The sequence below is a fragment of the Pseudomonas sp. 102515 genome (assembly GCF_031085165.1).
Lineage (GTDB): Bacteria > Pseudomonadota > Gammaproteobacteria > Pseudomonadales > Pseudomonadaceae > Chryseomonas.
In genome coordinates this window covers 1-56,569 of record NZ_JAVHTY010000004.1, presented here as the reverse complement: position 1 = coordinate 56,569, position 56,569 = coordinate 1, and the positions used below count along the sequence as shown (strand labels likewise).

The following is a 56,569-nucleotide window of genomic DNA, read 5'->3' as shown; positions in this document are numbered from 1 at the left end:
GCGCCTGGCTCCTGCGCCGGCGCACCACGACGACGACTGTCACGCTTATGGCGCGGCTCGCGCTCTTCACGCACACGCGGCGCCCCGGCACTGGCCGGCAGCACGAAGTCGATCTTGCGCTCGTCCAGATCGACCCGGGCCACCACCACCTCGAGGGGATCACCCAGCCGATAGCTGCGACCGCTGCGCTCGCCGGAGAGGCGATGGTGGACGCTGTCGAAGTGGTAGTAGTCGTCGGGCAGCGCGGTGACATGCACCAGGCCCTCGACGAAGACCTCGGACAACTCGACGAACAGGCCGAAACCGGTCACCGCGGTGATGACGCCGGCAAAGGTCTCGCCGACGCGATCCTTCATGAACTCGCACTTGAGCCAGTTGGAGACGTCCCGCGTGGCTTCGTCGGCGCGGCGTTCGGTCATGGAGCACTGCTCGCCGAGCTGATCCAGGCGCAATTCGTCGTAGGGATAGATGCGTGCCTTGGCCATGCTCGTCGCGCCTGCACGCTTGACGTGCTTGGTCTCCAGCTTGGAGCGGATGACGCTGCGGATCGCCCGATGCACCAGCAGATCCGGATAGCGCCGGATCGGCGAGGTGAAATGGGTATAGGCCTCGTAGTTGAGACCGAAGTGGCCGTTGTTGTCCGGGCTGTAGACCGCCTGGCTCAGCGACCTGAGCATCACCGTCTGGATCAGGCGGAAGTCCGGCCGCTCGCGGATCTGCTGCAGCAGCGCCTGGTAGTCCGATGGCACCGGGTTGGCCTTGCCCTTGGTCAGCGACAGCCCCATCTCACCGAGGAACTGCCGCAGATTGGTCTGCTTTTCCAGGGGTGGCGCGTCGTGTACCCGGTACAGGGCCGGCACCTTGTGCTTCTCGAGGAATTTGGCGGTGGCCACGTTGGCGCACAGCATGCATTCCTCGATCAGCTTGTGGGCATCGTTGCGCTGGGTCGGGCGGATCTCGGAGATCTTGCGGTCGGCGCCAAAGACGATGCGGGTGTCCTGGGTGTCGAAATCGATGGCCCCCCGTACGTGACGGGCAGCCAACAGCACCTTGTATAGGCTGTAGAGCTGCTCCAGGTGCGGCACCACCTCGCCGAGCTGCTTGCGCAACTGCTTGCCTTCGGCCGACTTGGGCTGCTCCAGCAACGTGGAGACCTTGTTGTAGGTCAGGCGCGCGTGGGAATGGATGACCGCTTCGTAGAACTGGTAGCCGGTCATGCGCCCGGAGGCGGCAATGGTCATCTCGCAGACCATGGCCAGGCGATCCACCTGGGGATTGAGCGAGCAGAGTCCGTTGGAGAGCGCCTCCGGCAGCATGGGAATCACCCGCTCGGGGAAGTACACCGAGTTGCCGCGCTTTTCCGCCTCGGCATCCAGCGCCGAGCCGACCTTGACGTAGTGGGAGACGTCGGCGATGGCCACGTACAGCCGCCAGCCACCGGACTTCTTGGCCTCGGCATAGACGGCATCGTCGAAGTCGCGGGCATCTTCACCATCGATGGTCACGAAGGGCAGCTGACGCAGGTCGATGCGCTTCTGCTTGTCCTTCTCCTCCACCTCGGGCTTGAGCTTGGCAGCCTCCTTCTCGACGGCCTTGGGCCATTCGTTGGGGATGTCGTAGCTGCGCAGGGCGACTTCGATCTCCATGCCCGGCGCCATGTAGTCGCCAAGGATCTCGACCACCTCGCCCTGAGCCTGGCGGAAGGTGGTGGGCCACTCGTCGATGCGCACCTGCACGAACTGGCCGTGGGCGGCGCCGCCGTGCTTGCCTTCGGGCACCAGCACCTGCTGACCGATCTTGGGATTGTCCGGGACCACGTAGGCCAGGCCGCTCTCCTGGAAGAAACGCCCGACCAGGGACTCGTGCGCCCGGGTGACCACCTCGACCAGGCCGCCTTCGCGACGCCCGCGCCGATCATGGCCGGCGACCCGTGCCAGGGCGATGTCGCCATCGAACACCAGACGCATCTGCGCCGGGCTGAGGAAGAGATCGTCGCTGCCATCGTCGGGGATCAGGAAGCCGAAGCCATCGCGATGGCCGGCGATGCGACCGCGCACCAGATCCAGCTTGTCGATGGGGGCATAGGCGCCGCGGCGGGTGTAGATCACCTGACCGTCACGCTCCATGGCGCGCATGCGGCGCCGCAGGGCTTCGAGCTGGTCTTCGGTGACGAGACCGAACTCTTCGGCGAGCTGAGACCGTGTGGCCGGGGCGCCGCGATCGGCGAGATGAGCCAGAATGAGTTCGCGACTCGGAATGGGGTTATCGTACTTTTCCGCTTCCCGGGCGGCCTCGGGATCGAGGGATTGCCAATCGGCCATCAGTCTGGGGTTACCTTCTAAGTCTGGGTTCGGTAGGAACTGCCATGGCGCCTATTGAAACGTGAAAACCGCGCAATAGTTAGCCTGGCGTGCTCAATAAAATATTTTTCACAGCAGGGGTTTACAAGCAAACGCCCCCTGAGTAAAGTGCCGCCCCACGACGCCGTGAGCAATCACGACGCCGGAGATGAGCAATCATCGCCTTGAGTGCCCAGGTGGCGGAATTGGTAGACGCACTAGGTTCAGGTCCTAGCGGTGGCAACACCGTGGAAGTTCGAGTCTTCTCCTGGGCACCACTCATTATAGTCGATCGATTTGCAGATCGGTCGACGAAAAGCCGGCGCTAGCCGGTTTTTTAATCCCGAAACCCGCAAGGGCGACGGGAAGCGACCAGAAGTCGCGCTGCAGGCCCAGGTGGCGGAATTGGTAGACGCACTAGGTTCAGGTCCTAGCGGTGGCAACACCGTGGAAGTTCGAGTCTTCTCCTGGGCACCAATACCAAGCGGACGATCCAGATCGGACGCAACAGAAAAAACCGGCTTCGGCCGGTTTTTTCTTGCCTGCGAAAAGGCGTGGGACCCTCCCCTACGCCTTGAACTGTCCCAGACTGCCACGCAGCTGGGCGGCCAGCTCCGCCAGGGTCCGACTGCTGTGCGCGGTGGCCGCCACCGATTCGGCTGCGCGCAGCGTCTCTCCATGGATGACCTCGACCCGCTGGCGCACCGCCGCGGCGCCCTCCGCCTGGCGCTGCGCCGCCTGGGCAGCGGTGCTCATGCTGGCATGCACCTGATCGACGGCGCGATGGACATCCTGCTGGATGCGCTTGCTATCGCGCAGCACCGCCAGCCCGCTGCTGGCCTGCTGGCGCGCCTCGCCTATGGCGGCGACGGCTTCGCGCGCGCCTTCCTGCAGACCGGCGATGTGCGTCCGGATACTACCGGTGGATTCCTGGGTTTTGCTGGCCAGCGCCCGCACCTCGTCGGCGACCACCGCGAAGCCACGCCCGCTCTCGCCGGCCCGGGCCGCCTCGATGGCCGCATTGAGCGCCAGCAGATTGGTCTGCTCGGCGATCCCGCGGATCACATCCAGCACCACCTCGATCTGCTGGCTTTGCGCGGCCAGCCGCTCGATGACCTGGGCACCGGACTCGACCTGGGTCACCAATCCCTCGATACCCTCGGCCACCTCGGTGGCGATGCGGGCATTGCTCTGGGTCGAGCTGCGAATGGCCTCCACCTGCTGCAGGGCGCCCTGCATCGCCTGGCTTTCGCCTTGGGCCTCCGCGGCGATGCCGGACAAGGCTTCCAGGCTGCGAGCCACCTCTTCGCGCTGACGCAGTGCCGCCGCCTCGGCGGTGGCGCTGCTGCCGGCCAGGCCACGGATTTCCTCACCGGTACGTGCGGCGACGCCATGGGCCTCGCCCACCAGGGGTTGCAGCTTGGCCAGGAAGCGATCGACCGCCCCACCCAGCGCCTGGATCTCATCGCCCTGCCCCAGTTGCAGGCGGCGGGTAAGATCCCCCTCCCCGGCCACCAGATCGTCGAGCGCCCGCTGCAGCACGCCGATCCGGCGCAGCACCCGCCGACCCAGCACCAGCGCCACGGCCACGACCATCACCACGCCGACCACGATCAGCCCCAGGGCGATCTGCCAGCGCAGCGCGCCCGCCAGGGTGGCGACCGTCTCACCGGCATTGCGACTCATGGCCAGGGCGGCCTGGCGGGTACCTTCCAGGCGCGTCGCCAGGGTCGCGGCACTGTCCTTGGCCGCGGCCGTCACGCTGCTGGAGACCAGGCCGCCAGCGTCGTCGATCAGGGTCTTGAAGCCTTGATCCAGGGCCGCGCCGGTGCGATCGATGGCCTGGGTGGAAAGGCCCACCACCACCTTGCCGATCTCCACGCCATTGGGATTGATGGAGGCATCCACGCGATAGACCGAAGGATCCCGGGTCGCGGCATCCAGGACCTTGGCCAGGGCACCCTCGCCCTGCCCCACGGCGAGCAGGCGCGCCACACGCTCGTCCTGGCGATTGAGATAGCGGGTCAGATTCTGGCCCTGGGCATCCTGGAAGACCACGAAGAGCACCTCGGGATTGCCTTGCGCCCGCCGCGCCAGATCGGACAGCGCCGGTACATCGGCATCCCACATCGCCTTGGGCGCCACGCCCGCCAGCAACTCGGCCAGATTCTGCGCATTGCTCTTGAGGGTAGCGGTCAGCGTCTCACCCACCTGCTGCCGCTCGCGCGCCAGGCGCTGGGCAAGCCCCTCGGCCAGCCGCGTGCGGGTCTGCCCGGCCAGCTCGGCAAGACTGCCATCCACCTCGCCACCGGCCTGGCGCAGGGTATCGGCGAGCTGCTCGGATTCGCCGGACAGGCGCGCGGCCAGACCGGACTGCAGCCCCTTCACCGCATCCCGGGTCAGCCATAGCGCCAGGCCCACCTGGAGAACGACGGCGAGCAACAGACTGATGAATACCGGCAACAACAGACGGCTGCGCAGCAGCGACAAGAGAAACGACATGGGGGTCTCCAGCGGCGAGGGACATTTACAGGCTGTCGGCCAACTCGAGAAGAGCTGGAGCCTTAGCGATAAATAGTCATAGCAATATGCTGGCCATTTCGGACCAGCGGCCGTCCCCGGCCTACCAGCGTCTCTCGCACCCCGGAAACAGAAAAGCCCCGCGGGGCGGGGCTTTTCAGGCTGCATCCTTTTAGCGCATCAGGCGAAAGGATGGCGCAGCACGATGGTTTCCTTGCGATCCGGACCGGTCGAGACGATGTCGATCGGCGCCTCGACCAGCTCGGCGATACGGCGGATGTAAGCCTGGGCGTTGGCCGGCAGCGCCTCGAGGCTCTGGGCACCCACGGTGGATTCGCTCCAGCCCGGCATGTCCTCGTAGACCGGCTGCAGACCGGTGTAGCTGTCGGCGTCGGTGGGCGCCTCGGTCAGCAGGTTGCCGGCGGCATCCTTGTAGCCGGTGCAGATGCGCACGGTTTCCAGACCGTCGAGCACGTCCAGCTTGGTCAGGCACAAGCCGGAGATGCTGTTGATCTCGATGGAGCGACGCAGGATGACGGCGTCGAACCAGCCGCAACGGCGCGGACGACCGGTGACGGAGCCGAATTCGTGGCCCTGCTTGGCCAGGTAGGCACCGGTCTCGTCGAACAGCTCGGTTGGGAAGGGCCCGGAGCCGACGCGGGTGGTGTAGGCCTTGGTGATGCCGAGGATGTAGTCCAGATACAGCGGACCCACGCCGGAACCGGTTGCCACGCCACCGGCGGTGGTGTTGGAGCTGGTGACGAAGGGATAGGTGCCGTGGTCGATGTCCAGCAGGGTGCCCTGGGCGCCTTCGAACATCAGGTTCTCACCGGCCTTGCGCAGCTCGTGCAGACGGCTGACGACGTCCATGACCAGCGGCCGCATGACCTTGGCGTGCGCCATGGCCTCGTCGTAGGTCTTCTGGAAGTCCACCGGCGGTTCGTTGAAGTAGTTCTGCAGGACGAAGTTGTGGTAGTCCAGCACTTCCTTGAGCTTGACGGCGAAACGCTCGGGGTGGAACAGGTCCCCCACGCGCAGACCGCGGCGGGCGATCTTGTCTTCGTAGGCCGGGCCGATGCCGCGACCGGTGGTGCCGATCTTGGCTTCGCCGCGGGCCTTCTCGCGAGCCTGATCCAGGGCCACGTGATAGGGCAGGATCAACGAGCAGGCCGAGCTGATGCGCAGACGCTCCCGCACCGGCACGCCGCGCGCTTCCAGCTCGCCGACTTCCTTGAACAGGGCTTCCGGCGACAGCACCACGCCATTGCCGATCAGGCACTGGGTGTCGGCGCGCAGGATGCCCGAGGGAATCAGCCGCAGGATGGTCTTCTGACCATCGATGACCAGCGTGTGGCCGGCGTTGTGACCGCCCTGATAACGCACCACGGCAGCGGCCTGGTCGGTCAGCAGGTCCACGATCTTGCCCTTGCCCTCATCACCCCACTGGGTGCCCAGGACGACGACGTTCTTACCCATAACCTTATCCCCTGTCAGGAAGATTTCTGTCGGCCAGGCCGACGATGCTCACGTTCACCCGGATGCCAGATCCGGTGCTTAGGAATTCAAGGGCACCACGACCCAGGCGCCCTGCTGCTCGACCAGGCGGCGATCGCAACCCGAGCTGTGCAGCTGGTCAACGTCGTCATGACCGGTGGCCTGGACCACCCGCTCGCCGGCGGCGCGCAATTCGCGCACGGCCTGCCAGAGCATTGGCGCATGGCCAGCCGGTGCCCAGATGCCGCGACGCGGCTCGTCGAGCACGGCGGTGCCCAGCTCGACGAGGGTCTTCAGATCGGTGGAAAAACCGGTGGCGGGACGCGAACGTCCGAAGTCGGCGCCGATGTTGTCATAGCGACCGCCCTGGGCGATGGACTGCCCGGTGCCAGGTACGAAGGCGGCGAAGACCACCCCGGTGTGGTAGTGATAACCGCGCAGCTCGCCCAGGTCGAAATACAGCGGCACGTCTGGGAAACGCCCCTGGAGCGAATCGGCCAGGGCGATCAGCTCTTCCAGTGCCTGCAGGACCCCCGCGGGCGCACCCGCCAGGCGCTGCCGCGCCTGCTGGAGCACCGTGGCATCGCCACTGAGTTCGACCAGCGCCCGGAGCCAGCCACGCTCGGCGACAGGCAGGTCGGCCGTCAGCTCGGCGATCTCGTCGACCGCCTTGCGCTGCAGGGCGTCGAACAGCTGTTGCTCGCTGGCGCCGGAAACGCCAGCCGCCTGGCACAGCCCACGATAGATCCCCACATGCCCTAGATCCATGTGGACGTCGGGCACCTGGGCCTGCTCGAGCACGTCGAGCATCAGGCTGATGACTTCCAGATCCCCTTCGCTGCCGGGCACGCCATAGAGTTCGGCGCCGACCTGGATCGGGCTGCGCGAGGTGGACAGGGCACGGGGACGGGTATGCAGCACACTGCCGGCATAGCACAGTCGGCTCGGACCGCTCTGCTTGAGGCTATGGGCTTCCATGCGCGCCACCTGGGGCGTGATGTCGGAGCGGAAGCCCATGAGGCGGCCGGAACTGGGATCGGTCACCTTGAAGGTGCGCAGCTCCAGCTCCTTGGCCGCGCCGGTGAGCAGCGATTCCAGGAATTCCAGGTGCGGGGTGATGACGAACTCGTAGCCCCAGCAATGGAACAGTTCCAGCACCCGACGCCGAGCGCCTTCGATGCGCGCCGCGTCGGGCGGCAGGATTTCCTCGATACCGTCAGGCAGCAGCCAGCGGTCTACCGTAGCCATTAGGCCTCTTCTCCATGTCATGGATCGGCACGCGGCTGCCGAGGTCGGCGCAGTGGATTCCTGGAGAATCCTGCCGCCGGATCGAGCCGCTCTGCCGTGGATTGCTACCCGGATCGGCCAGGGCGTCGCCCTTCCACGGGTTTCGTACGGACGCAAAAAAGCCGGGGATGGCCCCGGCTGATTCATGATAACACGAAAAAATCGGCGATCGGGGATGAACGACGAGCGAAGCCTAGCCGCCGTTCATCCCGGACCTCATTGCCCCGGACTCTGGAAATACTTGAAGAAATCGCTCTTCGGATCCAGCACCAGGACATCGCTCTTGCTGGAGAAGCTGGAGCGATAGGCCTGCAGGCTGCGATAGAAGGAGAAGAACGACGGATTCTTCGAGTAGGCCTGGGAATAGACCTGGGCCGCCTGGGCATCACCCTCACCACGGGCCTGCTCGGCCTGGCGATAGGCTTCGGCCAGCAGCACGCGGCGCTGGCGATCGGCGTCGGCACGGATGCCTTCGGCCAGTTCGCGACCCTTGGCACGGTGCTCACGGGCTTCCCGCTCGCGCTCGGTACTCATCCGCTCATAGACGCTGCGGCTGACTTCCTTGGGCAGGTCGATGGCCTTGACGCGCACGTCCAGCACCTCGATACCCAGCTCCTGGTTGGCCATCTTGTTCAGCGCCGCGGTCAGCGAACCGACCATGGCATCCCGCTCACCGGACACCACCTCGTGCAGGGTGCGACGACCGAACTGGTCACGCAGTCCCGCTTCCAGGCGGCGCAGCAGGCGTTCGTCGGCGATCTGCTTGAGACCCGAAGTCGCGGTGTAGTAGCGATCGGCATTGAAGATGCGCCACTTGGCGTAGGCATCCACCATCACCGCTTTCTTTTCCAGCGTCAGGAAACGCTGCGTCGGGGTATCCAGCGTCTGCAGGCGGGCATCGAACTTGCGCACCCGGTTGACGTACGGGATCTTGAAGTGCAGACCGGGCTCCAGATTGGGCTCGACCACACGACCGAAACGCAGCATTACCGCCCGCTCGGTCTCCTTCACCACGAACAGACTGCTCCAGGCGGCAAGACCCAGAACGACCACGACGATCAGCGCGGCCAGCGATTTGTTGCTCATCAGCGGCTCTCCCTCGTACGCGCTTCGGTGGACTGCGGCAGGTTGCGAATGACCGAAGCGGCCGTATCGCTCGACGCCGCCGGGGCAGCACCGCTGCTGATGGCCGAGGTCGGTGCCGGGGCACGGTTCTGCATCAGCTTGTCGAGCGGCAGATAGAGCAGATTCTGGCCGGCCTGACCGGTGATCATCACCTTGCTCGCCTGGCCGAGCACTTCCTGCATCGTCTCGATATACAGACGTTCGCGGGTCAGCTGCGGATTGGCTGCGTACTGGACCGCCAGCTGGCTGAAGCGCGAGGCATCACCCTGGGCGCGCGCCACGACTTCGTCGCGATAGCCGTTGGCTTCCTCGATGATGCGCTGGGCAGCACCACGGGCCTCGGGGATCACGCCGTTGGCATAGGCTTCGGCCTGGTTCTTCTCGCGCTGTTCGTCTTCGCGGGCGCGGATCACGTCGTCGAAGGCTTCCTGAACTTCGCGCGGCGCCGAGGCGCTCTGGATGTTCACCTGGGTCACGGTGATACCGGTCCCGTAGGTGTCGAGGAAACGCTGCAGACGTTCGCGGACGTTGGTGGCGACCTGCTCGCGGCCATCAGTCAGCAACTGGTCCATGGTCGAGGAGCCGGCCACATGGCGCACCGCGCTGTCGGTCGCCTGCTGCAGGCTGACCTCGGGCTGGTCGATGTTGAGGACGAAGTCCTTGAGGTTGGTGATGCGGTACTGGACGGTCAGCGGCACCTCGACGATGTTCTCGTCCTGGGTCAGCATGGCGCCCTGCTTGCTGTAGGCCCGCTCACGGGTGACGTTTTCCTGGTACTTGGTCTCGAAGGGCGGGAAGTAGATGTTCAGGCCAGGGCCTACCGTCTCATGGTATTTGCCCAGGCGCAGCACGACCGCCTGCTCCTGCTCGTCCACGACGTAGACGGCGTTGTACAGCCAGAGGGCACCGACCAGCAGCACGCCCAGGAGCAGCAGGCCCTTGCCACCGCCCGAGCCGAAGCTGTCGGCGCCGCTGCCGCCGGAGCGCTTCTTGCCGCCGACCAGGCGGTTGATGCGATCCTGAAACTTACGCAAGGCTTCGTCGAGATCCGGCGGCCCCTTGCGTCCACCATTGCCGCCACCGTTGTTGCGGCCGCCCCAGGGGTCTTGATTGTTCGAGTTGCCACCGGGCTCGTTCCAAGCCATAGCGCTCTCCCTACTGATAACGCGAAAACGCGCCGAAATGGCGCGCCGACCAATGCTACCGGATGGTCCCTGCCCGAACAAAAGCGCCGAGCGGGGGTTTATTGCAAAACATGTTGCTGGATAAAGACTTCCGGTTCTTCACCGGCCCGGCTGAGCAGTCGATTGAGTTCGGCGCGGGGTACTCGTACAGACAACAGGATGTTGCCTTCGTCATCATGATCGTCCTGGCGAACCACGCCCAGGTCGAACAGTTGAGCGCGCAGCCGGGCGTGCCGCTGGGGCAGGCGCAGCACCCCGACGAAAAGATCCTCGCCGAGCAATTCGGCCACGGCCTGCCCGACCAGCTCCAGACCGCGACCTTCGCGCGCCGACACCCAGACCCGAATCGGGCGCCCGGTTTCGTCATCGCGCTGGATATGCGGCTCGACTCCGTCGAGCAGATCGAGCTTGTTGTAGATTTCCAGCATCGGCAGCTCATCGGCACCGATCTCGTGCAGCACCGCCTGGACCTGCTCGATCTGCAACTGGCGATCGTCCTCGTGGGCATCGATCACGTGCAGCAACAGGTCGGAGTTGCTGGATTCCTCCAGGGTCGCGCGAAAGGCCTCGACCAGCTTGTGCGGCAGATGGCGGATGAAGCCCACGGTATCGGCCAGCACGATCGGCCCCAGGTCCGGCAGCTCCAGGCGGCGCAGCGTGGGATCGAGGGTGGCGAACAGCAGATTGGCCGCGTAGACGCCGGACTCGGTCAGACTGTTGAACAGGGTGGACTTGCCGGCGTTGGTGTAGCCGACCAGGGACACCGAGGGGATCTCGGCACGGCGGCGCCCGCGACGGGCCTGCTCGCGCTGGCTGCGTACCTTGTCCAGGCGCTGGCGGATCTGGCGGATGCGGATCCGCAAGAGACGACGGTCGGTCTCCAGCTGGGTTTCACCCGGACCGCGCAGACCGATACCGCCCTTCTGGCGCTCGAGGTGAGTCCAGCCGCGTACCAGCCGCGTGCTCATGTGTTCGAGCTGGGCGAGTTCCACCTGCAGCTTGCCCTCGTGGGTGCGGGCGCGCTGGGCGAAGATATCGAGAATGAGGCCGGTCCGGTCGAGGACGCGGCACTCGAAAGCTTTTTCGAGGTTGCGTTCCTGACTGGGCGTGAGGTCATGGTTGAAGATGACCAGATCGGCGGCATGAGCGTGCACCTGATCGTGCAGTTCCTCGACCTTGCCAGTACCGATGAGATAACGCGCTGTCGGCTGGCTACGGTTCACCGTGACAAAAGCCACGGTCTCCGCACCCGCCGATCGCGCGAGTTCGAGAAACTCCTGAGGGTCTTCGCGCGCCTCGGGATGCAGGCCTTCCAAATGGACCAGAATGGCCCGCTCACCACCTTCGTGACGCTCGAAGAACAACAGGGCGCTCCTCTAGTTATTTATTCGCTATCCGACTCGCTCGTCTCGGAGCTGGGCAGACGGACCGGGCGGCTCGGCACCACGGTGGAGATTGCATGCTTATAGACCATCTGGCTGACGGTGTTCTTGAGCAGAATCACGAACTGGTCGAAGGACTCGATCTGACCCTGCAGCTTGATACCGTTGACGAGATAGATGGAAACCGGAACGCGCTCTTTACGCAGGGTGTTCAGGTAAGGGTCTTGTAGCGAATGCCCTTTTGACATCGTGTCGCTCTCCTAAAGAAATGAAAATACCGATCTGGCGACATGCCAGTTTCCGCTGCCCACCATGGACACGCGGACGAAAACGATTCAGCTGTGGGGCGATATGGTGTCACCGGCCAGGCATTTCAAGATCCGCGGCAGATTGTCACAAGCCAGGCTGTCGAAGGTGTGCGCGGCGGGCCAGCCACGCAACCAGGTCAACTGCCGCTTCGCCAATTGCCGCGTCGCCGCAACGCCACGCGCCACCATCTCTTCCCGCGTGCAGTCCCCTTCCAGGAACTCCCACACCTGACGATAGCCTACGGATCGCATGGACGGCAGACCAGGATGCAGATCGGGACGTTCCCGCAAGGCTGAAACTTCGTCGATGAAGCCCTGTTCCAGCATCAGGTTGAAGCGCTCGGCGATACGCGCATGGAGCACCTCACGCCGACCGGGCGCCAGGATCAATTGGGCTACAGTATAGGGTAATTGCGTCTGGGGCGCGCCGTTCGAATCGGCATTGGCGCTCATTTGCAGCGCGCGATGCGCGGTCATCGACTGGCCGCTGACGCGATACACCTCGAGGGCGCGCAGGACGCGCTGGGGGTCGTTGGGATGGATGCGCGCAGCCGACACCGGATCGACCTCGGCCAGTTGCCGATGGATCTCGCCCCAGCCCGCCGTAGCCGCCAGCGCCTCGATTTCGGCCCGTACCCCAGCATCGGCACCAGGCATGTCGGCCAGGCCTTCGAGCAGGGCCTTGAAGTAGAGCATGGTGCCGCCCACCAGCAGGGGGATGCGCCCGGCCGCGGTGATCTCGGCCATGGCCGCCAGGGCATCGGCGCGAAATTCGGCAGCGGAATAGCTCTGGGCAGGATCGCGGATGTCCACCAGCCGGTGCGGATAGGCGGCCAGCAGCTCGGCGTCAGGTTTGGCGGTGCCTATGTCCATGCCGCGGTAGATGAGCGCCGAATCCACGCTGATCAGCTCGACGGGCAGCAGCCGTGCCAGTTCGATGGCGAGATCGGTCTTGCCAGAAGCGGTCGGCCCCATGAGGAAAATGGCGGGTGGCAGGGAGGCGGTCATGAGGGATTCTCGAAGGGCGCCACGCAGGACGCGGCGAGGCAGTCAGCGGCCGCGCAGGAAGAGTTTGTCCAGGTCGTCCAGGCTGAGCTGGGCCCAGGTGGGCCGACCGTGGTTGCACTGGCCGCTGCGCTCGGTGGTTTCCATGTCGCGCAGCAGGGCATTCATCTCCGGCAGGGTCAGCCGCCGGTTGGCGCGTACCGAGCCGTGGCAGGCCATGGTGCCGAGCAATTCGTTGAGGTGCGCCTGGATGCGATCGCTGGTGCCATAGTCCAGCAGGTCTGCCAGCACGTCCTGCACCAATCGCGCGGCCTGGGCCTGCTTGAGCAGCGCAGGGATCTGCCGGATGGCCAGGGTCTCGGGGCCGAGCCGCTGCAATTCGAAGCCGAGGCGCTCGAACCACTGACCGTGCTCTTCGGCGCAATCGGCTTCGCGCTCGCTGACCGCCAGGGATTCCGGCACCAGCAGTGGCTGACCGCGCAGGCCTTCGCTGGCCATGGCCACCTTGAGACGCTCGTAGGTGATGCGCTCGTGGGCGGCGTGCATGTCCACCAGGATCAGGCCCTGGGCATTCTCGGCCAGGATGTAGATGCCCTTGAGTTGCGCCAGGGCATAGCCCAGCGGCGGTACGTCGCCCTGCTCCGCCGGCAGGGACGCGGCTTCGGCACCCTCCGGCAGCGGCGCGAAGAAGGCCTTGTAGGCGCTCTGCACCTCCGCCACCGGCGCACCCGCATAGGGCTGCGGGGTGGGGCCGTAGTGCGCGTCCCCCCCCGACCCGCCGCCACCGGCGAAGGGCTGGGCCGGCGGCGCAGGGCTGTCGTGCAAGACGGCGGCGGCCAGGCGCATCTCGCCCTGGGGTCCGAATTCGCCAGCGGCCGGACCGCTCAGCGGCGCCGACGCCGTGGGCGCCACCACGGCGAGCTGGTCGTCGGGACGGATATCGCCCAAGGCGCGGTGCAGGGTGCCGTAGAGAAAGTCGTGCACCTGGCGGCTGTCGCGGAAGCGCACCTCGTGCTTGGTGGGATGGACGTTGACGTCCACCACCGCCGGATCCACTTCCAGGAACAGCACGAAGGCCGGGTGGCGGCCGTTGTAGAGGACGTCGCGATAGGCCTGACGCACCGCGTGGGCGACCAGTTTGTCGCGCACCATGCGGCCGTTGACGTAGAAGTACTGCAGATCCGCCTGGCTGCGCGAAAAGGTCGGCAGGCCGACCCAGCCCCAGAGGCGCAGGCCGTTGCGCTCGTGCTCCAGCGGCAGGGCCTGTTCGAGAAAGGCCGGGCTGCAGACCGTGCCGACCCGCCGCCCCTGACTCTGGGGATCGCCCGCCGGATGCAGGGCCAGCACGCTCTTGCCGTTGTGGCGCAGATGAAAACCCACATCGAAGCGCGCCAGCGCCAGGCGCCGCACCACTTCCTGCAGGTGATCGAACTCGGTCTTTTCCGCGCGCAGGAACTTGCGCCGCGCCGGGGTATTGAAGAACAGGTCGCGCACCTCCACCGAGGTGCCCTGGGGATGGGCGGCGGGCTGTACCCGCGGTTGCATCTCGCGGCCCTCGGTCTCCACCTGCCAGGCCTGGTCCTCGCCCTGAAAGCGCGAGGTCAGGGTGAGGCGCGACACCGAACTGACCGACGCCAGGGCCTCGCCGCGAAAGCCCAGGCTGGTGACGCTTTCCAGCTCGTCCAGGTGATAGATCTTGCTGGTGGCGTGGCGCGCCAGGGCCAGGTGCAGGTCATCCGCCGGGATGCCGTGGCCGTCGTCGCGAATGCGCAGCAGCTTGACCCCGCCCTGTTCCACTTCGATGTCGATACGTCGGGCACCGGCGTCCAAGCTGTTCTCCAGCAGCTCCTTGGCCACCGAGGCGGGTCGCTCGACCACCTCGCCGGCGGCGATCTGGTTGGACAGCCGCGGGCTGAGCAGCTGGATGCGCCGGGGTTCAGTCATTGCTGGCCGCCAGTTCGTGGGTGGGGATGGTGAGGACCTGACCGGAGCGGATGCGATTGCCGCGCAGCCCGTTGGCGGCGCGCAGGGTCGAGAGGTCGACGTCATAGCGCCGGGCGATGAGGCTCAGGCTTTCGCCGGGCTGTACCCGATGCTGATCGAAGCCGCGCACGCTGCCGACCTTGTCGCCCCGCTGCTCGCGCTGCCAGGCCAGGTAGGTGCCAGGCGGCGGACGGTGCTGAAAGTACTGCACGATACCGGCCTGGATCTGCCGGGCGAGCAGCCCCTGGTGCGCCGGGCTGGCCAGCTTGGCCGATTCGCTGGCATTGGTGATGAAGCCGGTTTCCACCAGGATCGAGGGAATGTCCGGCGATTTCAGCACCATGAAGCCAGCCTGCTCCACCCGCGTGTGCAGGAGCTTGGTGGCGCGCCCGACCTGGCCGAGGATGGTCTGGCCGACCTCCAGGCTGGAAGCCACGGTGGCGGTCATGGACAGGTCCATGAGCACCCCGGCGAGCATGGGATCCTTGTTGTCCAGGGCATCGGACACCCCGCCGACCTGGTCGGAGCGGTTTTCCGCATCGGCCAGCCAGCGCGCCGCCTCGGAGGTGGCGCCGCGCTGAGACAGGGCGAAGACGGTGACGCCCTCGGCGCTGGCACTGGGCGCCGAATCGGCGTGAATAGAGATGAACAGGTCGGCGCCCTTCTTGCGGGCGATGACCTGCCGCTGGCGCAGCGGGATGAAGTAGTCGCTGGTGCGGGTCAGCTCGGCGCGAAAGCCCTTCTGCCGGTTGAGATTGGCCTGCAGCTGCTTGGCGATGGCCAGCACCACGTTCTTCTCGTACAACCGGCCGCGGCCGATGGCACCCGGGTCTTCTCCGCCGTGGCCGGGGTCGATCACCACCACCACGTCGCGCTTGCCGCTGGGGCTGGACGGCAGACGCGTCGCTGGCTGGGCCGGGGTCACCGGGGTGGCCGGCAGATTGGGCGTGACGGTGGCGGGGATGTCGCTGGTGGCCGGATCGGTGCCCTGGTCGTAGAGATCGACCACCAGGCGATTGCCGTATTCCTTGTTGGGCGCCAGGGTAAAGCTCTTGGGCGTCAGGGCGCCCTTGGTGTCCAGCACCAGGCGCACCTCGCCGGGCGAGCGCTGGGCCGCACGCAGGCCGGTGACGGGGGTGTTGCGCAGCGGCTTTTCGTTCAGTCCACCGTCGAGCTGCACGCCGGACAGGTCGATGACGATGCGATCCGGGGCACTGAGGGTGAAGACGCTGGCCTTGACCGGGCCGGTCAGATCGAACACCAGACGGGTATTGTCGGGCGCGCGCCAGACGCGCATGCCCTTGATCTGGGTGGCGGCCAGCAACTGACTGCTGAGAATCAACAACAACAGGCCGAGTCCCGACCTGAAAAAACGCTTGCGCATGCCTGCGACCGTATAGCTGGAGAACGAGGAATCGGCGCCTAGGGCGCGAGGGCGGCGCACCAGGCCTCGCCGTGAACGCCATGACTAGTCAGGCGCAGATCACGGCCGTCGGCGCGTGGCGTAATGGTAATGTCCAGGTCCGGCTTTGGCAAAAAGCCCTGACCGCGCTCGGGCCATTCCACCAGGCACAAGGCCTCGGGTGTGAAGTAGTCACGAATCCCCATGAATTCCAGTTCTTCCGGATCGGCCAGGCGGTAGAGGTCGAAATGGTAGACCGTACCACTGGCCAGGTCGTAGGGCTCGACCAGGGTGAAGGTGGGACTCTTCACCGCTCCGGCATGGCCGAGACCGCGCAGGATGCCGCGCGACAGGGTGGTCTTGCCGGCACCCAGATCACCGTGCAGATAGAGCACGCCACGACCGCCGCTGGCCTGGGCCAGGCGGGCACCCAGGGCATACATGGCGTCTTCGTCGGCGGCGTGCAGGGTCAGTTCAGGCATGGTTGGAGTTCCTCGAGCAACTGGCGGGCGACCGGGGGCAGATCGCTGGCGGCGAGACCGCGGCCCTGACGACCCAGCTCGGCGCCGGCACGGCCGTGCAGCCAGGCGCCCAGGCAGGCAGCCTCGAAGGGGGCCAGCCCCTGCCCCAGCAGGGCGGCGATGATACCGGTGAGGATGTCCCCCAGGCCACCGGTAGCCATCGCCGGATGCCCCTCGCCGCACAGCGCCATGCGGCCGTCCGGATGGGCGATCAGGGTACCGAAGCCCTTGAGCAGCGCCACGCCCTCGTAGCGCCGCGCCAGTTCGCGGACACTGCCGGGGCGATCGGCTTCGATGTCCTTGATCGAGACCTCCAGCAGCCGCGCCGCCTCGCCCGGATGGGGCGTCATCACCCAGGGCCCGCGCGGCGCCTCGACCACGCCGGCGGCCAGCAGATTGAGGGCATCGGCATCCCAGACCTGGGCTGTGTCCAGCGTCGCGGCGGCACTGGCCAGCGCCTTGCCCCAGGCGCCCTGCCCCAGGCCCGGCCCGACCGCGAGCACATCGGCCTTCTTGGCCAGCTCCAGCACGGCGAAACTGGAATGCACCCCGGCGACCATGACCTCTGGCCGCCGCGCCAGCACCGCGGTGACGTTGGACGGCCGGGTCGCCAGGCTGAGCATGCCGGCGCCGCAGCGCAGCGCCGCCTCGCTGGTCATGATGGCCGCGCCACCGGTGCCCTCGTCGCCGCCGATCACCAGCAGATGACCGTATTGCCCTTTATGCGCACCGAGCGGGCGCGCCGCCAGACGCGGCAGGTTGCCGGGCGCCAGGCGCTGGGCGGTGGCGTGGGCGGGATTCTGCGGTTCCTCCATCAGCGGCTCGAACACCAGACTGCCGACGTGATCCGGCCCCTTGCCGGTGAACAGTCCGAGCTTGAGGCCGATGAAGGTGATGGTCAGATCGGCGCGCACCACGGCGCCCGCCGCGGCGCCGGTGTCGGCATCCAGCCCGGAGGGGATGTCGATGGCCACCACCGGCAATTCGCTGGCGTTGATCCGCTCGATGGCCGCGGCATAGGGCTCGCGTGCGGCGCCCTTGAGTCCGGTGCCCAGCAGGGCATCGACCACCAGCCCCTCCAGCGGGGCGTCCGCGCGCCAGGGCTGGATGTCCACGCCGGCGGCCAGGGCCTCGGCATGGGCCAGGGCGGCATCGCCCTGGAGTCCGGCCGGTTCGGCCAGGTGCCAGACCCGCGCCTGCCAGCCGGCCTTGCGCGCCAGACTGGCGACCAGATAGCCGTCGCCGGCATTGTTGCCACCGCCGGCCAGCACGCAGAGGGCGCCGGCATGGGGCCAGCCGTGGCGCAATGACCGCCAGGCCGCGGCCGCCGCGCGTCTCATCAACTCGAGACCGGGCAGACCGCCGGCGATCAGCTGGGCGTCGAGATCCCGCACCTGCTGGGCGCTGTAGAGCTGGAACGGCAGTTCGTCGTGCATGCTGGGAAAGCCTCCGGAGTCTGGCAAAATAGGCGGCCCTCCTGCCTGCGCGTTCCCATCGATGTCCGCTGTCGCTCTCGATCTCGCCGCCCTGGCCGACCTCATCAAGACCTGGGGCCGGGAATTGGGCTTTCAACAGACCGGCATCGCCGGGCTGGATCTGGCACGTCACGAGGAACATCTGGAGCGCTGGCTGGCCGCCGGTTTCCACGGCGAGATGGACTATATGGCCGCGCACGGCAGCAAACGTTCGCGACCGGCCGAACTGGTCCCGGGCACCCTGAGGGTGATTTCCCTGCGCATGGATTACCTGCCCGGCGATACCCGCATGAGCGAGCGCCTGGCCGACGGCACGGCGGCCTACGTCTCGCGCTACGCCCTGGGCCGCGACTATCACAAGCTGATCCGCAAGCGCCTGCAGCACCTCGCCGAGCGCATCCAGGGCGAGATCGGCCCCTTCGGCTATCGCGCCTTCGTCGACAGCGCGCCGGTGCTGGAAAAGGCCATCGCCGAACAGGCCGGCCTGGGCTGGATCGGCAAGAACACCCTGGTGCTCAATCGCAAGGCCGGCAGCTGGTTCTTTCTCGGTGAACTCTTCGTCGACGTGCCGCTGCCGGTGGACGAACCCACCCCGCGCGACCACTGCGGCACCTGTCGCGCCTGCCTGGACATCTGCCCGACCCAGGCCTTCGTCGGCCCTTATCAGCTCGACGCCCGGCGCTGCATTTCCTACCTGACCATCGAGTTCAAGGGCAGCATTCCGCCGGAGCTGCGCCCCTTGATCGGCAATCGGGTCTTCGGCTGCGACGACTGCCAGCTGGTCTGCCCCTGGAACCGCTTCGCCAAGCCCACCGCCGAAGGCGATTTCCAACCGCGCCATAGCCTGGACAGCGCCAGCCTGGCCGAGCTCTTCCGCTGGACCGAAGCCGAATTCCTCAGCCGCACCGAAGGCTCGCCGCTCCGCCGCGCCGGCTACGAACGCTGGCTGCGCAACCTGGCCGTGGGCCTGGGCAATGCACCGACCAGTATCCCGGTACTGGAAGCCCTGAAGCTGCAGCGCGAACATCCCTCGCCCCTGGTACGCGAGCACGTGGAGTGGGCGCTGCAGCGACACGGCGCGGTCTGAGCGGCGGCCTAGGCGCTCAGGGCCCTACCATGGTGCAGGGGATCGGCGCTTTCGCCCCTCGCGCAGGCGCCCTCGGTCGCGCCGCCTGCGTCCAGGCCGATGATGACGCTGCCCGAGCCGCCGATTACCACGCCGCCATGGCTCGTGGCACTGCCGAGCACCGCTGCAGGCCGGCCGTTGATCAGGACGTTGGGGATGACCGCGCCGCTCAGGACCGCGCCACAGCCGCAGGCATGGCCGAGGGTGACGGCGGGCAGGCCATCGAAAGCGACATCGGGGGAGCCCTGGATCAGGGCGGTGGTACCGCATTTGGGGCAGGCGACGGCGTCGCCCGGGCGAGCAGCAGGCTTTCCAGACATGACCGGTATCCCTATCGGCCACCGGGGGCTGGTACGTGCCGCACAAAAGCCTCTGGGACAACTCTTTCAGCGCCATACCGCGCAATACGTCACTGCCTTAGCCGTGGGGATCGTCCGGATAGGTGAAGGTCGGCATCCGCCAGTTGAATCTCAACGCCAGCAGGCGCAGCAGCAACCCCGCGGCCAGGGTGATGAGCAGCGCCTGCTCTTCGCCGAGCCAAGGGCGGCAGAGCAGGTAGCAGCCGGCGGAGAGTACCGCCACGCTGGCATAGAGTTCGCGCCTGAGGATCAGAGGTACGTCGTTGCAGAGGATGTCGCGCAGGATGCCGCCACAGGTGCCGGTCAGGGTCCCACTGACGATGACGATGGCCGGACTCAGGCCCATCTCCAGGGCCACCTGGCAGCCGATCACGGTAAAGGCCACCAGGCCCAGGGCGTCGAGCACCAGGAACAGCCGGCGCAGGTAGCGCATGACCCGCGCGATGGCTACGGTGGCGAGGCCCGCGCCAACGGTGAGCGCGAGGTACTCCGGGTGCTTTACCCAGCCCAGCGGATAGTGTCCCAGCAGGACATCACGCACCGAGCCGCCACCGAGGGCGGTGACGCTGGCGATCAGCGCCACGCCGAACAGGTCCATGCCGCGGCGCCCAGCGGACAGGGCGCCGGTCATGGCCTCGGCGGTGATGGCGACTAGGTAGAGGATGGACAGCAGCACGGACGGGTGGCCGTCAGACCTTGATGAAGTGCTCGCGGTAGTGCCGCAGCTCGGCGATGGAATCGCGGATGTCGTCCAGCGCCAGGTGGCTGCCGCACTTCTTCACGCCGTCACGCACATGGGGCGCCCAGCGCGCGGCCAGTTCCTTGAGGGTGGAGACGTCCAGGTTGCGGTAGTGGAAATAGGCTTCCAGCTCCGGCATGCGACGATAGAGGAAGCGGCGATCCTGGCAGATGCTGTTGCCGCAGATCGGCGACTTGCCCTTGGGCACCCACTGCTGCAGGAATTCCAGGGTCAGGGCCTCGGCCTGGGCGGTGTCGACGGTGCTCTCGCGCACCCGCTGGGTCAGCCCCGAGCCACCGTGCTGACGGGTATTCCACTCGTCCATGCCAGCCAGGATCTCGTCCGACTGATGGATGGCCAGCACCGGGCCTTCGGCCAGCACATTGAGGTCGCTGTCGGTGACGATGGTGGCCATCTCGATGATCACGTCCCGATCCGGATCCAGGCCGGTCATTTCCAGGTCGATCCAGATCAGGTGCTGCGGATTGGGGGCGGTCATGGTGAACTCCTTGATGATGGCACCAGTGTAGCAGCGCGCCTGCCGCGCACCTACCGGCGCCAGAGCAGCAGCCGGCTGCCACGCAGGTCGCCTACCTCCAGCACCCTGTCCGCCGGCTGGCCGGGAATCTCGAAGGTGTTGCTGACCAGCCAGCTGCCGGCGCGCTGCTCCGTGCGGGCCTTGTCGCCCAGGCGTGGCATGGGCGCCGGCGAGAGAAAGCAGTAGACGACATCGAATTCGCCCAGCTCCACCCGCCAGAGATCGCGATAGCGCACCTGACAGTTGCGCCGTGGCAGGCAGCGCAGCCAGGCCAGGGCGAAACTCAGCGGCGCCGTCTCCACGCCAACGAAGGTGGCCTGGGGAAAGCGCCGGGACAGCTCGACCAGGGTATCGCCCAGGCCGCAGCCCAGGTCGACGAAGCGAAAGGTCGGCTCGCGCTCGGCGAGCAGTTCGGCCAGCCGCTCGCGGGTCTGGCGGCCGGTAAGGTAGAGCGGTACCCGCTCGCGCAGGCTGTTCCAGTTCAGCAGCAGGAGCAGCAGGAAGCCGAGTGCGGCGATGCCCGCCGAGAGTCCGCGACCGCTGACCAGGTAGAGCGCCGGGACAAACAGCAGATTGATGAACGCCCACCAGCGGGCGAGCCCCAGCAGCTCGCCCAACAGGGCCGCCAGTACCGCCTGCAGGCAGACCAGCGCCAGCAGCGAGGGGCGCTGGCCGGCGAAGCCGGCCCACAGGCGAATGCCGACGACGGCGACCACCAGGGCGGCCAGTTGCACCAGCACGGCCAGCAACAGCGGATAGCGCGAGGCGAGATGGGCCAGCATGGAGGCTCCGGAGCGACGAGGTACGCCAAGTTTAGGTAATCCGCGAGAGGCGGCCAATGCTAGACTCAGCGGTCCTGAAACCCGCGGATATCCCATGGCCAAACGCCACCTGACCCGTCGCCAGAGCTGGCGGATCGAGAAAATCCAGACCGAACGCGCCGCTCGCGCGGAAAAGCGCGAATCCAAGCTGATCGACGAACTCGAAGGCGGCGATCTGGGACCGGAGCAACAAGGCCTGGTGATCGCCCACTTCGGTGTCCAGGTGGAGGTCGAGGATGACGAAGGCCAGCTGCAGCGCTGTCACCTGCGCGCCAACCTGCCGACCCTGGTCACCGGCGACCGGGTGGTATTTCGTCCCAGCCTCCAGAGCAACGGCGTCATCGTCGCCCAGTTGCCGCGCCGTTCGGAGATCTGCCGGCCGGACATGCGCGGCCTGCTCAAGCCGGTGGCGGCCAACGTCGACCGCCTGGTGATCGTCTTCGCCCCGCTACCCACGCCTCACGCCAATCTCATCGACCGCTACCTGGTGGCCGCCGAGCATGCCGGCATCCAGCCGCTGCTGCTGCTCAACAAGGCCGACCTGATCGACGCGCACAACGGCCCGGCGCTGGACGAACTGCTGGGCGTCTACCGCGAGCTGGACTATCCGCTGCTGGAGGTCTCGGCCCACAACGGCCTGAGCATGGACCAGCTCAAGAGCGAGCTGGACGAGCACGTCAGTGTCTTCGTCGGTCAATCGGGGGTGGGCAAGTCATCGCTGGTGAATGCCCTGTTGCCGGGCGTCGATACCCGCGTCGGGCCGCTGTCCGAGCTGACCAACAAGGGCACCCACACCACCACCACCGCCCGGCTCTTCCACTTTCCCGATGGCGGCGATCTGATCGACTCGCCCGGCATCCGCGAATTCGGCCTCAGCCACGTCAGCCGTGACGACGTCGAAGCCGGCTTCAAGGAATTCGGCGACTACCTCGGCCACTGCCGTTTCCGCGACTGCAAGCACGAGCGCGAGCCTGGCTGTGCCCTGCTCGCCGCCCTGGAGCGCGGTGACATCCATCCGCAGCGGATGGCCAGTTACCGGCATATCCTGGCCAGCCTCGAAGGCGAGTCACGCTACTAAGCACAACGCCGGGCAAGCCCGGCGTTTTCTTGTATCAGTCAACGACCATCAGCCAAAGACGCGGAAGCGCTCGGCATCGTCCATGAAGCCCTTCTCGGGGAAGTCGCCCTCGTTGGAGCCGAAGGGCATCTGGGCGCGCAGGTGCCAGGTCTCCGGCAGCTTCCACTCGGCAGCGGCCAGGGCGTCGGGCAGCGGATTGTAGTGCTGCAGGCTGGCGCCGATGCCGGCATTGGCCAGGGCCGTCCACACCGAGAACTGGGCGATGCCGCTGGCCTGCTCCGACCAGATGGGGAAGTTGTCGGCGTAGGCCGGATACTTGTCCTGCAGGCCGGCAACGACATGCCGATCCTCATAGAACAGCACGGTGCCGGCGCCGGCCGCGAAGCTGTTGATCTTGCCTTCGGTGGCGGTGAAGGCGTCGGCCGGCACGATCTGCCGCAGCGCCTGCATGACGAAGCCCCAGAACTTGTCGCTCTCGGCGCCGAACAGGATCACCGCGCGCGAGCTCTGCGAGTTGAAGGCGGAAGGCGACAGCTTGACCGCGTCCTGGATCAGCGCGGTGACCTGGTCCTGGGCCAGCGGTAGATTCTTGCCCAACGCATACTGGCTGCGGCGGCGCTTGATGGTGTCGATAAAGGCGTTGTTCATCGGAAAGCTCCTGCAAGGGAATCGGAGATCGGGAGACCGCGCGCCAGGGCGCAAGGTGCCCGATCCGGCATGAAACCCCTGCAGCTTAACCAGCCCTGCGCAGGCCAACGGACGAAAAAACCGAACGCTAGCAGCGAATTTTCCTATCGATCACCGCGGCCGTTCAGGGCTTGCCCTGGATGACGCCGGCATCGAAGGCATTGACCTGCTGCTTGAAGGCCGCGTTGTTGATGGGTTGCGCCAGGTTGCCGGTGGCGCTGACGCCACCACTGGAGACCCCGCTCCGGCCCGCCGCCGGTGCGGCGCCAGCCGCGGGCTTGGGCGCCTGGTTGCCGCCGGCGCGGCCTTCGATGGCCTGCTGGGCCTTCTTGGTCAGCACGATGATGTCGATGCGGCGGTTGACCGGATTGAGCGGATGCTCGCGATCGAAGGGTGCCGAAGAGGCATAGCCGACGATCCGCGCCACCTGGTCTTCCGGATAGCCACCGGCCACCAGCGCCCGACGTGCGGCGTTGGCGCGGCCGGCGGACAACTCCCAGTTGCTGAAGTCGCCCTTGCCGTTGTAGCGCGCCGCGTCGGTATGGCCGCTGATGCTGATCTTGTTCGGCACCTGGCGGATGGTGTCGGCCATGGCCAGCAGGATGTCCTCGAAATAGGACTTCAGCCGCGGACTGCCGGAGTCGAACATCGGCCGGTTGTCGGCATCGACGATCTGGATGCGCAGGCCGTCCTGGGTGATTTCCAGCAGGATCTGGTCCTTGAATTTCTGCAATTCCGGATTCTGCTCGATCTTGTTCTGCAGCTCCTGCAGCAACAGCTCCAGGCGCTCCTTGTCGACCTGCTCGGCGAGCTTTTCCGCCTGGCTCGGATCCATCTTCGCCTGGCTGGCATCCTTCTGCTGCTGGGCGGCGTCGTTGGGCTGGCGCTTGTCGGACGGATCGGGCGCCTGGGTCGGGTCGGGCGTGACGCGGTTGGAGTCGTTGGGGTCGGCGCGTTCCTGCATGTCCGGATTGACCTTGTTCTGGGTCGAATCCGGCTGCGCCTGGATCTCGGGATTCAGGGTGCGGTCAGGCGCCGGCGTCGGGGTGCCGCCCAGGTCGATGACATAGGGGCTGGCACTTTCGGTGAAGCCGATCGGATCCTGGAAGTAGCCGGCGATGGCCTTCTTCTGCTCCGGGGTGGCCGAGGACATCAGCCAGAGCACCAGGAAGAACGCCATCATGGCGGTGGCGAAGTCGGCGAAGGCGATCTTCCAGGCGCCGCCGTGGTGGCCGGCGGCGCTCTTCTTGATGCGCTTGACGATGATCGGCTGGTTGTTGTCCATCAGCTGCCCCGCATCGCCTGCTCGAGCTCACTGAAGGACGGCCGGTGCGCCGGGAACAGCACCTTGCGGCCGAACTCCACGGCGACGGTGGGCGGCATGCCGCTGGCAGCGGCGACCAGGCAGGCCTTGATGGCCTCCAGCACATTGAGTTCTTCCTTGGCGTCGTGCTCCAGGCAGGTCGCCAGGGGACCGAAGAAGCCGTAGGCGGCGAGAATACCGAGGAAGGTACCCACCAGGGCGGCGCCGACGTGGCCACCGATGGCCGCCTGGTCACCCTCGCCGAGCATGCCCATGGTGATCACGATGCCCAGCACCGCGGCGACGATGCCGAAGCCGGGCAGGCCGTCGGCGACCCGCGATACCGCGTGGGACGGATGCTCCAGCTCTTCCTTGATACCGGCCAGCTCCATGTCGAACAGGCCTTCCAGCTCGTGGGGGGCCATGTTGCCGGAGGACATCAGCCGCAGGTAGTCGGCGACGTAGGCGGTCATCCGCTCATCCTTGAGGATGTTCGGGTACTTGCTGAAGATCGGACTGGCCTTGGGATCCTCCACGTCCGCCTCGATGGACATCATGCCCTCGCGGCGGCTCTTGTTGAGGATCTCGTAGAGCAGCTTGAGCACGTCCAGGTAGAAGGCGTGGGTGAAGCGATTGCCGAACATCTTCAGCGACTTCTTGAACACCTGCATGAAGGTGCTGCCCGGGTTGGCCTGCAGGAAGGCCCCCAGGGCGGCACCGCCGATGATCAGGACCTCGAGCGGCTGGATGATCGCGGCGATCTTGCCATGCGCGAGGATGTAGCCGCCGAGGACAGCCGCGAATATCACGATGATGCCGATGATTTTTGCCATGGTTGGGAATACTGTGTGCTAAGGAAAATTGAGCCGAGGATCTGCCCTCACGTCCCCTTTATCGGACCCGGCGCCCCGGACTGAAGGCCTTTCATCAAATTTCAAGGCGACCGTCGTATGTCCAGCCGCCCGAACACCGTCGAAGACTGGGTCAAACACCTGGAAGGCGTGCGCCTGCCGGTGGCCACCGCCACCGCGGAGCGTCTGCGCCGAGCCCTGGCCGATGGCCGTCTCACGTTGCATGAGATCGCCGAACGGCTCTGCGAGTCCCCCCCCCTGGCGCTGGCCCTGCTGCGCGAGGCCAATCGCGGCCATGCCAGCCTCGGCGATCCGGCCGCCAGTCTGGAGGCCGTGCTCGGCCGCGTCGGTCTCGGGCCGGCGGAGTACCTGATCGCCCGCCAGCCGACCCTGTCCGAGGAGCGCCTGCCGCGTCCGCTGCGACAGCTGTGCCTGGTCAGCCAGCACGCCATGACCCTGGGGCTGGGCCTGTTCGGCGTGCCCCTGGCGCGGCTGTGGCCGGACATCCGCCTGGCCGCCCTGCTCTTTCTGGCGCCGCTCTGGCCGCTGGCGACCCGCTATCCGGAACTCTTCGAGGAATGGGAGCGGCGGGTGCTGGGCGAGGGCGAACCGGCGCTCAGGGTCGAGCGCGAGCTGCTCGGCGTGCCGGCGATCCGCCTGTGCCAGGCGCTGGCCCGCCACTGGCAACTGCCCGAATGGATCGTGGAGGGCTATCGCCTGCTGGACCAGGATCGCCGGCAGCTGGTCAGGGCGCTGCACATCGCCCATGGCGACGATCCCCTCGAACAGCAGCAGCGCCTCGACGACGACCCCGATCTGCGGCGCTGGCTGACCCATCCCGGCAACACCATCCTGCTGGCCAACGGGCTGGCCCTGGCCAGCCACCATGCCTGGGACGGCCCCCACACCCTGCGCTGGCAGCGTTTCAGCGCCCTCTACCTGCAACTGCCGCTGGCGCGGGTGCAGAGTCGCAGCCATGAACTGGCGGTGCAGGATGCCCAGCGCCATGCCCGGCCCGGCCTCTGGCACCCGGCCGAAGGCCTGGTCTGGCCACCGGGCGAACGGCGCCTCAAGCCGGTGCCCCGGGTGCAGGTCGCCAGCGAGAGTCAGGCCCAGCGCTGGCGCGGACTCTGCGAGCAGCTGCTGCACACGCCCAGCGCCTTCGCCACCCTGCCCCAGCTGTTCGATTGCGCCCGCCATGCGCTGGTGACCTGCGGCCTGCCGCGGCTGCTGCTGCTGACCCCGGATCGCAACGGCCAGAAGGGCAATGTCCAGCTGCACCATGGCCTGGACGACGCCCCCGGTCTGCAACTGGACATCGCCAGCCACCCGCTGCTGGCCACGCTGTTCGGCAGCCCCGGCCAGCTGCGCATCGATGACGGCAACCGAGCGCGCTTCGCGCCGCACCTGCCCGCCGATCTGCGCCGGCTGTTCAGCAACGAACGGCTGTGGCTGCGCAGCCTGGGCTTTGGCGAGCGGGTGGTGCTGCTGGCGATCCTGGACAGCGAACTGCAGCCGGCGGATCCCCGTCGGACCGCGGCGCTGGACAAGACCTTCACCTGCATCGAGCGCGCCATCGGCACCTTCGCCAATCGTCCACGGGTACGACCGACCTGACGCTGGCCGGTCAACCTCGGTACACTTCACCTTTGCTACGGACCGACGGGAAATCCGCGATGCCCTTTTCCGCCCTGCCCCTGGTGATCGAACCGGCCGATCTCGCGGCGCGCCTGGATGCGCCCGAACTCATCCTGGTGGATCTCTGCAGCGCTGCCCACTATGCCGAGGGCCATCTGCCCGGCGCGCGCCATGTCGCGCCCGCCCGTACCCAGCTGGGCAGCAAGCCGGCGCCCGGTCTGCTACCGACCCAGGCGGACCTGGAGCAGCTGTTCGGCGAACTGGGCCAGCGCGACGAGGCCGTCTACGTGGTCTATGACGACGAAGGCGGCGGCTGGGCCGGACGCTTCATCTGGCTGCTCGATGTCATCGGGCACCGTCACTATCACTACCTCAACGGCGGTCGCCAGGGCTGGATCGCCGCCGGCCTGCCGCTGAGCATCGCGGTGCCCGCGCCGGCCGGAGCACCGGTCGCCCTGACCCTGCACGAGGAGCCGACCGCCAGCCGCGCCTATCTGCAAAGCCGGCTGGGCGCCGACGACCTGGCCATCTGGGATGCCCGCGGCGCCGATGAATACCGTGGCGAAAAGGTGCTGACCGCCCGCGGTGGCCATATCCCCGGAGCGATCAACTTCGAGTGGACCGCTGGCATGGATCGCGAGCGCCAGTTGCGCATCCGCGAGGACCTGGCCGCCGAACTCGAACGCCTGGGCATCACCCGCGACAAGGAAATCATCACCCACTGCCAGACCCATCACCGATCCGGCTTCACCTACCTCGCGGCCAAGGCCCTGGGCTATCCGCGGGTCAAAGCCTATGCCGGCTCCTGGGGCGAATGGGGCAACCACGCCGATACCCCCATCGAATGACTGCCAAGGACCTCCCATGAAACTGCAAGACCGACTGTTCATCCTCGCCCAGCACCTGCTGCCGCACCATCTGCTGTCGCGGCTGATCGGCGGCTTCGCCGAGTGCCGGGCGCCCTGGTTCAAGAACCTGCTGACCCGCTGGTTCGTGCGTCACTATGACGTCGACATGCGCCAGGCCCAGGTGGAAGATCCCACCGCCTACGAGAACTTCAACGCCTTCTTCACCCGCGCCCTCAAGCCCGGCGCCCGCCCGCTGCCGGCCGAACCCGGCGTGGTGGTGAGCCCGAGCGACGGTGCCATCAGCCAGCTCGGTCGCATCGAGCACGGCCGCATCTTCCAGGCCAAGGGCCACAGCTACAGCCTGCTGGAGCTGCTCGGCGGCGACGGCCTGCGCGCCGCGCCCTTCATGGGCGGCCATTTCGCCACCATCTACCTGTCGCCCAAGGACTACCACCGGGTGCACATGCCGCTCACCGGCACCCTGAAGGAGATGGTCTATGTGCCCGGACGCATCTTCTCGGTCAACCAGCTCACCGCCGAGAACGTGCCCGAGCTGTTCGCTCGCAACGAGCGGGTGGTCTGCCTCTTCGATACCGCCGTGGGCCCCATGGCGGTCATCCTGGTCGGCGCCATGATCGTCGCCAGCATCGAGACGGTCTGGGCCGGCCTGGTCACGCCGCCGAAGCGCGAACTCAAGCGCTTCGCCTACGACGAGGCCGCGCGCGCGCCCATCACCCTGCGCACCGGCGACGAGCTGGGCCGCTTCAAGCTCGGCTCCACCGCCATCGTGTTGTTCGGCCCGGAAGCGGTGAACTGGTCCGCTGAACTCGGCGCCCTCTCCACCGTCAACATGGGGCAACTGTTGGGGGTTCCGACCACGCCGGCGCCCTTGACCACCGTTTCCGAGCCAGGGCCTCTCGCCTAGATGCGCGGTTCATTGCCCATCGAAACAGGAGTGTGCGCGGCGAATGGATAGCAAAAGGCCACAGCTCATGTTGCGGGTACCGACGCCCGATCAGCGCAGCCTGACGTTTTGTGATGCCACCCCGGCCGGCCTCAAGCGCTGGTTGGAGCACTTGCCGCGCGCCAAGCTGGGCGAATTCGCCCGGCTGCTCTATCAGGGCCTGCTGGAACTTAATCGGCTGATCCTGACGCCGGAAGCGCGTCTGCGCCTGCTCGAATCCCTGCGCCCGGACGTGCAGCGGGTCTGCCAACTGCTCGAACGCCATGTGCTCAACCAGGCCATCGTGCTCGACGAGCGCTCGCGCAAGGTGGCCAATCTCTGCCAGGCCCTGCAGAACCTGCTGGCGGCCGGCTACAAGCTGATCGTGGTCGAGGAAAGCGACCGTGGCGAACGCAGTACGCTCCTCGCGACCGCCATCCAGCGTGCCTTGCGCGCCCTGCTCGGGCCACTGATCCGCGCCGCCCAGCTCTATACCCCGGCTCATGACAACCTCTGGTTGGAGCTGCACCAGCTCTATCGAATCGCGGTGACCGCCGGCCTGCACAACCAGAGGATTCGCGATGAATTGCTGCCCGGCGACGGCAGCCAGACCATCACCCAGGCCTATGGCGCCGCCCTGCTGTTCGGCGCCGCGCGTTGCAACCAGTTGCGCCAGAGCCACATCGCCCAGCTGACGCTGCACCTGGACGACTGGGCCAGCCTGATCCGCCTGCAAGGTCCCGAGCAGAACGGCACCCTGATGGTGGTAGCGCCGCAGATCGACGCCCCGCCGCGCTATCGCTCACTGTTGCGCGAAGCCAATCTCAACGGTCTTCTCGGTCTCGCACCGCAGCAACTGGTGCAGGCCATCGAGGACTACCTGGCGCTGGCTCCGGAACAGCGGCCGCGTGCGCGCCTGCCGGTGCATGGCGATCTGTCCCTGGATCTGCTGCAACACCTGGTCGGGGCCTGGGGCCAGGAGGCGGATCGCGCCTTTCAGCGCATGCCCGGCCAGGGTCAGGTGCAGGTCTGCATCGGCATGAGCGCCCTGCACTACCAGCTCGCCGGTGGTCAGGTGTTCGCCGACACCCTGCGCCTGTCGACCGCGGCCGTGTCGGACGCCTTTACCCCCAAGCCCAAGGAAGACGTCTGGTCGCTGGCCTTCGATGCCGATACCCAGGCGCCCGATGCCCTGGACTGGAGCGCCGAGAATCTGGAAGAAATCCATTACGACGTCCTCCCCGGTGACGGCGACGCAGCCAGCCCGGCCTTTCCGATCCATGCGGTGCAGGTGGTCAACCACAGTCCGGGCGGCTATTGCCTGAGCTGGAGTGGCGAGGTGCCCGAGCAGCTGCAGGCCGGCGAATTGCTCGGCGTGCGCCTGCCCGAGGATCACAACTGGGGCCCGGCGGTGGTGCGCTGGGTACGCCAGGTGCCCGGCAGCGGTACCCAGATGGGCGTCGAACTGCTGGCGCCCACCGCGCGTCCCTGTGGGCTGCAGCTGCTGCGCAAGGCCGAGCAGAACAGTCAGTACCTGCGCGCCCTGCTCCTGCCGGAGATCAAGGCCATCGATCAGGCGCCGACGCTGATCGCGCCGCGACTGCCCTTCCAGGAAGGCAGCAAGGTGCAGATCAACCAGCAGGGCAACGAGCAGCGCGGCATGCTCGACCGGCGGCGCAGCATGACGGTCAGCTTCAGCGTCTTCGAATATCACCTGCTGGAACAGAGCGGCGCTCAGCCCAGCGGTGGTCCCGCCGGCGGTGGCGCTCGGCAGGAAGAAGACTTTGACTCGCTGTGGAAGTCTCTGTAGCTTCGATAAATCATCGTTATCGCCAGGGCGCGAATAGACCATGGCTGCCGAACACAGTGCGATCCGCCTGTTACTGCTCGAAGCATCGCAGAACGAGGCGGAACGCCTGGTCAGCCTGTTCCGCAATGCCGGACGGGCGACGCGGGCCCAGCGCCTGGCCGACCCCGCGGGTCTCGACGAATTGCTGTCCCAGTCCTGGGACCTCGCCATCCTCGCCCCACCGTCGCCTGAGCTCGACAGCCTGGCCGCCCTGCGCCAGTTGCGCCGCCGAGCGCCCCAGCTCGCCGTCATCCAGCGGGTGGCGCCGGACGATCCCGCGGCGGTACTCGATGCCCTGCGCCTCGGTGCCCGCGACGGCATCGCCAGCGACAACGACGAGCACCTGCTGCTGGCCAGCCTGCGCGAACTCGGCAACCTGGCCGAGCGCCACGAACGCCGACGCCTGGAGCAGGCCCTGGCCGAGGCCGAGCAGCGCTGCCAGCTGCTGCTGGCCAACGCCGTGGAGGCGGTGGCCTATGTCCACGACGGTCTGCATATCCACGTCAACTCGGCCTATGTGGCGCTGCTGGGCTATCCCTCCGCGGAAGACCTGGAAATCACGCCGTTGATGGACCTCATCGCCGCCGCCGACCAGCCGGCGCTGCGCGAGGCCTTTCGCCAGTTGCGCGACGATCCCAGCCCCCTCGAACTGGACTGCCGGTGCGTCCGCCAGGACGGCAGCACCCTCGCCATGCGCCTGCGCCTGACGCCGGCCATCTATCTCGACGAACCCTGCGTGCAGCTACACCTGCGCGAGGAACGCGCGGCCCCGGCTGCCGAGGCCCTCGAGGAACGGCTGCGCGAGGTGCGCTTCCAGGACACCCTGACCGGTCTGCTCAATCGCAGCCGCATGCTCGAACTGCTCGAGGATGCCCTGGAACGTGCCCGGCTCGGTGCGCCGGCCAGCTTCGCCTACCTGAGCATCGATCGCTATCCGACCCTGCTGGCCGAGCTGGGCATAGGTGCCATGGACGAGTTGCTGGTGGCCCTGGCCGAGCGCCTGCGCGAGCACTTCGGCACCCTGGTGACCCTGTCGCGTTTCGCCGACGACGCCTTTACCGCCCTCCTGCCGCAGGCGGCCGACGCCAGCCTGGACAGTGCCTTCGAGCGCCTGCTCGGTCGTCAGGAGCGGCAGCCACTGACCCTGGCCGGACGCACCCTGCCGATCAGCTATTCCATCGGCGTGGTCAGCCTGGACAACCATACCAAGAGCGCCGGCGACCTGGTGGACCGGGCGCACCGCTCCGCCCGCCAGGTCGCCCAGCGCGGCGGCAACGCCTGCAAACGCTACGATCCCCAGGAAGAACTGGCCGCTGCCGCCAATCGCGGCAACCTGGTGGCCATGGTCAAGCAGGCCCTGCAGCAGAACGGCTTCCGCCTGCTGTTCCAACCGGTGATCGGCCTGCGCGGCAGCAGTCACGAGTACTACGAGGTGCTGCTGCGCCTGATCAATCCCCAGGGCGAAGAGGTCTCACCGGCCGAATTCGCCCGCACCGCCCGCGACAGCGGCCTGAGCGGCCAGATCGATCGCTGGGTGATCCAGCAGGCGGTGCGTCAGCTGGGCGAACACCGCGCCCGCGGCCACGGCACCCGCATCTTCGTGCACCTCTCGGGCGCGACCCTCGGCGATCTGGAATTGCTGCCCTGGCTGCGGGAAACCCTGCAGGCGCAACAGCTGGACGCCGAGGCGGTGATCTTCCAGCTCAGCGAGGAAGACCTGCTGGCCCAGCCGGAGCAGGCCCTGGCCATGGCGCAACGCCTGCGTCGCCAGGGTCATCCGGTCACCCTGAGCGGTTTTGCCGCCGGCGATCCGCCCCTGGCGGCGCTGCGCCTGCTGGTACCGGATTACGTGAAGCTGTCGGGCAAGCTGATCAAGGACCTGGCGCAGCCCGACCACCAGGAGCGCCTCAAGGCCCTGGTCACCGAACTCAGCGCCCAGAACGTCCAGACCATCGCCCCCTTCGTCGAGAGCGCCAGCGTGCTGGCCCAGCTCTGGCAGGTCGGGGTGCACTTCATCCAGGGCTACTACCTGCAGGAGCCCAGTCAGGCGATGGACTACGAATTCCATCCCGAGTAGCGGCGACCCAGCCTGGGATAGGTTCATCGCGGCCAGGGCCGCGATGGGAGGCTCAGCCCTGGGTAAGACGATCTTCCACGCCGAGCAGATAGAGCACGCCATCCAGGCCCAGCACGCTCACCGACTGGCGAGCGGACTGGCGCACCAGCGGCTTGGCGCGAAAGGCCACGCCCAGCCCGGCCAGGGCCAGCATCGGCAGGTCGTTGGCGCCGTCGCCCACGGCGATGGTCTGCTCCAGCGTCAAGCCTTCACGGCTGGCCAGTTCCTGCAGCAGATCGGCCTTGCGCTGGGCATCGACGATGGGCTCGACGGCACGGCCGGTCAGCTTGCCGTCGACGATCTCCAGCTCGTTGGCATAGACGTGGTCGATGCCCAGCCGCGCCTGCACCTGGCGGGCGAAGTAGGTGAAGCCGCCGGAAAGGATGGCGGTCTTGTAGCCCAGCCGCTTCAACTCGGCGAACAGCCGCTCGGCCCCTTCGGTCAGGCGCAGCCCGGCACCGATGTCTTCCAGTACCTCTTCGGACAGGCCCTGCAGCAGCGCCATGCGCTCGGTGAAGCTGGCGCGGAAGTCGATCTCGCCGCGCATGGCCCGCTCGGTGATGGCCGCCACCCGCTCGCCGATACCGGCGGCCTTGGCCAGCTCGTCGATGACCTCGGCCTGGATCAGGGTGCTGTCCATGTCGAACACCGCCAGCCGGCGATGCTGCCGCGGGAGATCGTCGGGCTGCCAGCCGATATCGGCCTGGCCTTCCTGGGCCAGCGCCAGCAGCCCCGCGCGCAGCGCCTGGGGTTCGTGCGGCTCGCCGGTGACGCGTAGCTCCAGGGCGGCGCGCGTGGTCGCGCCCGGCTCGCTCAGGGCGCGGATGGCGTGGATGTTCAGGCCCTGCTCGCGGCACAGCGCGGCCAGGCGGGTCAGCGGCAGATCGGCCAGAGTGCGACCCATCAGCGTCAGGACATGGGATTCGCCGGTCTCCGGCGCGGGCTGCGCCAGGGGCGCCACCTGCAGACCCAGGGCCTGCAGCGCCTGCCCCAGCGCCGCGCCGGCACTCGCCGGGCTGACCTGCAGGGTCACCGCGGCACTGTTGTCCAGACCCTGCTGCTGCAGCGATTCCAGCCGGGCACCGGCCGCGGCCAGGGCGCCGGTGAGAGCAGCCAACCAGTCGGCGGGCAGGATGCCCACGGCCTGGAGTCCGATAACGTCTTGCATGGCGATCCCCTCGCGGAAAAGCGCGCAGTCTACCCTTTCGCCCCGGCGGTGCCGAGCCGTGGGCACCGGCTGGCGGCGGGAGTCCACCGCCGGCCTCTTTTGCGGGCGAAGCCCTGCATTCGCCGTTTTCGCACCCCTGGCGCGCTGGTTATACTGGCCGCACATTTTTTGTCCAAAGAAACGATTTCTGTGACCCGCCCCGCGACCGTCAAGCCCGATAATTTCTTCCTGCTGATCTACCGAGCCCTGCGCCAGCGTCGTGTGCCGGTGGCCTTGCGCATCGTTTCCCATAGCCTGCTGCTGGTGGCGTCCGCCCTGGTGATCTATGCCGGCATCATGAGCATGCAGTTCCGCCATGCCATGCAGCAGCAGGCCGACGCCGTCGGCCAGAGCCTGGTGACCCAGACGGCCAACTCCGCCGCCGAGCTGCTGGTGGCCAACGACAACCTCAGCCTCAACGTGCTGCTGAGCAACCTGGCGCGCAATCCGCTGGTGGCCCATGCCGCGGTCTACAGCCCGGACAACCGGGTGCTGGCCGAGTCCGGCACGCGCCCGAGCCAGGGCCTGCTGACCGCTACCGACGGCATCTACAGCACGCCGATCCGCTTCCAGGACGTCACCGCCGGCCAGGTACGCCTGGCACTGGACATGGACCAGTTCCAGCAGCCGATGATGATCAGCCTGCAGAACATGGGCCTGCTTGGCCTGATCCTGCTGGCACTGACGCTGATTCTCAGCCTGCGCCTCGGGCGCCAGCTGTCGATCCCGCTGCTGGAGCTGCGCGTCTGGCTGCGCGATCCCGATGACCCCGCACCGGGCGCCGGGCGCCTCGACGAACTGGGCGACCTGGCCCGCCAGCTGCAGAGCCGCCTGGTGCCACCCAAGCCGCCCAAGGCGGAAGTGGCCGAGGACGACGATCCCTTCGCCGACGAGCAGGGTGGCCTGAGCGTCAAGCCGCCGCCCGCGCGCAAGGTCGCCGCCAAGCCTGCCGCGCGCAAGGCGCCCGTGGCGGACGCCGACAGCGACCTGGACGCCGACGCCTTCGCCGAGCTGGTACCGGAGTCCTTCACCGAGCCGCCGCCCACGCCCGCTCCGGTGGTGCCTACCGAGCCCGATATCGTCACCTCCGCGGTGCTGTCCATCCAGCTCGGCGCCCAGGACCAGCTTAGCCGGCTGCCGCGCAGCCGCCTCGAACAGCTGCTGGAGCGCTATCGCGACTGCCTGCAGCAGGCGACCGAGCTCTACGACGGTGAACTCCACACCCTCAAGGACGGCGGCAGCCTGATCCTCTTCCACGAACGCAGCGACGACGACGACTACCTGACCCGCGCCCTCTGCTGTGGCGAGATCATGCGTGCCCTGGGTCACGCCCTGCAGGTGGAAGTGGTCGGCAGCGGTGCAACCCTGCAGCTGCAGCTGGGTCTGACACAGGGCGAACGCCTCGCCGGCCTGGAGCTCGCCCAATTGCTGGAAAACACCACCGTACGCAATGCCCAGGCGCTGAGTCGCCACAGTCGCAACCTGTTGCTGGTCGAGCAGAGCATCGCCGAGGACGAGCTGCTGCGCAAACGCGCCCGTATCCGCACCATCGCCAGCCCCGCCGGGGCCAGTTGCGTGGAACGTCTCCTGGAACCCTACTCCGCGACGCTGGAGCGTCACCTGGTCCGGCTCGAGGCGCGTTAAAGCGCCTGCCCGACCCCACCTATGAGCGCCCTCCTGCCCCGTCTCGCCCTCGCCGCGCTGTTGCTGGCGGCTTGCGCTGTCCAGGCGGCGCCCAACGCGAGCAGCGTGAGACTGCCCGATGGCGGGGTCTATACCGGCGAGATCGTCAGCGGCCTGCTCAATGGCAGCGGACGCATCGAATGGCCCAATGGCAACTGGCTCAAGGGCCGCTTCAAGGACGGGCTGGCCGAGGGTCCCGGCGAGCAGCAATTCGCCGACGGCACCTACTACCAGGGCACCTTTCGCCGCGGTCTCTACCATGGCCAGGGCAACCTGATCAGCAGCAGCGGCTGGGAATACCACGGCAGCTTCGTCAACGGCCGCATGCAGGGCCAGGGTTCCAAGCTCGACAGCGACGGCACCCAGACCATCGGCACCTTCAACGACGGCCATCTCAACGGCGTCGGCCAGTGGCAGGAACCGGGCGGCGATCGCTATGACGGCGAATTCGTCGACGACCAGTTCGAAGGGGCCGGCGTCTATCGCAGCGCCGGCGGCGATCTCTGGCGCGGGCGCTTCAGTGGCGGCGAGCTGACCGGCAACGGCGAATTCGTCGGCAGCGACAGCAGCCAGTACCGCGGTGCCTTCCGCAACTGGAAGTTCGACGGCCAGGGCGTGCTCACCAATAGCGACGGCAGTGTCTATCGCGGCAACTTCGCCGACGGCGTCTATGCCGGCATGGGCATCCTGACCCGCGCCGACGGCCAGGTGGAACGGGGGCTCTGGGAGGGCGGCAAGCGTATCCGCGACGACCAGGGCCAGTACATCGCCGATCCCCTGGAACGCGCGCTGCTCGATCAGGGCAAGGTGCTCGACCAGGAATTGCAGCAGATCCCGGCGTCCACCCCCGCCACCGAACTCTATGGCCTGGTCCTGGCCGGTGACGGTGGCCAGGGCGTGTTCCAGCGCGAAGCCAACTACGTGGCCAACTTCCTGACCACCACCTGGGGCGCTCGCGACGTCGTTCACCTGATCAACGCCAAGGACATCCGCAGTGACCATCCGCTGGCCACCCGCGAGAATCTCTACCAGAGCCTGCAGACCCTGGCGCAACGCACCGGGCCGGAGGACCTGATCCTCATCTACCTGACCAGCCACGGCTCGGCCGACCATCAGCTGGTGCTCTCCCAGCCGGGCCTGGATCTTTCCAGCCTGCCGGCGGCGGAGCTCGGCCGCCTGCTCGCGCCCCTGCGCGGCCGCGACAAGCTGATCATCGTCTCCAGCTGCTACAGTGGCGGCTTCATCCCGCAACTGCAGGACGACCACACCCTGGTGATGACCGCGTCCAAGGCCGATCGCACCTCCTTCGGCTGCACCGACGAAGCCGACTTCACCTATTTCGGCCGCGCCCTGTTCGCCGAGGCCTTCCAGCATACCGACGACCCCGAGCAGGCCTTCCAGCGCGCCCGCGACACCGTGTCGGTGCGGGAGAAGACCGAAGGCTTCGATCCGTCCGAGCCCCAGCTGTGGGCGCCGCCCGCCGTCCTGCAGAAATGGCGCGCCTGGCGCGCGAGTCGCTGAGTGCCGTCTTTGACCAAGGCTTTGACGAACAACCGGAACGTCCGAGGTCCAACCTGACATCAGCGGTCGCCGCTACAAGGAGAGCCCCGTGTACCTGACGCCTCAGCATGCCCTCATCGCCGGCGCCACTGGCCTGACCGGCGAACACCTGCTCGACCGCCTCCTCAACGAGCCGACGGTCCCGCGGGTGCTGGCACCGACGCGCCGTCCGCTGGCGGAACACGCCCGGCTGGACAATCCGGTGGGTGATCTCAACAGCCTGCTGCCGACCCTGGAAGGCCCGCTGGACGTGGCCTTCTGCTGCCTGGGCACCACCATGAAGCAGGCCGGCTCCGAAGCCGCCTTTCGCGCCGTGGATTACGGGCTGCCCCTGGCGGTCGGGCAGCGCGCCCTGGAACTGGGTGCCCGCCACTACATCGTGGTCAGCGCCATCGGCGCCGACTCCCAGTCCTCGATCTTCTACAACAAGGTCAAGGGCGAGCTGGAAGAAGCCCTGCGCGCCCAGGGCTGGACGCAACTGACCCTGGCGCGGCCGTCGCTGCTGATCGGCCAGCGCCAGGAAGAGCGCCTCGGCGAGCGCCTGGCCGCCCCCTTGTCGCAGTGGCTGCCCGGCAAGTGGCATGGCATCGAAGCCGCCGTCCTGGCCCGCGCGCTGTGGCGCCTGGCCCTGGAAGAAGGCAAGGGCGTGCGGGTAGTGGAGTCGGACGAGCTGCGCAAGCTGGGGCGTTGAAGGCTTGGTCGCTCGCAGGAGCAGCCTTCTGGCCGCAATCAACCATAGGTTGGGCTGAGACGGCTCCATCGTCGAAGCCCAACCTCGCCGGTGCCGAGGCAAACGCTGTTGGGCGTCGCTGCGCTCAACCCAACCTACGCCGGATTCCAGGATCGGCCGCATCGGCAGGCCACCCTGGTCGCGATCCGACAGTGGCTCCTACGTCGGTTGCGCCAACACCATCTGGTCGACTTCCTGCACCAGCCAGTCGTGCAGGGCGCGCAGGCGGGGATCGGCCAGGGCGCCCTGAGCATAGAGCAGCATGTACCTCTTGTGCGCCGGCACCGAACGCCCGAAGGGCGGCACCACCAGTACACCACGGGCCAGTTCGTCGGTGATCAGGGCGCGACGGGCGATGGCGACGCCCATGCCGGCGATGGCCGCTTCGATGGTCAGGTGGTTGCGATTGAAGGTGTGACCCCGCCGTACATCCAGCGCCGGCGCGCCGATGCTGGCGAGATAGAATTCCCACTCGGCGTATTCGTAGCTGCCGCGCCAGGCGGTGATGTCGTGCAGCAACGGATAGAACTCCAGGTCCTCCGGCCGCTCCAGTGGTGGTCGCCCCACCAGCAGGCTGGGCGCGCAGACCGGAAAGATCTCTTCCTCCATCAGCGGCGTCGAGGCCAGGCCCGGATAGCTGCCGTCGTTGAGGTCGATGGCCAGGTCGAATTCACCCTCGCGCAACGACCAGCTGCTGTCTTCGGCCACCAGCCGCAGTTGCAGGTCGGGAAAGCGCGCCTGCAGCCGCGGCAGTCGCGGCGTCAGCCACTTGCCCAGGAACGAAGGGATCGACCTGAGGCGCACCACGCCGCCGAACTGGCCGGCATTGAGACGGCGCAATTCGGCGTCGATCAGCCCATAGGCCTGATTCAAGGTGGTCGCCAGGCGCTGGCCTTCGGCGGTCAGCTCCAGGCCACGGGCCACCCGGTGAAACAGCTTGAAGCCCAGGCGCTCTTCCAGCTGGCGCATCTGCTGGCTGATGGCGCCAGGCGTCACATGCAGCTCTTCGGCGCAGCGCGTGAAGGACAGATGCCGAGCGGCGCAGGCGAAGACCTGCAGCCAGGCCTGGGTTTGGGCGTTGAGGATCCGGCTCATCGATGAGTTCCGCTAAAGGATCGCTTAGAAGCTTTCGTTTGTGCGAGCTGAGGGCTTATCACCACTATGAGCCATCCGCCGACAGCTTGTCTGGCGCCCATTCAAGCTCAATCAGGAATTATCGTCATGGCCATCAGCGTCTTCGACCTGTTCAAAATCGGCGTGGGTCCGTCCAGTTCCCATACCGTGGGCCCGATGCGGGCCGGCGCCCTGTTCGCCCAGCGCCTGGTCGACGAAGGCCTGCTGGAACAGGTCAAGCGGGTCGAGGTGCGCCTCTATGGCTCGCTGTCGGCCACCGGGGTCGGCCACGGCACCGACCGCGCCACCCTGATCGGTCTCATGGGTGAATGGCCGGATCGCGTCGATCCCGCCGCCGTGGAGCCGCGCATCGAAGCCCTGCGCAACGAACGCACGCTGCTGCTGGCCGGGCGCCAGGCGATCCACTTCGACTGGCAGGAAGACCTGCTGCTGCTGGAAGAGAGCCTGCCCTATCACCCCAATGCCATGACCCTGACCGCCTTTGGCGCCACCGGCGAGGTGGCCGAGGCGACCTACTATTCCATCGGCGGTGGCTTCGTGGTGGACGCCGCCCAGGCCGCCAGCGGCGTGCTGGACAACGACACCACCGAACTGCCCTATGACTTCTCCAGCGGCGCCGAGCTGCTGCACCTGTGCCGCAGCCATGGCCTGGGCGTGGCCGAGCTGATGCTGGCCAACGAAAAGAGCTGGCGCTCCGAGGAAGAGATCCGCAGCGGCCTGTTGCGCATCTGGAACGTGATGCGCGAATGCGTGCAGAACGGTCTCGCCAACGAGGGCATCCTGCCCGGCGGCCTCAAGGTGCGCCGCCGCGCCGCCCGCCTGCACCAGAGTCTGCAGGCCATCGGCAAGCCCAACGTCATCGGCTCCACCCTCTCCGCCATGGAGTGGGTCAACCTCTTCGCCCTGGCGGTGAACGAGGAGAACGCCGCCGGCGGGCGCATGGTCACCGCCCCCACCAACGGCGCGGCCGGGATCATCCCGGCGGTGCTGATGTACTACATGAAATTCAATCCCGACGCCTGTGACGACGATGTGGTGCGCTTCATGCTGGCCGCCGCCGCGGTCGGCATCCTGTGCAAGAAGAACGCCTCCATCTCCGGTGCCGAGGTGGGCTGCCAGGGCGAGGTCGGCTCGGCCTGCGCCATGGCCGCCGCCGGTCTGGCCGAGGTGCTGGGCGCCAGCCCGGCGCAGCTGGAAAACGCCGCCGAGATCGGCCTGGAGCACAACCTGGGCCTGACCTGCGATCCGGTCGGCGGGCTGGTGCAGGTCCCCTGCATCGAGCGCAACGCCATCGCCGCGGTCAAGGCGATCAATGCCGCCCAGATGGCCCTGAGGGGCGATGGCGAGCACTTCATCTCCCTCGACCAGGTGATCCGCACCATGAAGGAAACCGGCGCGGACATGCACAGCAAGTACAAGGAAACCTCGCGCGGCGGCCTGGCCGTGACCTTCGTGGAGTGCTGAGTCAGCCTTGACGTGGGTGGTGCGGATTACCGACAGTCGGGGTTTGCCTTGCACGGGAAGCCCCATGAGCCTCGACTCCGTCCGCCAGCACCTTGCCCGCATCGCCCCCGATCTCGAGATCCTCGAGGCCACCACCAGTACCGCGACCGTCACCCTGGCCGCGGCCGCCCATGGCGTGGAGCCGGGGCGGATCGCCAAGACCCTGGGACTCAAGGTCGGGGAGCAGCTGTTGCTGCTGGTCGCTCGCGGTGATGCACGACTGGACAACCGCAAGCTCAAGGCCGCCTTCGGTGGCAAGGCCAAGCTGCTCGATGCCGCCACCGTGGAAGGCCTCACCGGGCATCCGGTGGGCGGCGTCTGCCCGTTCGGGCTGGCCACCGCGCTGCCGGTCTATTGTGACGAATCGCTGAAAGCCTTCGACGAGGTGCTACCGGCCGCAGGTGCCATCCACAGCTGCGTGCGCCTCACTCCGGAGCGGCTGGCCGCCCTCAGCGAGGCGCGCTGGGTGGATGTCTGCGAACTGAGCGATCAGCGCAGCTGATCGTTCTTTTCCACGTCGCGACGATCCTTGTTCAACATGACGCAGGCGTAGTAGCCGCTGCCGAGCAGGATGAGTGCGAGCACACCGAAAAGAATCATGAAGATACCATCGTCCATGGCTGCCTCCGAGGGGTGCCAGAAAGGGATGGATAAAGCTTAGGCCCCTGGACGCCAGCGTTACAGCAGCAGGTAGACGCACGAAAAACCGGATCAGATGGCTGGTGCCTCGCTATAGTGACGGTCTCCCCTGACCTGGCCCTGCATGAAGCGCTACGAAAGATTCGCCGACCAGCTCGCCACCCTGATGACCCGCGGCGTCCTCGCCCCCGGGGAACGCCTGCCATCGGTGCGCAGCGCCAGCCAGACCCACGGCATCAGTCCCTCCACGGTGTTCCAGGCCTATTACCTACTGGAGAGTCGTGGCCTGATCGAGGCCCGCGAGCGGTCCGGCTATTTCGTCCGCGAACCGGCGCAGGCGCGGGATGCAGCGCCAGTACTGGCGCCCCTGGAGGGCACCGAAGTCGCGGTGAGCGACCTGGTCTATTCGGTGCTGCAGTCGCTGCAGGACCTGGACATCGTGCCCTTCGGCTCGGCCTTTCCCAGTCCCGATCTCTTTCCCCTGGCGCGCCTGGCCCGCAGCATGGCCCACGGCCTGCGCGACCTGCCCGCCCAGGACCTCACCGCCTACGTCACCCCGGGCCATCCCGAACTGCGGCGGCAGATCGCCCGGCGCTACGGCCTGGCCGGCATGCCGGAAGTTGGCGAAGAACTGGTGATCACCCACGGCGCCCTGGAAGCCCTCAACCTGGGCCTGCAGAGCCTGACCCGTCCCGGCGATCTGGTGGCGGTGGAAAGCCCGGCCTTCTACGCCAGCCTGCAGGTGCTGGAGCGACTGCAGCTCAAGGCGGTGGAGATTCCCGTCGATGCCGAGCGCGGGCTGAACCTGGATGCCCTGGAAGAGGTCCTGAACCGCCTGCCGATCAAGGCCTGCTGGTTCATGAGCGGCCTGCAGAATCCCACCGGGGTCAGTCTCGACGACCGCGGCCAGCAGCGCCTCTATGCCCTGCTGCAACGCCATCAGGTCCCGCTGCTGGAAGACGACGTCTATGCCGAACTCTACAGCGGCAGCGAACCGCACCGCCCGGTCAAGCGCTTCGACCGCGACGGCCTGGTGCTGCACTGCGGCTCCTTTTCCAAGTGCCTGGCGCCCGGCTATCGCATCGGCTGGATCGCCGCCGGACGCCAGGCCGGCGCTGTCGCGCGGTTGCGGCTGATGACCACCATCACCCCCTCGATGCCGGCCCAGGCCGCCCTGGCCGACTATCTGCAGCACGGTGGCTACGATCGCCATCTGCGCCGCCTGCGCCTGAGTCTCGACCGCCAGCGGCAGGCCATGCTGGCGGCGGCGCGGCGCTACTTCCCCGCCGACACCCACGTCAGCCGGCCCCAGGGCGGTTACTTTCTCTGGTTCGAATTGCCCAGGCGGGTGGACAGCCTGGCGCTCTATCGCCAGGCCCTGGCCGAGGGCATCAGCCTGGCGCCGGGGCCGATCTTTTCCGCGCAGCAGGGCTTTCGCCACTGCATCAGACTCAATTGCGGCCATCCCTGGGACGCCCGCAGCGAGGCGGCCATGGCCAGGCTCGGCGAGTTGCTGAAGGCGTTCTAGGGTTTGTTTGAAAGGTAGCCGAGCGAAGGTCAGGCAAGGCAAAAATCAGCGAGGAGGCGGACCGGGCTCGCGCTCGAGTTTACAAAGGGTAAATAGGCATTCCGCCTGGGCTGGCATTCCAGCTGATTTTTAACGCAGCATCACCGAGCGCAGGCACTTTTCAGATAAAGCCTAGAGGCCGCCGCGCACGCTGCCCCGCCCACCGATGGCGGCGGGCAGGGACAGCGGCAGCAACAGGGTGTCGAGCAGGGCGCTGGCGGGCAGGTCCAGCACCGCCCAGGCCGGTGCCTCGGCGCCGAAGCGCTCCTGGGCGCAGCAGCCACCCTGCAGGGCGTAGAGATCCAGCCGGGTACCGGCATAGACCACCGGCGCGCCGGGCTTGGCGGCGTCCAGGGTGCGCGCCGTGGCGCAGCCGCCGAGGACCAGCACGGCCGTCAGCAGCAGACCGAGGCGCACCGCCCTAGTCATCATTGCCGGACAGGTGATGTTCGCCCCAGCGCGGCAGCATGTCCTGGGGAATGCCCAGGGTGTTGAGGATGCGCGCCACCACGAAGTCCACCAGGTCATCGAGGGTCTGCGGCTGGTGGTAGAAGCCGGGCGAGGCCGGCAGGATGGTCACGCCCAGGTTGGACAGCTTGAGCATGTTTTCCAGGTGGATGCTGGAAAACGGCGACTCGCGCGGTACCAGCACCAGTTGCCGCCGCTCCTTGAGCGCCACGTCGGCGGCGCGTTCGATGAGGTTGTTGCTGGCGCCGGTGGCGATGGCCGACAGGGTACCGGTGGAACAGGGGCAGACCACCATGGCCGCCGGGGCGCTGGAGCCGGACGCCGGTGGGGCCATCCAGTCGCTCTGGCCGAACACCCGCACCTGGCCCGGCGCCGCGCCGGTGTATTCGGTGAGAAAGGCCTGCATGGCCTGGGGCTTGGGTGGTAGCACCACGTCCGTCTCGGTGGCCATCACCAGTTGCGCGGCCTTGGAGATGAGGAAGTGCACCTCGCGCTCCTCCTGCACCAGGCAGTCCAGCAGGCGCAGGCCGTACTGGGAGCCGGAGGCGCCGGTCAGCGCCAGGGTGATGCGTTCCGGGCCGGCCATCATGCCTGCTCCAGGGCGGCGGCCAGCTTGCCGTGCAGGCCGCCGAAACCGCCGTTGCTCATGATCACCACGTGGGTGGGGCCGTCCAGCTCGGCCTGGACCCGCTCGATGATGGCCTCCAGGGAATCGCAGACCACCGCCGGTACGGCGCAGGCCTCGGCCGTCCCGGCCAGGTCCCAGCCCAGATTCGGCGGGGCGTACCAGACGACGCTGTCAGCGCCGGTGACGCTGTCCGGCAGCCCGTCACGGTGGGCGCCCAGCTTCATGGAATTGGAGCGCGGCTCGATGACGGCGATGATCCGCTGGCTACCGACCCGGGCGCGCAGCCCCTGCAGGGTGGTGGCGATGGCGGTGGGATGGTGGGCGAAGTCGTCGTAGACGGTCACGCCGCACACCTCGGCGACCTTCTCCATGCGCCGCTTCACGCTGCGGAATTCGCTCAGGGCGGCCACGCCCAGGCCGGGCACCACGCCGACGTGACGGGCCGCGGCCAGGGTGGCCAGGGCATTGGCCACGTTGTGCTGGCCGGTCAGCCCCCAGTTCACCGTGCCCTGCACCTCGCCGTCGAACAGCACCTCGAAGCGCGAGCCGTCCTCGGCCAGCAGGCGCGCCTGCCACTGGCCACCGTCGCCGGTGGTCTGCACCGGGGTCCAGCAGCCCATCTCCAACACCCGCGCCAGGGCCGTCTCGGCGGTGGGATGGATGATCAGGCCGCTGCCGGGGATAGTCCGCACCAGATGATGGAATTGCCGTTCGATGGCCGCCAGATCCGGGAAGATGTCCGCGTGATCGTATTCCAGGTTGTTGAGGATGGTGGTTCGCGGTCGGTAGTGGACGAACTTGGATCTCTTGTCGAAGAAGGCGCTGTCGTATTCGTCGGCTTCCACCACGAAGAAGGGCGTGCCGCCCAGCCGCGCCGAGATGCCGAAATTCTGCGGCACCCCGCCGATGAGAAAGCCCGGGCTCATGCCGGCATGCTCCAGCACCCAGGCCAGCATGCTGGTGGTGGTGGTCTTGCCGTGGGTCCCGGCGACCGCCAGCACCCAGCGACCCTGCAGGACGTGCTCGGCCAGCCACTGGGGACCGGAGACATAGGGCAGGCCCTGGTCCAGCACGTATTCCACCGCCGGATTGCCCCGCGACAGGGCATTGCCGATCACCACCAGGTCCGGCGCCGGATCGAGCTGGGCCGGATCGTAGCCCTGGGTCAGCTCGATGCCCTGGGCCTCCAGCTGGGTGCTCATGGGCGGATAGACGTTGGCGTCGGAGCCGGTCACGCGATGGCCGGCTTCCTTGGCCAGCACCGCGAGCGACCCCATGAAGGTGCCGCAGATACCGAGGATGTGGATGTGCATGACAGGCGGGCTCCGCTGCAGATTGAACGGCGGCAAGGTTAGCACGGGGGGCCGCGCCGCCGGAGCGATGGCCGTCGCGGATACCCAGCGCTGCACCTGCCCCGGCCGAGAGGATTTCGACTAGAGTGCGCAAGGCATCCCTGGCTTTCCGGATGCCCTCATAGCCGTGCCGTCCGTCCTGATAACAAGCACAAGAGGTCGACCATGCTGAAACACCTGCTGATCACCGCTGCAACCCTCTCCTTCGCCAGCCTGGCCCTGGCCGCCACGCCGGCCAAGGTCGCCGACACCGCCCTGGGCAAGGTGCTCGTCGACGGCAAGGGCATGACGCTCTACACCTTCGCCAAGGACAGCGCGGGCAAGTCCGCCTGTAATGGTCCCTGCGCCCAGAACTGGCCACCGCTGACAGCCGAAGCGGGCGCCAAGGCCGCCGATGGCTACAGCCTGGTCACGCGTGACGACGGCAGCCAGCAATGGGCCTACCAGGGCAAGCCGCTCTACACCTGGGTCAAGGACAGCAAGCCGGGCGATACCAGCGGTGATGGCGTCAATCAGGTCTGGCACGTGGCCAAGCCCTGATGCCCGGGCGCTGCCTGGCAAGCAAGGGCAGCGCCTTATCTATCCAATGGTTTAATATTTCATAATCATTCATTTTTAATGATAAGCGATCAGGCTTAGCCTGAAGGCCTTCCCCTTCAGGAGCCCTGCCATGCCGCTTTTCGCCGTTGTCCCAGAGCAGGCACTCAGACCCTTCAGCCAGCTCGACCGCCCACTGGAGGTCATCCGCCAGTTCACGCCCAACTGGTTCGCCGTGACCATGGGCACCGGCGTGCTGGCCCTCGCCCTGGCAGTCTTTCCCTGGCGGTTTCCTGGATTGCACGCCCTCGCCGAGGGCCTCTGGCTGCTCGATGTACTGCTGTTCTGCCTGTTCACCGGGCTCTATGCCGCGCGCTGGTTGCTGTTCTTCGACGAGGCCCGCGGGATCTTCGCCCACGCCACCGTCTCGATGTTCATCGGCACCATCCCCATGGGCCTGGCCACGCTGATCAACGGCCTGCTGTTGTTTGGCCTGCCGCGCTGGGGCGCGGCGGTGCTGCCCCTGGCGCTCGGCCTCTGGTGGCTGGATGTGGCCATGGCGCTGGCCTGCGGAGTGCTGATCCCCTATCTGATGTTTACCCGCCAGGCGCATCGCATCGACCAGATGACCGCGGTCTGGCTGTTGCCGGTAGTGGCCGCGGAAGTGGCGGCGGCCAGTGGCGGCCTGCTGGTGCCGCACCTGGCGGCCGGCGACCAATTCACGATAATCGTCGCCAGCTACGTGCTCTGGGCCTATTCGGTGCCGGTCGCCCTCAGCCTGCTGGTGATCCTGCTGTTGCGCCTGGCGCTGCACAAACTGCCGCCGGCCAGCATGGCGGCATCGAGCTGGCTGGCGCTGGGCCCGATCGCCACCGGCGCCCTGGGGCTACTGGTGCTGGGCAGCGCTGCGCCCGCGGTGTTCGCCGCCCATGGCCTGGTCGGCATTGGCGAGATCGCCCGGGGGCTGGGTCTGCTGGGCGCGCTGCTGCTCTGGGGCCTGGGACTCTGGTGGCTGGCGCTGGCGGTGCTGGTGACCCAGCGCCACGCCCGCGAGGGCATGCCCTTCAACCTGGGCTGGTGGGGCTTCACCTTTCCCCTGGGCGTCTATGCCCTGACCACCCTGCGCCTGAGCGAAGCCCTGGCGGCGCCTTTCTTCACCGGCCTGGGCGCCGTGCTGGTGATGATGCTGGCCTTGCTGTGGATCCTGGTCGCCCGCCGCACCCTGGCAGGCGCCTACCGGGGCAGTCTGTTCGTCTCGCCCTGCATCGCCCACCTTTGCCGGAAGGCGAGCTAGAGACTGCTCAAAGGCTCGCGAGCTAGAGACAAACAACGCCTAGGCGGCCCCGCGAAAATAGCTGAAGAAGCGGACCGGGTTCGCGCTCGAGTTTACAACTGGTAAATGAGCATTGCGTCGGGGCCGCCCAGGCGGGGCTGGCCTTCCAGGCCATTTTCAACGCTGCTTGGCCAACGCGCAGCAGACTTTGAACAGGCTCTTAGTCCTGCGGGCGCTGCAGGCCGTGCTGATGCAGCCAACGATAGAGGGTGTTGCGGCTCACCCCCAGGCGCTTGGCGGCGCGGGTCATCTGCCAGTGGCAGTCGTCCAGCACCGCACGCAGCTCCTCCCGGGCGCTGTCCACCGGTGCCGCGCTGGACGCCACGAGTAGCCTAGCGCCACGGCAGTCGGCGGGTAGTTCGTCCAGGCCGATATGGCCGTCTTCGCTCAGCGCCACCAGGGTGCGCAGCACGGTACGCAGCTGACGGACGTTGCCCGGCCAGGGTTGGGCCAGCAGGCAGGCGCGCGCCGCCGGATCGAGACGGATCGACTCGCCGCGGGCCTCCTCGGTCAGCAACTGATCGAGCAGTTCGCCGCGATCACTGCGCTCGCGCAGCGCCGGCAGCGTCACCACCAGGCCGCGCAGGCGATAGTAGAGGTCTTCGCGAAAGCTGCCGGCGGCCACCAGGGCCTCCAGGTCACGGTGACTGGCGCTGACCAGGCGCAGATCCAGGGCACGGGGCGCGCCGCCGCCGAGGGGGACTACCTGGCGCTCTTCCAGTACCCGCAGCAGCCGCGTCTGCAGCGCCAGCGGCATGTCGCCGATCTCGTCGAGAAAGAGAATGCCGCCATCGGCCTGCTGCAACTTGCCGGCCATGCCTTCCTTGCGTGCCCCGGTGAAACTGCCGCCGCGATAGCCGAACAGCTCGCTCTCGATCAGGGTTTCCGGGATCGCCGCGCAATTGAGGGCGACGAAGGCCTGGCCGGCGCGACTGCTGGCGCGGTGCAGGGCGCTGGCGAAGGCTTCCTTGCCGGTGCCGGTCTCGCCGTGCAGCAGCACCGGCACGTCATGTTCCAGCACCTTGAGCGCCCGGGTGAAATCCCGTGCCAGGGCCGGATCGGCCAGGCAGATGCCGCTGGGCAGGGGCGCCTTGGGCACCGCCACCGGGGTGACCGGCCGCACCTGGGGACCGCGCACCAGGCCATGGAAGCCCTGCCCCTGGCGGCCACGCAGCGCCCAGCAGGCGCTGGGTTGCGGGCGGGCGCGCTCCAGCAGGTCGTCCTGCCGCAGCTCGAACAGGCTTTCCATCCGCAGTCCCAGCACCGCACTGCGCGCCAGCCCCAGCAGCATCAGGGCGGTCTCGTTGGCGGCCTGGACGCGTCCCTCGTCGTCGAAGGCCAGCAGGCCCTCGCTGAGCAGGCCGACATAGGCCGCCTGGGCATGGAAGCGCAAGAGATAGCCGTCGGCGTAACGGTCGAGGAAATAGCAGCTCTCGATCAGCTTGGCCGAGAGATTGACCAGCGCCATGGTGTGGAACTGGCCCTGGCGCGAGGCTTCCTGACGCGCGGTGGAGACGTCCAGCACCGCCAGCAGCTCGCCGGCCGGATCGAAGACCGGACTGGCCGAGCAGGTCAGCTGGGTATGACGACTGCGGAAGTGTTCGTCGCGGTGGATGGTCAGCGCCTGGCGCTCCACCACGCAGGTGCCGATGCCGTTGGTGCCCTCGCAGGCCTCGCTCCAGTCGGCGCCCAGCCACAGCCCGGCCTGCTGGAAGGTCTCACGCTCGGCTTCGGCGGTCACGCAATCGAGGATCAACCCGCGGGCATCGGTGAGCAGCACGGCATGGCCGGCGCCACCCAGTTGCTGGTGCAGGGCGTTCATCTGGCCACGGGCGATCTGCATGACCCGCTGCTGGCGCTGGCGGTGCTCGTCGAAGCGGGCGCGCTCCAGCACCCAGGGCGCTACCGGAGCGGCCGGGTCCAGCTGGTGCTCGTCGAGACAGCGCCGCCAGGAGCGGGCGATGGCCGGATCGCTGGCCGGGCCGTCGAGGACGGCGCCGCGGGCGAGTTCGAGCACCTGGCTGGCATGACGATCGGACGGGGTGGCGGCCATTGTCGTTGTCCTCCGCGGGGGCGTCTGCGCGGCCTCCAGCATAGGCCAAATCGGTCGGACTGCGCACTCTGTCACCCCCAGGTGACAGGCTGTCACGCCAAGGGGTGACACCTCTGTCACAGTGACAGGTGACGGCACTCCCTGGAAAAGACCGCAAGGCGGCAACCATGCGGGTTCGCCCGACTTGGCCCGCGCCTTGCTCAGGATCGGAGCGCCGCTTCATACAAGAACAAACAGGAGACCCACCATGCGCTACGCAGCTCCCGGCACCCAAGACGCCCTGCTGACCCTGCAGGCCCGCTACGGCAACTACATCGGCGGCGAATTCGTCGCGCCGGTGAAAGGCCAGTACTTCACCAACACCTCCCCGGTGAATGGCTCGGTGATCGGTGAATTCCCCCGCTCCGACGCCGCCGACATCGAACGCGCCCTGGACGCCGCCCACGCCGCCGCCGATGCCTGGGGTCGCACCTCGGTGCAGGACCGCTCGCTGATCCTGCTCAAGATCGCCGACCGCATCGAACAGAATCTGGAAAAACTGGCCGTCGCCGAGACCTGGGACAACGGCAAGGCGGTGCGCGAGACGCTCAACGCCGACGTGCCCCTGGCCGCCGACCACTTCCGCTACTTCGCCGGCTGCATCCGCGCCCAGGAAGGCAGCGCCGCCGAGATCAACGACAACACCGCCAGCTATCACTTCCACGAGCCACTGGGCGTGGTCGGCCAGATCATCCCCTGGAATTTCCCGCTGCTGATGGCCGCCTGGAAGCTGGCGCCGGCCCTGGCCGCCGGCAACTGCGTGGTGCTCAAGCCCGCCGAGCAGACCCCGCTGTCCATCACCCTGTTCGCCGAGATCGTCGGCGACCTCCTGCCGCCCGGCGTGCTCAACGTGGTGCAGGGCTATGGCAAGGAAGCCGGCGAGGCGCTGGCCGCCAGCACCCGCATCGCCAAGATCGCCTTCACCGGCTCCACCCCGGTGGGTTCGCACATCCTCTCCTGCGCGGCCAAGAACATCATTCCCAGCACCGTGGAGCTGGGTGGCAAGTCGCCCAACATCTACTTCGAAGACATCATGCAGGCCGAGCCGAGCTTCATCGAGAAGGCTGCGGAAGGTCTGGTGCTGGGCTTCTTCAACCAGGGCGAGGTCTGCACCTGCCCATCCCGCGCCCTGGTGCAGGAATCCATCTATGCGCCCTTCATGGAAGCGGTGCTGAAGAAGATCGCCCAGATCAAGCGTGGCGATCCGCTGGACACCGAGACCATGGTCGGTGCCCAGGCCTCCCAGCAGCAGTTCGAGAAGATCGTTTCCTACCTGGAGATCGCCCGCGAGGAAGGCGCCGAATTCCTCACCGGCGGCAATGTGGAGAAACTGCAGGGCGACCTGGCCAGCGGCTATTACATCCAGCCGACCCTGCTCAAGGGCCACAACAAGATGCGCGTCTTCCAGGAAGAGATCTTCGGCCCGGTGATCGGCGTCACCACCTTCAAGGACGAGGCCGAGGCCCTGGCCATCGCCAACGACACCGAGTTCGGCCTCGGCGCCGGCGTCTGGACCCGCGACATCAATCGCGCCTACCGTATGGGCCGCGGCATCAAGGCCGGTCGCGTCTGGACCAACTGCTACCATCTCTACCCCGCCCACGCTGCCTTCGGCGGCTACAAGAAATCCGGCGTCGGCCGTGAAACCCACAAGATGATGCTCGACCACTACCAGCAGACCAAGAATCTGCTGGTCAGCTACGACATCAATCCGCTGGGCTTCTTCTAGGAGCGACCGGCTGACCCCGGGGTGCGGCCGCCACTGGCGGTGTCCCGGGGTCAAGGCCGCTCCGCGAAGACGACGCCTGGATCGCGCGCCTCAGCAGGACGTCGAGGCGCGCTTCCCGCCTGACCTGGATCAACACCCCCTCCCCGTGGGTGGCCGACGCTAGACGCAGCGGCCGCCCGCGGTGGACAGGTGCGTCCCGGCGCAGGCCCCGTCTGGCTTCATCCACGCATCATGCCTCCATGAGGGACTCGTCATGCCCAAAACAATGAAAGCCGCTGTCGTCACCGCCTTTGGCAAACCCCTGGAATTCCGCGAAGTCGAGGTGCCTACCCCGGGTGCCGGCCAGGTGCTGGTCAAGATCGCCGCCAGTGGCGTCTGCCACACCGATCTACACGCCGCCCAGGGCGACTGGCCGGTCAAGCCCAATCCACCCTTCATCCCCGGTCACGAAGGCGTCGGCCATGTGGTGGCGGTGGGCGCCGGGGTCACCCATGTCCGGGAAGGCGACCGGGTCGGGGTGCCCTGGCTGTATTCCACCTGCGGCCATTGCGAGCATTGCCTGGGCGGCTGGGAGACCCTCTGCGAATCCCAGCAGAACACCGGCTACTCGGTGAACGGCGGCTTCGCCGAATACACCCTGGCCGATGCCGGCTACGTCGGCCGGCTGCCGGACAACGTCGGCTTCGTCGAGATCGCGCCCATCCTCTGCGCCGGGGTCACCGTCTACAAGGGCCTGAAGATGACCGACACCCGGCCGGGCAACTGGGTGGTGATCTCCGGCATCGGCGGCCTTGGCCACATGGCGGTGCAATACGCCCGGGCCATGGGCCTGAACGTGGCGGCGGTGGACGTCGATGACCGGAAACTCGACCTCGCCCGCCGGCTGGGCGCCGAGGTCACGGTCAACGCCCGTGCACAGGATCCGGCGGCCTATTTGAAGAAGGCGATCGGCGGCGCCCACGGCGCCCTGGTCACCGCGGTCTCGCCCAAGGCCTTCGAACAGGCCATCGGCATGACCCGCCGCGGCGGCACCATCGCCCTCAACGGCCTGCCGCCGGGTGACTTCCCGCTGTCGATCTTCGACATGGTGCTCAACGGCACCACCGTGCGTGGCTCCATCGTCGGCACCCGCCTGGACCTGCAGGAGGCGCTGGACTTCGCTGGCGAGGGCAAGGTCAAGGCCACGGTCAGCGCCGAACCGCTGGAGAACATCAACGACATCTTCGCCCGCATGCATGAAGGCGGCATCGAAGGTCGGGTGGTGATCGACATGGCGCTGGGCTGAGAACCAGCACCCCACTCCCGTGGCCGTCACGCCACGGGAGTGAACCTTTGCCCTACCCTGACCTCTGAGCGGCTGGCGTTTTTTCCCGGCGCCGATCTCGACCAGGCCACAAAACCCGGTCCCGGCTGCCCTTATAATCGCCGCCGGACCCTCGCAACCACGGTAGGCACGCCCCATGGAATTCAACCCGATCGATCTGATCCTGCACCTCGACGTCTATCTCAGCGGGTTGGTGGCCCAGTACGGCACCTGGATCTACGTCATTCTCTTCGCCGTGATCTTCTGCGAGACGGGTCTGGTGGTCATGCCCTTCCTGCCCGGCGACTCCCTGCTGTTCATCGCCGGCGCCCTCTCCGCCCTCGGCGACATGGACCCCTATCTGCTCGCCGGCCTGCTGATGTTCGCCGCGGTGGCGGGCGACAGTACCAACTACCTGATCGGCCGCTTCGCCGGCGACAAGCTGTTCAGCAATCCCCATTCCAAGGTGTTCCGCCGCGACTACCTGCTGCGCACCCAGGCCTTCTACGAACACCACGGCGGCAAGACCATCACCCTGGCGCGCTTCCTGCCCATCATCCGTACCTTCGCCCCCTTCGTCGCCGGCGTCGGCCGCATGCACTACCCCTACTTCCTCGCCTACAGCGTGCTCGGTTCGCTGCTCTGGGTCGGCGGCCTGGTGAGCCTCGGCTACTTCTTCGGCAACGTGCCCTTCATCAAGCAGAACCTGACCCTCATGGTGCTGGCCATCATCGGCATCTCCCTGCTGCCGATGATCCTCGGCCTGATCAAGAGCCGGCGCGCCGCGGTCCAGGGCGGAGTCTGAGTCCTTGGGTTTCTGGCGCGCGTGGCGCGAACGGCGCCTGCTGGAGCGGGTCGCCATCGCCGACGAGCTCTGGGCGCGCCTGCGTCAGCGCCTGCCGATCCTCGACGGCCTGAGTGTTGCGGAGGACAGCTGGCTGCGCGCGCACTGCGTGCTGTTTCTCGCCGAGAAGCGCCTCACCCTGCTCCAGGGCCTGGAACTGGACGACGGCGACCGCCTGCTGCTGGCCGCCCAGGCCCTGCTGCCGCTGCTGCACCTGCCGGAAGCGGCGCTCTATCCCAACGTCCGCGAGATCGTCGTCTATCCCGACGCCTTCGTCAGTCCCCAGCGCCATCGCGACGAAGGCGGTCTGGAGCACGAATGGGACGAGGAACGCGACGGCGAAGCCTGGGATCGCGGCCAGGTGGTGCTGGCCTGGCCCGGTATCCAGGCCAGCGGCGGCTGGGAGGCCTACAACCTGGTCATCCACGAGTTCGCCCACCTCCTCGACCTGCTCGCCGGCGGCCTGTGCAACGGCCAGCCGCCGCTGCACCAAGGCATGACCCAGGCAGCCTGGACCAGCGCCTTGCAAGCCGCCTACGACGACCTCAATCGCCAGCTCGACGTCGACCCGGACGCCGACACCTCGCTCGACCCCTATGCGGCGGAAAGCCCCGAGGAATTCTTCGCCGTGGCCTGCGAGTACTTCTTCAGCGCGCCCGACCTGCTCAGCGAACACTATCCGGCGGTCTACGGACAGCTGCAGCAGCTGTTCCGCCAGGATCCGCGCCAGCGTCTCGCCGTCAGCCTGGCGAGCGTGCAACAGCCGACACCCCCGGGGTCCGAGGCTCGAACCCCGATCTGAAAGCGCCTATACTCCCGGCCACTTTTCCCAACCGACCAGAGGGACCCGTTCATGAGCTACAGCAAGATTCCCGCCGGCAAAGACCTGCCGAACGACATCTACGTCGCCATCGAGATTCCGGCCAATCACGCGCCGATCAAGTACGAGATCGACAAGGACAGCGACGCCCTCTTCGTCGACCGTTTCATGGCCACCCCCATGTTCTACCCGGCCAACTACGGCTACATCCCCAATACCCTGGCCGACGATGGCGATCCCCTGGACGTGCTGGTCGTGACCCCCTACCCGGTCGCTCCCGGCGCCGTGATCCGCGCCCGTCCGGTCGGCGTGCTGCACATGACCGACGAAGCCGGTGGTGACGCCAAGCTGATCGCCGTCCCCCACGACAAGCTGAGCGTCCTGTACAAGGACGTGAAGGAATACACCGACCTGCCGGCCCTGCTGCTGGAGCAGATCAAGCACTTCTTCGAGAACTACAAGGATCTGGAGAAGGGCAAGTGGGTCAAGGTCGAAGGCTGGGGCGACGCCGACGCCGCCCGCGCCGAGATCACCAAGGCCGTGGCCGCCTACAAGGGCTGATCCGCGCTGCTGGCGCAAAGCCCGGCTCGCCGGGCTTTTCTGTTTCCGGACATCACACCGGCCACGCCGGGCTTCCTATCCGGCGGCAAAGCGACTACCCTGCACCCCTCGTCGCCATCCGCGACCCTGCGCCGATCCGCCATCTGCCGATCGCCGCCGGAGGCCCCAGGCCTCTTTCTCATCTGCCCGGCAAGGGCAACCCGGGCGGGCCGGGCTCACCAAAAATCAGCTCAACCCGCCCTCGAAAGCCGGCCACAAGCCGGCTTTTTTGCGCCTGCCGTTCGAGCGGCGCATAACCAGGCGCAACGGAGCGACGACCGGTACGGATGCAGGCCGCTCAGGCAGAGCCTTTTGCCCATGTCGGCACCCTGAGTCAGGCCGCCAGGCGAACTCACGAGAAACTCGGGCCCGTTCCGAAGGGTCGACCGAGAACGAGTCCGCCCAGAGCCATCATCATGTGCCGTCGTCTGCGTGTGCCCTTTTTTATCCTCATCGGCCTGATCGTCCTGCTACTGTGTCTGCACCTGGCCGCCCCTCTGGTGATCCGCCATTACCTCAACGAGAAGCTAGCGGACATGGGCGACTATCGCGGACAGATCACCAACGTGGATCTGGCGTGGTGGCGCGGCGCCTATCGCATCGAAGGGCTGGAGATCGTCAAGGTCAACGGCAAGGTGCCGGTGCCTTTTCTCAAGGCGCCGGGCATCGACATCGCGGTGAGCTGGCGCTCGCTGTGGCAGGACCATGCCATCGTCGGTCGCCTGGTTTTCGAGCGCCCCGAACTCAACTTCGTCGACGGTGGTGCGCGCAAGGAGCAATCCCAGACCGGTGAAGGCACCGACTGGCAGGACCAGGTGGACAAGCTGATCTCCATCACGCTCGACGAGGTGCGAGTGGTGAACGGGCGGGTAACCTTCCGCAACTTCAACTCCAAGCCTCAGGTGAATCTGGCGGCCACCGACGTCAACGCCAGTCTCTACAACCTGACCAATGCCGCCGACGCCCAGGGCGAACGCATCGCCCACTTCGAAGGCAAGGCCGCCATCCTCGGCAGCGCGCCGCTGGAAGCCAGCGCTCGCTTCGATCCCTTCAAGGATTTCACCGACTTCGATTTCCGCTTGCGGGTGACCGACATCGACCTGCCCAAGCTCAACGACTTCGCCCGCGCCTACGGCAAGTTCGATTTCCGCGCTGGCAGCGGCGACGTGGTGGTGGAAGCCAAGGCGGTGGACGGTCGGCTCAGTGGCTATGTCAAACCCCTGATGAAGAACGTCGACATCTTCGACTGGCAACAGGACGTCGAGAACCGCAACAAGAACGCCCTGGAGAGTGCCTGGGAAGCCGTGGTCGGCACCGCCCAGACGCTGCTCAAGAACCAGCCCCGCGATCAGTTCGCCACCCGGGTGGATCTCTCCGGCAGCGTGAAGAGTCAGGACATCAGCCCGCTGCAGGCCTTCTTCAATATCCTGCGCAACGCCTTCGTGCAGGCCTTCAGCGCCCGCTATGACGCGGATTGAGGCCACTCTCACCCCCGCCCTCTCCCAAAGAGAGGGCGGGTGACTGGGTTTCGTAGCGTAGAAAACCGCGCAGCGTTTTCCACTGACAGGCTCCGCTGCCAACGGCGGATAAGGCAGCGCCGCTATCCACCCTATCGGTAGATTGGCGCCGAGCACAGCGAAGCCCAACACCCTCTTCACCCGATAAACAACCGATACGCCGGATTCTCCGTCTCGTCCCAATAGCGATAACCGATGGCATCCAGCGTCGCCAGCAGCTCCGGCCGTTCCGCCTGGCTGGCCTCCAGCCCCGCGAACACCCGGCCATCCGCCGCGCCGTGGTTGCGGTAGTGGAACATGCTGATGTTCCAGCGCCCGCCCAGCTTTTCGAGGAAGTCGAACAGCGCCCCGGGTCGCTCGGGGAATTCGAAGCGGAACACCTGCTCCTGGCCGACCCGCGCG

48 protein-coding genes, 2 tRNA genes and 2 pseudogenes (1 of these 52 cut by a window edge) are annotated in these 56,569 nt (G+C 67.2%); 23 read left to right on the top strand and 29 right to left on the bottom strand.

Annotated features, from left to right (window positions below):
- Nucleotides 1–2,321, bottom strand: partial view of a ribonuclease R gene (gene rnr / locus RCF34_RS15870; RefSeq protein ID WP_308709030.1) — the 5' portion only. The gene continues 775 nt to the left of window position 1, outside the view; the window shows 2,321 of its 3,096 coding nt (coding positions 1–2,321); its start codon is at nt 2,319–2,321; the stop codon falls past the left edge of the window.
- 209 nt (nt 2,322–2,530) lie between these two features.
- Between rnr and RCF34_RS15865 the strand changes: the two genes are divergently transcribed.
- Nucleotides 2,531–2,617, top strand: a tRNA-Leu gene (locus tag RCF34_RS15865).
- Nucleotides 2,618–2,729: 112 nt separating this feature from the next.
- A tRNA-Leu gene (locus tag RCF34_RS15860) sits at nt 2,730–2,816 on the top strand.
- 90 nt (nt 2,817–2,906) lie between these two features.
- Here RCF34_RS15860 and RCF34_RS23110 read toward each other — a convergent pair.
- The 13 genes and pseudogenes from RCF34_RS23110 to RCF34_RS15800 all read right to left on the bottom strand — a co-directional run bounded on the left by RCF34_RS23110 (nt 2,907) and on the right by RCF34_RS15800 (nt 17,986).
- On the bottom strand, nt 2,907–3,641 hold the full coding sequence (locus RCF34_RS23110) for a methyl-accepting chemotaxis protein (RefSeq protein ID WP_374941205.1): 735 nt from the start codon (nt 3,639–3,641) through the stop codon (nt 2,907–2,909).
- A 123-nt stretch (nt 3,642–3,764) separates the two neighbouring features.
- Nucleotides 3,765–3,935 (bottom strand): annotated as a pseudogene (locus RCF34_RS23105) (HAMP domain-containing protein); the annotation flags it as partial.
- Nucleotides 3,936–5,039: 1,104 nt separating this feature from the next.
- Complete coding sequence (locus tag RCF34_RS15850; RefSeq protein WP_308709028.1) at nt 5,040–6,335, bottom strand: adenylosuccinate synthase; 1,296 nt, start codon at nt 6,333–6,335, stop codon at nt 5,040–5,042.
- A 78-nt stretch (nt 6,336–6,413) separates the two neighbouring features.
- Nucleotides 6,414–7,601: an ATP phosphoribosyltransferase regulatory subunit gene (locus RCF34_RS15845; RefSeq protein ID WP_308709027.1), complete on the bottom strand. Its 1,188-nt coding sequence runs from the start codon at nt 7,599–7,601 to the stop codon at nt 6,414–6,416.
- A 255-nt stretch (nt 7,602–7,856) separates the two neighbouring features.
- Nucleotides 7,857–8,726 carry a protease modulator HflC gene (gene hflC / locus RCF34_RS15840; protein WP_017642910.1) on the bottom strand — a complete coding sequence of 290 codons (870 nt, stop codon included), beginning with the start codon at nt 8,724–8,726 and terminating at the stop codon, nt 7,857–7,859.
- A complete protein-coding gene (gene hflK, locus RCF34_RS15835) occupies nt 8,726–9,910 on the bottom strand; it encodes an FtsH protease activity modulator HflK (protein ID WP_308709026.1) in 1,185 nt (394 codons plus the stop codon). Before hflK ends, hflC begins: the two co-directional genes overlap by 1 nt.
- A 98-nt stretch (nt 9,911–10,008) precedes the next feature.
- Nucleotides 10,009–11,313: a ribosome rescue GTPase HflX gene (hflX, locus tag RCF34_RS15830; RefSeq protein WP_308709025.1), complete on the bottom strand. Its 1,305-nt coding sequence runs from the start codon at nt 11,311–11,313 to the stop codon at nt 10,009–10,011.
- Nucleotides 11,314–11,333: 20 nt separating this feature from the next.
- On the bottom strand, nt 11,334–11,579 hold the full coding sequence (hfq, locus tag RCF34_RS15825) for an RNA chaperone Hfq (RefSeq protein ID WP_007161156.1): 246 nt from the start codon (nt 11,577–11,579) through the stop codon (nt 11,334–11,336).
- An 87-nt stretch (nt 11,580–11,666) separates the two neighbouring features.
- Entirely contained in the window at nt 11,667–12,647 is a 981-nt protein-coding gene (gene miaA / locus RCF34_RS15820; protein WP_308709024.1) for a tRNA (adenosine(37)-N6)-dimethylallyltransferase MiaA, read from the bottom strand.
- A gap of 42 nt (nt 12,648–12,689) precedes the next feature.
- The gene (gene mutL, locus RCF34_RS15815; RefSeq protein WP_308709023.1) at nt 12,690–14,588 is read right to left on the bottom strand and encodes a DNA mismatch repair endonuclease MutL; all 1,899 of its coding nucleotides are present in this window, start codon (nt 14,586–14,588) and stop codon (nt 12,690–12,692) included.
- Nucleotides 14,581–16,011 (bottom strand): N-acetylmuramoyl-L-alanine amidase, encoded by a 1,431-nt coding sequence (locus tag RCF34_RS15810; RefSeq protein WP_308709022.1) that lies wholly within the window; start codon nt 16,009–16,011, stop codon nt 14,581–14,583. Before RCF34_RS15810 ends, mutL begins: the two co-directional genes overlap by 8 nt.
- A 38-nt stretch (nt 16,012–16,049) precedes the next feature.
- Nucleotides 16,050–16,511, bottom strand: a complete 462-nt coding sequence (gene tsaE, locus RCF34_RS15805; protein ID WP_308709021.1) for a tRNA (adenosine(37)-N6)-threonylcarbamoyltransferase complex ATPase subunit type 1 TsaE — start codon at nt 16,509–16,511, stop codon at nt 16,050–16,052.
- Nucleotides 16,499–17,986, bottom strand: a complete 1,488-nt coding sequence (locus RCF34_RS15800) for an NAD(P)H-hydrate dehydratase (protein ID WP_308709020.1) — start codon at nt 17,984–17,986, stop codon at nt 16,499–16,501. Before RCF34_RS15800 ends, tsaE begins: the two co-directional genes overlap by 13 nt.
- A 61-nt stretch (nt 17,987–18,047) precedes the next feature.
- Here RCF34_RS15800 and queG point away from each other — a divergent pair, with 61 nt between their 5' ends.
- A complete protein-coding gene (gene queG / locus RCF34_RS15795; RefSeq protein WP_308709019.1) occupies nt 18,048–19,112 on the top strand; it encodes a tRNA epoxyqueuosine(34) reductase QueG in 1,065 nt (354 codons plus the stop codon).
- 8 nt (nt 19,113–19,120) lie between these two features.
- Here the strand turns inward: queG and RCF34_RS15790 are convergent, their stop codons facing one another.
- The 4 genes from RCF34_RS15790 to RCF34_RS15775 form a co-directional block, all read right to left on the bottom strand.
- Complete coding sequence (locus RCF34_RS15790) at nt 19,121–19,471, bottom strand: PAAR domain-containing protein (RefSeq protein ID WP_308709018.1); 351 nt, start codon at nt 19,469–19,471, stop codon at nt 19,121–19,123.
- A 97-nt stretch (nt 19,472–19,568) separates the two neighbouring features.
- Complete coding sequence (locus RCF34_RS15785) at nt 19,569–20,183, bottom strand: trimeric intracellular cation channel family protein (protein ID WP_308709495.1); 615 nt, start codon at nt 20,181–20,183, stop codon at nt 19,569–19,571.
- Between the two features lie 16 nt (nt 20,184–20,199).
- Nucleotides 20,200–20,748, bottom strand: a complete 549-nt coding sequence (orn, locus tag RCF34_RS15780; RefSeq protein WP_308709017.1) for an oligoribonuclease — start codon at nt 20,746–20,748, stop codon at nt 20,200–20,202.
- A gap of 50 nt (nt 20,749–20,798) precedes the next feature.
- Entirely contained in the window at nt 20,799–21,569 is a 771-nt protein-coding gene (locus tag RCF34_RS15775; protein ID WP_308709016.1) for a class I SAM-dependent methyltransferase, read from the bottom strand.
- A gap of 94 nt (nt 21,570–21,663) precedes the next feature.
- Between RCF34_RS15775 and rsgA the strand changes: the two genes are divergently transcribed.
- The gene (gene rsgA, locus RCF34_RS15770; RefSeq protein ID WP_308709015.1) at nt 21,664–22,686 is read left to right on the top strand and encodes a small ribosomal subunit biogenesis GTPase RsgA; all 1,023 of its coding nucleotides are present in this window, start codon (nt 21,664–21,666) and stop codon (nt 22,684–22,686) included.
- Between the two features lie 48 nt (nt 22,687–22,734).
- Here the strand turns inward: rsgA and RCF34_RS15765 are convergent, their stop codons facing one another.
- The 3 genes from RCF34_RS15765 to motA all read right to left on the bottom strand — a co-directional run bounded on the left by RCF34_RS15765 (nt 22,735) and on the right by motA (nt 25,509).
- Entirely contained in the window at nt 22,735–23,334 is a 600-nt protein-coding gene (locus tag RCF34_RS15765; RefSeq protein ID WP_308709014.1) for a nitroreductase family protein, read from the bottom strand.
- Nucleotides 23,335–23,497: 163 nt separating this feature from the next.
- Complete coding sequence (locus RCF34_RS15760) at nt 23,498–24,658, bottom strand: flagellar motor protein MotB (RefSeq protein ID WP_308709013.1); 1,161 nt, start codon at nt 24,656–24,658, stop codon at nt 23,498–23,500.
- A complete protein-coding gene (gene motA / locus RCF34_RS15755) occupies nt 24,658–25,509 on the bottom strand; it encodes a flagellar motor stator protein MotA (protein ID WP_017642892.1) in 852 nt (283 codons plus the stop codon). The genes RCF34_RS15760 and motA overlap by 1 nt, the downstream gene beginning before the upstream one ends.
- A gap of 117 nt (nt 25,510–25,626) precedes the next feature.
- Between motA and RCF34_RS15750 the strand changes: the two genes are divergently transcribed.
- Genes RCF34_RS15750 through RCF34_RS15730 form a run of 5 tightly spaced genes read left to right on the top strand, consistent with a single transcriptional unit; the run spans nt 25,627 to nt 32,882 of the window.
- Nucleotides 25,627–27,144, top strand: coding sequence for an HDOD domain-containing protein (locus RCF34_RS15750; RefSeq protein ID WP_308709011.1), 1,518 nt, complete (start codon nt 25,627–25,629; stop codon nt 27,142–27,144).
- A 59-nt stretch (nt 27,145–27,203) separates the two neighbouring features.
- Entirely contained in the window at nt 27,204–28,013 is an 810-nt protein-coding gene (locus tag RCF34_RS15745) for a rhodanese-like domain-containing protein (RefSeq protein ID WP_308709010.1), read from the top strand.
- Nucleotides 28,014–28,029: 16 nt separating this feature from the next.
- Nucleotides 28,030–28,938 (top strand): archaetidylserine decarboxylase, encoded by a 909-nt coding sequence (asd, locus tag RCF34_RS15740; protein ID WP_308709009.1) that lies wholly within the window; start codon nt 28,030–28,032, stop codon nt 28,936–28,938.
- A 43-nt stretch (nt 28,939–28,981) separates the two neighbouring features.
- On the top strand, nt 28,982–30,766 hold the full coding sequence (locus tag RCF34_RS15735) for a molecular chaperone (RefSeq protein ID WP_374941200.1): 1,785 nt from the start codon (nt 28,982–28,984) through the stop codon (nt 30,764–30,766).
- Between the two features lie 40 nt (nt 30,767–30,806).
- Nucleotides 30,807–32,882 carry an EAL domain-containing protein gene (locus RCF34_RS15730; RefSeq protein WP_308709008.1) on the top strand — a complete coding sequence of 692 codons (2,076 nt, stop codon included), beginning with the start codon at nt 30,807–30,809 and terminating at the stop codon, nt 32,880–32,882.
- Nucleotides 32,883–32,934: 52 nt separating this feature from the next.
- Here the strand turns inward: RCF34_RS15730 and serB are convergent, their stop codons facing one another.
- On the bottom strand, nt 32,935–34,089 hold the full coding sequence (gene serB, locus RCF34_RS15725; protein ID WP_308709007.1) for a phosphoserine phosphatase SerB: 1,155 nt from the start codon (nt 34,087–34,089) through the stop codon (nt 32,935–32,937).
- 189 nt (nt 34,090–34,278) lie between these two features.
- On the opposite strand from serB, the gene RCF34_RS15720 reads away from it, so the two are divergent.
- The 3 genes from RCF34_RS15720 (at nt 34,279) to RCF34_RS15710 (ending at nt 38,062) form a co-directional block, all read left to right on the top strand.
- Nucleotides 34,279–35,772: an AhpA/YtjB family protein gene (locus tag RCF34_RS15720; protein WP_308709006.1), complete on the top strand. Its 1,494-nt coding sequence runs from the start codon at nt 34,279–34,281 to the stop codon at nt 35,770–35,772.
- 21 nt (nt 35,773–35,793) lie between these two features.
- On the top strand, nt 35,794–37,332 hold the full coding sequence (locus RCF34_RS15715) for a C13 family peptidase (RefSeq protein ID WP_308709005.1): 1,539 nt from the start codon (nt 35,794–35,796) through the stop codon (nt 37,330–37,332).
- An 88-nt stretch (nt 37,333–37,420) separates the two neighbouring features.
- Nucleotides 37,421–38,062 (top strand): oxidoreductase, encoded by a 642-nt coding sequence (locus tag RCF34_RS15710; RefSeq protein WP_007161182.1) that lies wholly within the window; start codon nt 37,421–37,423, stop codon nt 38,060–38,062.
- Between the two features lie 198 nt (nt 38,063–38,260).
- Here RCF34_RS15710 and RCF34_RS15705 read toward each other — a convergent pair whose 3' ends face one another.
- The gene (locus tag RCF34_RS15705; protein WP_308709004.1) at nt 38,261–39,196 is read right to left on the bottom strand and encodes a LysR substrate-binding domain-containing protein; all 936 of its coding nucleotides are present in this window, start codon (nt 39,194–39,196) and stop codon (nt 38,261–38,263) included.
- 126 nt (nt 39,197–39,322) lie between these two features.
- Between RCF34_RS15705 and RCF34_RS15700 the strand changes: the two genes are divergently transcribed.
- Nucleotides 39,323–40,699, top strand: a complete 1,377-nt coding sequence (locus tag RCF34_RS15700) for an L-serine ammonia-lyase (RefSeq protein ID WP_308709003.1) — start codon at nt 39,323–39,325, stop codon at nt 40,697–40,699.
- A gap of 64 nt (nt 40,700–40,763) precedes the next feature.
- Entirely contained in the window at nt 40,764–41,240 is a 477-nt protein-coding gene (locus tag RCF34_RS15695; RefSeq protein WP_308709002.1) for a YbaK/EbsC family protein, read from the top strand.
- Here RCF34_RS15695 and RCF34_RS15690 read toward each other — a convergent pair.
- On the bottom strand, nt 41,228–41,356 hold the full coding sequence (locus RCF34_RS15690; RefSeq protein WP_308709001.1) for a hypothetical protein: 129 nt from the start codon (nt 41,354–41,356) through the stop codon (nt 41,228–41,230). The genes RCF34_RS15695 and RCF34_RS15690 overlap by 13 nt on opposite strands.
- A gap of 145 nt (nt 41,357–41,501) precedes the next feature.
- Here RCF34_RS15690 and RCF34_RS15685 point away from each other — a divergent pair, with 145 nt between their 5' ends.
- Nucleotides 41,502–42,905, top strand: a complete 1,404-nt coding sequence (locus RCF34_RS15685) for a PLP-dependent aminotransferase family protein (RefSeq protein ID WP_308709000.1) — start codon at nt 41,502–41,504, stop codon at nt 42,903–42,905.
- Between the two features lie 171 nt (nt 42,906–43,076).
- On the opposite strand, the gene RCF34_RS15680 is transcribed toward RCF34_RS15685, so the two are convergent.
- From RCF34_RS15680 to mpl, 3 genes are read right to left on the bottom strand one after another with little or no spacing between them, the layout of a single operon-like run.
- On the bottom strand, nt 43,077–43,373 hold the full coding sequence (locus tag RCF34_RS15680; protein WP_308709493.1) for a YceK/YidQ family lipoprotein: 297 nt from the start codon (nt 43,371–43,373) through the stop codon (nt 43,077–43,079).
- Nucleotides 43,366–43,998, bottom strand: a complete 633-nt coding sequence (gene ubiX / locus RCF34_RS15675; protein ID WP_026084064.1) for a flavin prenyltransferase UbiX — start codon at nt 43,996–43,998, stop codon at nt 43,366–43,368. The genes RCF34_RS15680 and ubiX overlap by 8 nt, the downstream gene beginning before the upstream one ends.
- A complete protein-coding gene (gene mpl, locus RCF34_RS15670) occupies nt 43,998–45,353 on the bottom strand; it encodes a UDP-N-acetylmuramate:L-alanyl-gamma-D-glutamyl-meso-diaminopimelate ligase (protein WP_308708999.1) in 1,356 nt (451 codons plus the stop codon). Before mpl ends, ubiX begins: the two co-directional genes overlap by 1 nt.
- 204 nt (nt 45,354–45,557) lie before the next feature.
- On the opposite strand from mpl, the gene RCF34_RS15665 reads away from it, so the two are divergent.
- Entirely contained in the window at nt 45,558–45,932 is a 375-nt protein-coding gene (locus RCF34_RS15665; RefSeq protein WP_308708998.1) for a hypothetical protein, read from the top strand.
- Nucleotides 45,933–46,062: 130 nt separating this feature from the next.
- Nucleotides 46,063–47,223: a TDT family transporter gene (locus tag RCF34_RS15660; protein ID WP_308708997.1), complete on the top strand. Its 1,161-nt coding sequence runs from the start codon at nt 46,063–46,065 to the stop codon at nt 47,221–47,223.
- Between the two features lie 199 nt (nt 47,224–47,422).
- Here RCF34_RS15660 and RCF34_RS15655 read toward each other — a convergent pair whose 3' ends face one another.
- Entirely contained in the window at nt 47,423–49,315 is a 1,893-nt protein-coding gene (locus RCF34_RS15655) for a sigma-54-dependent Fis family transcriptional regulator (RefSeq protein WP_308708996.1), read from the bottom strand.
- Nucleotides 49,316–49,562: 247 nt separating this feature from the next.
- Between RCF34_RS15655 and RCF34_RS15650 the strand changes: the two genes are divergently transcribed.
- The 6 genes from RCF34_RS15650 to RCF34_RS15625 all read left to right on the top strand — a co-directional run bounded on the left by RCF34_RS15650 (nt 49,563) and on the right by RCF34_RS15625 (nt 56,128).
- A complete protein-coding gene (locus RCF34_RS15650) occupies nt 49,563–51,083 on the top strand; it encodes an aldehyde dehydrogenase family protein (protein ID WP_308708995.1) in 1,521 nt (506 codons plus the stop codon).
- Nucleotides 51,084–51,336: 253 nt separating this feature from the next.
- Nucleotides 51,337–52,368: an alcohol dehydrogenase AdhP gene (gene adhP, locus RCF34_RS15645; protein ID WP_308708994.1), complete on the top strand. Its 1,032-nt coding sequence runs from the start codon at nt 51,337–51,339 to the stop codon at nt 52,366–52,368.
- 175 nt (nt 52,369–52,543) lie between these two features.
- Nucleotides 52,544–53,191 (top strand): DedA family protein, encoded by a 648-nt coding sequence (locus tag RCF34_RS15640; RefSeq protein ID WP_308708993.1) that lies wholly within the window; start codon nt 52,544–52,546, stop codon nt 53,189–53,191.
- 4 nt (nt 53,192–53,195) lie between these two features.
- Complete coding sequence (locus tag RCF34_RS15635) at nt 53,196–54,032, top strand: zinc-dependent peptidase (RefSeq protein ID WP_308708992.1); 837 nt, start codon at nt 53,196–53,198, stop codon at nt 54,030–54,032.
- A 51-nt stretch (nt 54,033–54,083) separates the two neighbouring features.
- Nucleotides 54,084–54,611 (top strand): inorganic diphosphatase, encoded by a 528-nt coding sequence (ppa, locus tag RCF34_RS15630; RefSeq protein WP_007161198.1) that lies wholly within the window; start codon nt 54,084–54,086, stop codon nt 54,609–54,611.
- 455 nt (nt 54,612–55,066) lie between these two features.
- Nucleotides 55,067–56,128, top strand: a complete 1,062-nt coding sequence (locus tag RCF34_RS15625) for a DUF748 domain-containing protein (protein WP_308708991.1) — start codon at nt 55,067–55,069, stop codon at nt 56,126–56,128.
- 176 nt (nt 56,129–56,304) lie between these two features.
- On the opposite strand, the pseudogene RCF34_RS15620 reads toward RCF34_RS15625, so the two are convergent.
- A pseudogene (locus RCF34_RS15620) lies at nt 56,305–56,569 on the bottom strand (threonine ammonia-lyase, biosynthetic); the annotation flags it as partial.

Excerpts from the sequence above, each read along its gene's own strand:
- RCF34_RS15850 (WP_308709028.1), bottom strand. The coding sequence starts at position 6,335 with ATGGGTAAGAACGTCGTCGTCCTGGGCACCCAGTGGGGTGATGAGGGC.
- RCF34_RS15845 (WP_308709027.1), bottom strand. The coding sequence starts at position 7,601 with ATGGCTACGGTAGACCGCTGGCTGCTGCCTGACGGTATCGAGGAAATC.
- hflC (WP_017642910.1), bottom strand. The coding sequence starts at position 8,726 with ATGAGCAACAAATCGCTGGCCGCGCTGATCGTCGTGGTCGTTCTGGGT.
- hflK (WP_308709026.1), bottom strand. The coding sequence starts at position 9,910 with ATGGCTTGGAACGAGCCCGGTGGCAACTCGAACAATCAAGACCCCTGG.
- hfq (WP_007161156.1), bottom strand. The coding sequence starts at position 11,579 with ATGTCAAAAGGGCATTCGCTACAAGACCCTTACCTGAACACCCTGCGT.
- miaA (WP_308709024.1), bottom strand. The coding sequence starts at position 12,647 with ATGACCGCCTCCCTGCCACCCGCCATTTTCCTCATGGGGCCGACCGCT.
- mutL (WP_308709023.1), bottom strand. The coding sequence starts at position 14,588 with ATGACTGAACCCCGGCGCATCCAGCTGCTCAGCCCGCGGCTGTCCAAC.
- RCF34_RS15810 (WP_308709022.1), bottom strand. The coding sequence starts at position 16,011 with ATGCGCAAGCGTTTTTTCAGGTCGGGACTCGGCCTGTTGTTGTTGATT.
- tsaE (WP_308709021.1), bottom strand. The coding sequence starts at position 16,511 with ATGCCTGAACTGACCCTGCACGCCGCCGACGAAGACGCCATGTATGCC.
- RCF34_RS15800 (WP_308709020.1), bottom strand. The coding sequence starts at position 17,986 with ATGCACGACGAACTGCCGTTCCAGCTCTACAGCGCCCAGCAGGTGCGG.
- queG (WP_308709019.1), top strand. The coding sequence starts at position 18,048 with ATGTCCGCTGTCGCTCTCGATCTCGCCGCCCTGGCCGACCTCATCAAG.
- RCF34_RS15790 (WP_308709018.1), bottom strand. The coding sequence starts at position 19,471 with ATGTCTGGAAAGCCTGCTGCTCGCCCGGGCGACGCCGTCGCCTGCCCC.
- orn (WP_308709017.1), bottom strand. The coding sequence starts at position 20,748 with ATGACCGCCCCCAATCCGCAGCACCTGATCTGGATCGACCTGGAAATG.
- RCF34_RS15775 (WP_308709016.1), bottom strand. The coding sequence starts at position 21,569 with ATGCTGGCCCATCTCGCCTCGCGCTATCCGCTGTTGCTGGCCGTGCTG.
- rsgA (WP_308709015.1), top strand. The coding sequence starts at position 21,664 with ATGGCCAAACGCCACCTGACCCGTCGCCAGAGCTGGCGGATCGAGAAA.
- RCF34_RS15765 (WP_308709014.1), bottom strand. The coding sequence starts at position 23,334 with ATGAACAACGCCTTTATCGACACCATCAAGCGCCGCCGCAGCCAGTAT.
- RCF34_RS15760 (WP_308709013.1), bottom strand. The coding sequence starts at position 24,658 with ATGGACAACAACCAGCCGATCATCGTCAAGCGCATCAAGAAGAGCGCC.
- motA (WP_017642892.1), bottom strand. The coding sequence starts at position 25,509 with ATGGCAAAAATCATCGGCATCATCGTGATATTCGCGGCTGTCCTCGGC.
- RCF34_RS15750 (WP_308709011.1), top strand. The coding sequence starts at position 25,627 with ATGTCCAGCCGCCCGAACACCGTCGAAGACTGGGTCAAACACCTGGAA.
- RCF34_RS15745 (WP_308709010.1), top strand. The coding sequence starts at position 27,204 with ATGCCCTTTTCCGCCCTGCCCCTGGTGATCGAACCGGCCGATCTCGCG.
- asd (WP_308709009.1), top strand. The coding sequence starts at position 28,030 with ATGAAACTGCAAGACCGACTGTTCATCCTCGCCCAGCACCTGCTGCCG.
- RCF34_RS15735 (WP_374941200.1), top strand. The coding sequence starts at position 28,982 with ATGGATAGCAAAAGGCCACAGCTCATGTTGCGGGTACCGACGCCCGAT.
- RCF34_RS15730 (WP_308709008.1), top strand. The coding sequence starts at position 30,807 with ATGGCTGCCGAACACAGTGCGATCCGCCTGTTACTGCTCGAAGCATCG.
- serB (WP_308709007.1), bottom strand. The coding sequence starts at position 34,089 with ATGCAAGACGTTATCGGACTCCAGGCCGTGGGCATCCTGCCCGCCGAC.
- RCF34_RS15715 (WP_308709005.1), top strand. The coding sequence starts at position 35,794 with ATGAGCGCCCTCCTGCCCCGTCTCGCCCTCGCCGCGCTGTTGCTGGCG.
- RCF34_RS15705 (WP_308709004.1), bottom strand. The coding sequence starts at position 39,196 with ATGAGCCGGATCCTCAACGCCCAAACCCAGGCCTGGCTGCAGGTCTTC.
- RCF34_RS15700 (WP_308709003.1), top strand. The coding sequence starts at position 39,323 with ATGGCCATCAGCGTCTTCGACCTGTTCAAAATCGGCGTGGGTCCGTCC.
- RCF34_RS15695 (WP_308709002.1), top strand. The coding sequence starts at position 40,764 with ATGAGCCTCGACTCCGTCCGCCAGCACCTTGCCCGCATCGCCCCCGAT.
- RCF34_RS15690 (WP_308709001.1), bottom strand. The coding sequence starts at position 41,356 with ATGGACGATGGTATCTTCATGATTCTTTTCGGTGTGCTCGCACTCATC.
- RCF34_RS15685 (WP_308709000.1), top strand. The coding sequence starts at position 41,502 with ATGAAGCGCTACGAAAGATTCGCCGACCAGCTCGCCACCCTGATGACC.
- RCF34_RS15680 (WP_308709493.1), bottom strand. The coding sequence starts at position 43,373 with ATGACTAGGGCGGTGCGCCTCGGTCTGCTGCTGACGGCCGTGCTGGTC.
- ubiX (WP_026084064.1), bottom strand. The coding sequence starts at position 43,998 with ATGGCCGGCCCGGAACGCATCACCCTGGCGCTGACCGGCGCCTCCGGC.
- mpl (WP_308708999.1), bottom strand. The coding sequence starts at position 45,353 with ATGCACATCCACATCCTCGGTATCTGCGGCACCTTCATGGGGTCGCTC.
- RCF34_RS15665 (WP_308708998.1), top strand. The coding sequence starts at position 45,558 with ATGCTGAAACACCTGCTGATCACCGCTGCAACCCTCTCCTTCGCCAGC.
- RCF34_RS15660 (WP_308708997.1), top strand. The coding sequence starts at position 46,063 with ATGCCGCTTTTCGCCGTTGTCCCAGAGCAGGCACTCAGACCCTTCAGC.
- RCF34_RS15655 (WP_308708996.1), bottom strand. The coding sequence starts at position 49,315 with ATGGCCGCCACCCCGTCCGATCGTCATGCCAGCCAGGTGCTCGAACTC.
- RCF34_RS15650 (WP_308708995.1), top strand. The coding sequence starts at position 49,563 with ATGCGCTACGCAGCTCCCGGCACCCAAGACGCCCTGCTGACCCTGCAG.
- adhP (WP_308708994.1), top strand. The coding sequence starts at position 51,337 with ATGCCCAAAACAATGAAAGCCGCTGTCGTCACCGCCTTTGGCAAACCC.
- RCF34_RS15640 (WP_308708993.1), top strand. The coding sequence starts at position 52,544 with ATGGAATTCAACCCGATCGATCTGATCCTGCACCTCGACGTCTATCTC.
- ppa (WP_007161198.1), top strand. The coding sequence starts at position 54,084 with ATGAGCTACAGCAAGATTCCCGCCGGCAAAGACCTGCCGAACGACATC.
- RCF34_RS15625 (WP_308708991.1), top strand. The coding sequence starts at position 55,067 with ATGTGCCGTCGTCTGCGTGTGCCCTTTTTTATCCTCATCGGCCTGATC.